This is a genomic window from Burkholderia sp. Ax-1724 (assembly GCF_011752995.1).
Lineage (GTDB): Bacteria > Pseudomonadota > Gammaproteobacteria > Burkholderiales > Burkholderiaceae > Paraburkholderia.
In genome coordinates this window covers 1-57,671 of sequence record NZ_VWWL01000029.1, presented here as the reverse complement: position 1 = coordinate 57,671, position 57,671 = coordinate 1, and the positions used below count along the sequence as shown (strand labels likewise).

The following is a 57,671-nucleotide window of genomic DNA, read 5'->3' as shown; positions in this document are numbered from 1 at the left end:
TGAGTCATAGCGAAAGTACGTCCACGGCCTCGCGGCGGCTCGAAGGCGAATTCGACTACATCATTGTCGGCGCCGGCACTGCGGGCTGCGTGCTGGCGAACCGGCTCACCGGAGATCCCGACGTCAGCGTGCTGCTGCTCGAAGCGGGCGGCAAGGACGATTACCACTGGATTCACGTGCCGGTCGGCTACCTGTATTGCATCGGCAATCCGCGCACGGACTGGCTCTACAAGACGCAGGCGGAAGCGGGACTCAATGGCCGCGCGCTGTCGTATCCGCGCGGGCGCGTGTTGGGCGGCAGTTCGTCGATCAACGGCATGATCTATATGCGCGGCCAGCGCGAGGACTACGACGAGTGGGCGCGCGTGACCAATGACCGTTCGTGGTCGTGGGATGCGGTGCTGCCGGTCTTCAAACGCAGCGAAGATCACCACGGCGGCGCCAACGAATCGCACGGCGCGGGTGGCCCGTGGCGTGTCGAAAAGCAGCGCCTGAAGTGGCAGATTCTCGAAGAGTTCGCGCAAGCCGCGCAGCAAACCGGCATTCCCGCAACGGACGACTTCAATCGCGGCGACAACACCGGTGTCGGCTATTTCGACGTCAACCAGAAGCGCGGCATTCGCTGGAATGCGTCGAAGGCGTTTCTGCGGCCCGCCGTGAAGCGGCCGAATCTCACGGTCATGACCGGCGCGCATACGCAGCGGGTCGTGTTCGAGGGACGCCGCTGCACGGGCGTCGAATATCGTGGCGGCGAGGTCGACTATCTCGCCCGGGCGCGTTGCGAAGTCATTCTTGCCGCGGGCGCGGTCAACTCGCCGCAACTGCTCGAACTGTCCGGCGTCGGCGATGGCGCGCGTCTTCAGAAGCTCGGCATCGAGGTCGTTCACGATCTGCGCGGCGTTGGCGAAAATCTGCAGGATCATTTGCAGCTGCGTATGGCTTATAAAGTCGAAGGCGTGCGCACGCTCAACACGATGACCGCGCACTGGTGGGGCAAGCTCATGATCGGCATGCAGTACGCGTTGTTCCAAAGCGGGCCGATGTCGATGTCGCCGTCGCAACTCGGTGCGTTCGCCAGGTCCGATCCCGACGATCGTTCGCTCACACGCCCCGATCTCGAGTACCACGTGCAGCCGCTTTCGCTCGATCGCTTCGGCGAGCCGCTGCATCGCTTCAATGCATTCACGGCGTCGGTGTGCCAATTGCGTCCCACGTCGCGCGGCAGTATCCATATTGGATCGGCCGACGCATCGGCGCCGCCGTTGATCGCGCCGAACTATCTCTCCACCGATTACGACCGCCACGTCGCCGCGAACGCATTGCGTCTCACGCGCCGCATCGCCGCGGCGCCCGCGCTTGCGCGCTATCGGCCGCAGGAGATTCTGCCGGGCATCCAGTATCAAAGCGAAGCCGAGTTGCAGCAGGCCGCGGGCGCGGTCGGCACGACGATCTTCCATCCGGTCGGCACCTGCCGTATGGGCACGAGCGACGATCCCGCCGCGGTCGTCGACAACCGCCTGCGGGTTATCGGCGTCGAGGGCTTGCGTGTCGTCGATGCGTCGGTGATGCCGAACATCACGTCGGGCAACACGAATTCGCCGACGCTGATGATCGCCGAGCGCGCGAGTGCGATGATTCGCGAAGATCGCCGCGCACGCGCAAGCGGCAGCATGTCCGCGCAAAACAGCATGTCTGCGCCTCTGTCGGCGCTGTGATGGACGTGTCGCTTGCGCACGGCGACCGCTCGGTCCACTTTCACTAAGTGCAAATCCCAATGAATGCGCTGCATCATTGGCGCGACAATGATAGCCATGCTGCGTGCTGTGCCATGGATTACCGTCCGGATTGGTGCAGTACGCCAACGATCGGCAAGGGGGTGCCGTCGTTCATAAAACGTCGCGCGGAGCTTCGCGCGAAAAGATCGTAGTGCTTCGCCTAACTCCGTATGGAAGGGAACATGATTCTCGGCGATACGATTCTCGAAACGCGCGGCCTCACCCGTGAGTTCAAAGGCTTTGTTGCCGTGAACGGCGTGAACCTGCGCGTGCGCCGTGGTTCGATCCATGCGCTGATCGGCCCCAACGGAGCAGGCAAGACCACCTGCTTCAATCTGCTCACCAAATTTCTCGAACCCACCGCGGGTCAGATCGTTTTCAACGGTGTCGATATCACCAGCGAACGTCCCGCGCAGATCGCGCGGCGCGGCATCATCCGTTCATTCCAGATTTCTGCGGTATTTCCGCATCTGACGGCATTGCAGAACGTGCGCGTCGGTTTGCAGCGCTCGCTCGGCACCGCATTTCACTTCTGGAAGAGCGAGCGCACGCTGCGGCGCCTGAACGATCGCGCGATGGACCTGCTGACCCAGGTCGGTCTGACCGATTTCGCCGACGTGCTGACGGTCGAACTTGCCTACGGCCGCAAGCGCGCGCTCGAAATCGCCACCACGCTCGCGATGGAACCGGAATTGATGCTGCTCGACGAGCCGACCCAAGGCATGGGCCACGAAGACGTGGACCGCGTGACCGCGCTCATCAAGAAAGTATCGGCCGGCCGCACGATCCTGATGGTCGAGCACAACATGAACGTGATCGCCGGCATCTCCGATACGATCACCGTGCTGCAACGGGGCGAGGTGCTGGCCGAAGGCAGCTACGCGGAAGTGTCGAAGAATCCGCTCGTGATGCAAGCCTACATGGGCAGCGCCGACGCGGCGCTCGCCGGAGCCCACGCATGAATACGACGGTCGAGCGCGAAGGGCTCGAAGCGAGCACAACGAAAAACGGCGCAGCCGCGCTGGAAATCGCGGGACTGCAAACCTGGTACGGGGAATCCCACATTCTGCACGGCGTCGATCTGACGGTCGGCCGCGGCGAGGTCGTCACGCTGCTCGGGCGCAACGGCGCGGGCCGCACCACGACGCTGCGCGCGATCATGGGCCTCACGGGGCGCCGCACGGGTTCGATCCGGATCGGCGGACGCGAAACGATCGATCTGCCCACGCATCGCATCGCGCACTGCGGCATCGGTTACTGCCCCGAAGAGCGCGGCATTTTTTCGAGCCTGTCGTGCGAGGAAAATCTGCTGTTGCCGCCGCCCGTCGGCGACAAGGCGCACATGATGTCGCTCGAGGAAATCTATGCGATGTTCCCGAATCTGTACGAGCGGCGCATGAGCCAGGGCACGCGGCTCTCGGGCGGCGAACAGCAGATGCTCGCGGTCGCGCGGATTCTGCGCACGGGTGCGAATCTGCTGCTGCTCGACGAAATCTCGGAAGGGCTCGCACCCGTGATCGTGCAGGCGCTCGCGCGCATGATCGTCACGCTGAAGGCGCGTGGCTACACGGTCGTGATGGTCGAACAGAACTTCCGTTTTGCCGCGCCGCTCGCCGATCGTTTCTATGTGATGGAGCACGGCACGATCGTCGAGCATTTCGCGGCCCGCGAACTCGAAGGCAAGATGCCGGTGCTGCACGATTTACTCGGTGTATAGACCCCCATGCGGGCGTACTCGCGGAAATCTTCCGCATGCGTCCGCTTGCCTCTGATAACCACAAGCGAACAACCTGGAGACACGCATGAAAAAGAACCCACTCGCACGGCTTGCCTCATTCTGTTTCGCGGTTGCCGCCGGCACTGCGCTAACGTTCGGGGGCGCGCAAGCGGCCGACGATGCCGTGAAGATCGGCTTCATCACCGACATGTCGGGCCTGTACGCCGATATCGACGGGCAGGGCGGTCTTGAGGCGATCCGCATGGCGGTGGCCGACTTCGGCGGCAAGGTCAACGGCAAGCCGATCACGGTGCTGTACGCGGATCACCAGAACAAGGCGGACATCGCCGCGTCGCGTGCGCGCGAATGGTTCGACCGCGATGGCGTCGACATGCTGATCGGCGGCACGAACTCGGCGACCGGGTTGTCGATGAACACCGTCGCGGGCGAGAAGCACAAGGTCTACATCAACATCGGCGCCGGCGCCGATACGCTGACCAACGAGCAATGCACGCCGTACACGGTTCACTACGCCTACGACACGACGGCGCTCGCCAACGGCACGGGCTCGGCCGTGACGAAGCAGGGCGGCAAGACGTGGTACTTCCTGACGGCCGACTACGCGTTCGGCAAGGCGCTCGAAAAGGCCACCTCGGACGTCGTGAAGGCGAACGGCGGCCAGGTGCTCGGTTCGGTGCGGCATCCGCTCTCGGCGTCGGACTTCTCGTCGTTCCTGTTGCAGGCGCAGGCCTCGAAGGCGCAGATTCTCGGCCTCGCGAATGCCGGCGGCGATACGGTCAACGCGATCAAGGCCGCGAAGGAATTCGGCATTCCGAAGACAATGAAGATCGCCGCGCTGCTGATGTTCATCGACGACGTGCACAGCCTCGGTCTCGAAACCACGCAAGGTCTCGTGCTGACCGACAGCTGGTACTGGAACAAGGATGCCGAGACACGCAAGTGGTCGCAGCGCTACTTCGACAAGATGAAGAAGATGCCGTCGAGCCTGCAGGCCGCCGACTACTCGGCGACGATGAACTACCTGAAGGCGGTGCAGGCGGTCGGCTCGACCGACCCGGACAAGGTGATGGCGCAGCTGCGCAAGACGAAGATCGACGACTTCTACGCGAAGGGCTACATCCGCCAGGACGGCAGCATGATCCACGACATGTACCTGATGCAGGTGAAGACGCCGGCCGAATCGAAAGAACCGTGGGACTACTACAAGATCATGGCGACGATCCCGGGCGAGCAGGCGTTCACGACCAAGGCGCAAACGCGCTGCGCGTTGTGGAAGTAAGCGCGGGCCAGAAGAAAGAAGTCGCGGATAGCGGCACCTGAGACGCTCGCGGGGGCCTTCCGTTGTTCGTGAACGAAACGCCGTGCGTGTTGCTGTTGCGTTGAATGGCAGCGCGGCGCGTACGTGCGGCGTTTTCGTGAGCATGAGCAACGGCGGCTCAAACGGCCCGGACGTTTTGCGTGCCGCGCAGCGGGCGCTGTTTGCCGCATCGTGCGCGCGACCGGTCTCACTTGACGATGGTTTGAAGGGCGAAGGGCTTCAATGGATATCTTTGGCGTTCCGCTTCCGGCGATGCTGAGCCAGCTTCTGCTCGGGCTCGTGAACGGCTCGTTCTACGCGATTCTGAGCCTTGGGCTGGCGGTGATTTTCGGCCTGCTCAACGTGATCAACTTCGCGCATGGCGCGCTGTTCATGCTCGGCGCGATGCTCGCGTGGATGGGGCTGTCGTATTTCAATCTGCCGTACTGGGTGATGCTCGTGCTCGCGCCGCTGATCGTCGGGCTGTTCGGCATTGCGATCGAGCGCACGATGCTGCGCTGGCTCTATAAGCTCGATCATCTATACGGCCTGCTGCTGACGTTCGGGCTCACGCTTGCGATCGAAGGCATCTTCCATTCGATCTACGGGTCGTCGGGCCAGCCGTACGACGTGCCTTCGGCGCTTACCGGCGCGACCAATCTCGGCTTCATGTTCCTGCCGAACTATCGCGCGTGGGTTGTCGTCGCGTCGCTCGTCGTGTGCTTCGCGACGTGGTTCGTGATCGAGAAGACGCGGCTTGGCGCGTATCTGCGCGCGGGCACCGAAAACCCGAAGCTCGTCGAGGCGTTCGGCGTCAACGTGCCGCTGATGATTACGCTGACCTACGGCTTCGGCGTCGCGCTCGCGGCGTTTGCCGGCGTGCTCGCCGCGCCGGTCATCCAGGTCTCGCCGCTGATGGGCCAGCCGATGATCATCACCGTGTTTGCGGTGGTCGTGATCGGCGGGATGGGGTCGATCATGGGCTCGATTCTGACCGGCCTCATGCTCGGTGTGATCGAAGGGCTCACGCGCGTGTATTACCCCGAGGCGTCGGCGACCGTCGTCTTCGTGATCATGGCGCTCGTGTTGCTCGTGCGCCCGGCGGGCCTCTTCGGCAGGGAAAAATGATGCAGAGAAAAGTCCTCTACGGTCTGCTGCTGATCGTGCTGCTCGCGGTGCCGGTGCTTGGCATCTATCCGCTCTTCGTGATGAAGGTGCTGTGCTTCGCGCTGTTCGCGGCCGCCTTCAATCTGTTGATCGGCTATACGGGGCTGCTGTCGTTCGGACATGCGATGTTTCTCGCCTCGGCCGGCTACGCGACCGGCTATGCGATGCAGACGCTCGGGTTTTCGCCGGAGCTCGGGGTGCTGACCGGCACCGCGACGGCGACGCTGCTCGGGCTCGTCGTCGGCTTCTTCGCGATTCGCCGCCAGGGCATCTACTTCGCGATGGTGACGCTCGCGCTCGCGCAGATGGTGTACTTCGTGTTCCTGCAGGCGCCGTTCACGCATGGCGAAGACGGTCTGCAAGGCGTGCCGCGCGGCAAGCTGTTCGGCGTGCTCGGTCTTTCGTCGGACGTCGCGCTCTATTTCGTCGTGCTCGCGGTGGTCGTGGCGGCATTCCTGTTGATCGTGCGGATCGTCCATTCGCCGTTCGGGCAGGTGCTCGTCGCGATCAAGGAGAACGAGCCGCGCGCGGTGTCGCTCGGCTACGATACCGATCGCTTCAAGCTGCTGGCGTTCATTCTGTCGGCCGGCCTCGCGGGTCTTGCCGGCTCGCTGAAAGTGTTGGTACAAGGTTTCGAGACCTTGAGCGATGCCTATTGGACCATGTCCGGTCTCGTCATCCTGATGACGCTCGTGGGTGGTATGGGTACGCTGTTCGGGCCGTTGCTCGGCGCCGCGCTGATCGTGTCGCTCGAAGACCGGCTCGGCGATATCGGTGCCGCGCTTGCCTCGATGACGGGCGTCGACTGGTTCCGCTCGCTCGGCGAATCGGTGACGATCGTCACGGGGCTGATTTTCATTGCGTGCGTGCTGGCGTTCCGGCGCGGTATCGTCGGCGAAATCGTCGCGCGCGTGCGGCCGTTGCGTGCATAATCGAGCCTGGCTTGATGCAGTGCGATATGAGATTGCTTCGACATCCGATCTAATTCGGGCAGGCTAAAAATCCAATGAAACAACGGCTTTCATAAGCAGGTCGCATAATGTGCAGACGAAACGCGCCGACGTGCGTCAATTCGGTGCCGCAGTGCACCACTAGGGTAATTGCTAGTTGTTACCGGTAGAGGCGTCGTTTAATCTTTACGCAGTTCTGATGCACCACGAATTTGCAGGTGGAGAACGAGGAGACAATTGAGGCACTCAGTGCCCAGACGAAAGCGCTGTTGGATTGATATCCAACAGCGCTTTTTATTTGTGCTTTTCGAACGCGCTTTCGACAAGCCGCGCCGGGATAATCGTTGAATCGGGCCGTTATTTTTGTTCTGCGAGAACACCGCATTTAAGCGCTACAACCCTGCAAAACGCTTGCGGCACGGCGCGCGCGTCCGCTAAACTCGCTTTTCACCGACCACTGGGTTGGCATTTAAATCCGCGGATTTAAATTCAGTTGAATAACGGGGTTAATAGAGGAGCAGGATGAAGTCGGCATTACGTTGGATCAGCGCGGCATTGGTCGCCACCGGAGTATCGGCTGCCTGGAGCGGCCATGCATTCGCAGATGTGAAAATCGGCGTCACCGTGTCGGCTACGGGGCCGGCCGCTTCGCTCGGCATTCCGGAGAAGAACACGATCGCGCTGCTGCCCAAGGAGGTCGCGGGCCAGAAAATCGATTACATCGTGCTCGACGACGCGACCGATTCCACCCAAGCGGTCAAGAACGCCCGCAAGCTCACCAGCGAAGATCACGTCGACGCGCTGATCGGCTCGACCGTCGTGCCGAACTCGCTCGCCATGATCGACGTCGCCGCCGAAACGTCCACGCCGATGATCTCGATGGCCGCCGCCGCGGGCATCGTCGAGCCGATGGACGCGAAGCGCGCCTGGGTCTTCAAGACGCCGCAGAACGACATCCTGATGGCGACCGCGATCGCGCAGCACATGGCGAATCACGGCGTGAAGACGGTCGCGTTCATCGGTTTTGCCGACGCATACGGCGAGAGCTGGTTCAAGGAGTTCAGCAAGGCCGCCGATCTCCAGAAGATCAAGGTCGTCGCGAACGAGCGTTTTGCGCGCAACGACGCGTCGGTCACGGGCCAGGTGCTGAAGATGATGTCGCAGAACCCGGACGCGGTGCTGATCGCCGGCGCCGGCACGCCGGCCGCGCTGCCGCAGAAAACGCTCAGGGAGCGCGGCTACAAGGGCAAGTACTATCAGACGCACGGTGTCGCGAACAACGACTTCCTGCGCGTGTGCAGCAAGGATTGCGAGGGCACGTGGCTGCCGGCCGGTCCGCTGCTCGTCGCGGATCAACTGCCCGATTCGAACCCGGTGAAGAAGACCTCGCTCGCGTACAAACACGCGTATGAAGCCGCTTATGGCGTGGGCTCCGTGTCGACGTTCGGCGGCCATGCGTGGGACGCGGGCCTGCTGTTGCAACAGGCGATTCCGCTCGCGCTGAAGAAAGGGCAGCCGGGCACGCCGGCGTTCCGCGAAGCGCTGCGCGCGGCGCTCGAAGGCACCAAAGACATGCCCGCATCGCACGGCATCTTCAACATGAGCGCGAACGATCACGCCGGTCTCGATCAGCGAGCGCGTGTGATGGTGCAGATCGTCGACGGCAAGTGGAAGCTGGCCGGCGACTGAGCGAAGGCAAAACGCCACGAAGCCTCATCGAAAAGACGCGTGCAGTTGACGCGTCTTTTTTTATTGCCCGTGCGGTGGCGCGCATCGCGAGAGAAGTGTGGTTCCGTTGCTTCAGGACAAACCCGCATTCGGCCCATGCGCTATTGACCGTCGATCATGCAGAACGCAATCTACTAGCATATTAGTGGTTAAAAAAGAGGAAATCGCGCCGCAGAAAGTGCGACAGTCCGAGGCAGCAGGATCGTGCAGGTGAGAGGAGCGGCATCGAACAGAACGGGCAAGGTATTCGCATCGAGCAGGGAAAACCATGCTTGGCACGCGCGCACCCAGGCCCGATAACTTGATCACGCACCGGGCCCGTCGAGCCGGCTCATAGATACGCGCTTCAAGGCGTTTGGAGACTCGTAATGAAGAAGACAAGGCAATGGGTACGCACGGGCATCGCAATGGCGCTGATGTGCGGCGCGGGTGCGGCGTTCGCGCAGGTGAAGATCGGCGTGACGCTGTCCACTACGGGGCCGGCCGCATCGCTCGGGATTCCCGAGAAGAACACGATTGCATTGCTGCCGAAGGAGATCGGCGGCAAGAGCGTGCAGTACATCGTTCTCGACGACGGCTCGGACACCAGCGAAGCCGTGCAGAACACGCACAAGCTGATCGACGAAGACCATGTCGACGCGATCATCGGCTCGACTGTCACGCCGAATGCGCTCGCGATGCTCGATCCCGCCGCCGAAGGCAAGACGCCGGTGATCTCGCTCGCGGCATCGGCGGCGATCATCGCGCCGATGGACGCGAAGCGCGCGTGGGCCTTCAAGCCGCCGCAGAACGACAGCCTGATGGCCGACGCCATCGCCGATTACATGCAGCGCCACGGCGTGAAGACGGTCGGCTTCATCGGCTTTTCGGATGCCTACGGCGATAGCTGGAACACGACCTTCGACGCCGCCGCGAAAGCCCACAATCTGAAGGTCGTCTCCAACGAGCGTTTTAACCGCACCGATGCATCGGTGACGGGCCAGGTGCTGAAGACGATGAGCGCGAATCCCGACGCGGTGCTGATCGCGGGCTCGGGCACGCCGTCGGCGCTGCCGGCCAAGACGCTCAAGGAGCGTGGCTACAAGGGCAAGATCTATCAGACGCACGGTGTTGCGAACAACGACTTCCTGCGCGTGTGCGGCAAGGATTGCGACGGCGAGTTGCTGCCGGCCGGTCCGATTCTCGTCGTCGATCAGCTGCCCGATTCGAACCCGGTGAAGAAGTCGTCGGAAGCCTATAAGAACGCGTACGAGAAGGCGTATGGCGCGGGTTCGGTCGCCACCTTCGGCGGTCACGCATGGGATGCGGGCCAGATGCTGCAGGCCGCGATTCCGGTCGCGCTGAAGACCGCTCAGCCGGGCACGCCCGAGTTTCGCTCGGCGCTGCGCAGCGCGCTCGAAAACCTCAAGGAACTGCCGGTGTCGCACGGCATCATGAACACCACGCCGACCGACCACAACGGCCTCGACCAGCGCGCACGCGTGATCGTGCAGATCGTCGACGGCAAATGGAAGCTGCAGAACGACTGAAAATAATCCATCAGGATAAAAAGCGGTACGCGCCTCTCGCGCAATCTGCGGTGCATGGCACCGCATTGCCATGTGTTCGACGACAATGGCAACGACCGCCGCGCCGCATCCCGGCGCGGCGGTTGTCTTTTCAGACATGGCATGCAGGTTGATGGACGGCCACGCGCCGTGCTATCACGACTGTTTTCCGGTTTTTCGATTTTGACGCTTCAGGACGAGGAAGTATGGATCTATCAATTGCGGCGATCCTCGCGCAGGACGGCATTACCACCGGCGCAATCTACGCGCTGCTTGCGCTTGCGCTGGTGTTGGTGTTTTCCGTGACGCGGGTGATCTTCATACCGCAGGGGGAGTTTGTTTCGTATGGCGCGCTGACGCTCGCCGCATTGCAGACGCAGAAGTTTCCGGCCACCTGCTGGCTGCTGATGGCGATGGGCGCGGCGTGTTTTGTCGTCGAGACGGCGGCGACGTTGCGGCATGCCGAGCGGCGCCGTCATGCGGCGCGCACGCTGCCCGTGCTGGCAGGGAAGTATCTGCTGTTCCCGATCGCCGTCTATGCGCTCACGCGTGGCCTCTTCATGCAGCCGCTGCCGATGATCGTGCAGATCGCGCTGACGCTCTTGATCGTGATTCCGATGGGGCCGTTCGTTTATCGGCTCGCCTATGAGCCGATCGCGGAAGCGACCACGCTGCTGCTGCTGATTGTCGCAGTGGCCGTGCATTTCGCGATGGTCGGTCTCGGCCTCGTGATGTTCGGCGCGGAAGGCTCGCGCACCAACGCGTTTTCCGATGCGACGTTCAACGTCGGCAGCCTGTCGATCTCCGGGCAAAGCCTGTGGGTGATCGGCACGGCGGTCGTGCTGATCGGCGCGCTGTATCTGTACTTCGATCGCTCGATCTCGGGCAAGGCGCTGCGCGCGACCTCGGTGAACCGGCTCGGCGCGCGCCTCGTCGGCATCGGCACGACGCAGGCGGGGCGCCTCGCGTTCACGCTCGCGGCGGGGCTCGGCGCCTTGTGCGGCATCCTCGTCGCGCCGCTCACGACGATCTACTACGACTCGGGCTTCCTGATCGGTCTGAAGGGCTTCGTGGGCGCGATCATCGGCGGTCTCGTCAGCTATCCGCTCGCGGCAGCGGGCTCGATTCTCGTGGGTTTGCTGGAGTCGTATTCGTCGTTCTGGGCGAGTGCTTATAAGGAAGTGATCGTGTTCACGCTCATCATCCCGGTGCTGCTGTGGCGCAGTCTTGCGAGCCCGCATGCCGAAGAGGAAGAGGAGTGACGCGATGAAACGGATCATGCAAAAGAAGTTCTTCTGGTTGTTCCTCGTGGTGCTGTTCGCGTTGCCCGTGCTGCCGCATCCGATCCACGTGCCCGAGTACTGGGTCACGCTGCTCAACTACATCGGGCTGTATGCGATCGTCGCCATCGGCCTCGTGCTGCTGACTGGCATCGGCGGCATGACGAGCTTCGGGCAGGCCGCGTTCGTCGGCATCGGCGCCTATGCGACCGCGTATCTGACGACGAGCTACGGCGTGTCGCCGTGGCTTGCGTTGATCGCCGGCATCATCGTGACCGCCCTGGTCGCGCTGATGCTCGGTCTCGTGACGATGCGCTTGTCCGGCCACTTCCTGCCGCTCGGCACGATCGCCTGGGGGCTCGCGCTGTTCTACCTGTTCGGCAATCTCGATATGCTCGGCAAGTACGACGGCATCAACGGCATCCCGGTGCTCAATGTTTTTGGGATAAACCTCGAGTCCGGCCGCCATATCTACTACCTGATCTGGGCGGTCGTGCTCGGCGCGGTCGTCTCTGTTCAGAATCTGCTTAATAGCCGGCCGGGCCGCGCGATCCGTGCGCTGCGCGGCGGCGGTCTGATGGCCGAGGCGATGGGCGTCAATACCGGCTGGATGCGCGTCGTGATCTTCGTTTATGCGGCGGTGCTCGCGTCGGTGTCGGGCTTTCTGTATGCGCATCTGCAACGCGCGGTGAATCCGACGCCGTTCGGCCTCAACCACGGCATCGAGTTTCTGTTCATGGCGGTGGTGGGCGGCGTTTCGCATGTGTGGGGCGCGGTGCTCGGCGCAGCGATCCTGACCGTGCTGCAGGATTATCTGCAAACGCTGCTGCCGAAGCTGCTCGGCGAGAACGGCAATTTCGAAGTGATCGTGTTCGGCATTCTGATGGTGCTGCTGTTGCAGTACGCGCGACAGGGCGTGTGGCCGTTCGTCGCGCGCTTTTTCCCACGCGGGTCGCATGCGCATCTCGCCGATCACGCGGAGCCTCTACCGCAGCGCAACAAACCGCAAGCCGGCGAAAACCTGCTGACGGTGAACAAGGCGCGCAAGCAGTTCGGCGGCCTCGTCGCGGTGAACGACGTGAGCTTCGAAGTCAAAGCCGGGCAGATCATCGGACTGATCGGGCCGAACGGCGCCGGCAAATCGACCACCTTCAATCTCGTGACCGGCGTGCTTCAGGCGACGAGCGGCGAGATCACGTTTCGCGGCGAGCGTATCGATGCGCTCAGTTCACGTGAAATCGTCAAACGCGGGATCGGCCGTACGTTCCAGCACGTCAAGCTGCTGCCGGGCATGACGGTGCTGGAGAACGTCGCGATCGGCGCGCATCTGCGTGGTCATGCGGGCGTGTGGCGCAGCATCGTGCGCTTGAATCGCGCGGAAGAGGCGCGCTTGATGGCCGAGGCGGCCCGGCAGATTCGCCGCGTCGGTCTCGAGCAGCATATGTATGACGAGGCGGGTAGCCTCGCGCTCGGACAGCAGCGGATTCTCGAAATCTCTCGCGCGCTGTGCTGTGATCCGACGCTGCTGTTGCTCGACGAACCGGCCGCCGGTCTGCGGTATCAGGAAAAACTGCAACTCGCCGATCTGCTGCGTCGCCTGAAAGCGGAAGGAATGAGTGTGTTGCTGGTCGAGCACGATATGGATTTCGTGATGAATCTCACCGACCGGCTTGTGGTCATGGAGTTCGGGACGCGGATCGCGGAAGGTTTGCCGCAGGACGTGCAGCAGGACCCGGCGGTGCTTGAAGCGTATCTGGGCGGGGTGGAGTGATGGAGAACACAATGACGACGGGTGTAGCGGCCGCGGCGCCGATTCTCGACGTGGACGGTCTATCGGTCCGTTACGGCAAGGTCGAGGCGCTGCACGGCGCGGCGATCCGGGTGCGGGCAGGACAAATCGTTTCGGTGATCGGTCCGAATGGCGCGGGCAAGTCCACGCTGCTGAACGCAATCATGGGCGCGTTGCCGGGCACCGGCCATGCGAAGGGCGCGATCAACTATCGCGGCGAGGACGTCAGCGCGATACCGGTCGAGAAGCGGGTCGCACGCGGCATGTGTCTGGTGCCGGAAAAGCGCGAGCTATTTGCGTCGATGACGGTCGAAGATAACCTCGTGCTCGGCGCTTACCGGCGCAAGCGGGCAGGGGAGCGGAATTTCCTCGATCAGCTTGAACCGGTGTTCGAGCTGTTTCCACGACTGAAGGAGCGCCGCAAGCAGGAAGCTGGCACGCTGTCAGGTGGCGAGCGGCAGATGCTGGCGGTCGGTCGCGCGCTGATGGGCAAGCCCGATCTGCTGATGCTCGACGAGCCGAGCCTCGGTCTCGCACCGCTGATCGTGAAGGAGATTTTCCACATCATCAGTGCGCTGCGGCAGACGGGTGTTGCCACGCTGCTGATCGAGCAGAACGCACGCGCCGCGCTGCAAATTTCCGACTACGGCTATGTACTCGAAACCGGCGAGTTGGCACTCGAAGGACCGGCAGCGGATCTCGCACAGAATCCGCGCGTGATCGAAACCTATCTTGGCCTGGCGAAAAAAGTGGCGTAGCACAGCACCTTTTCTGCTGATGGCGGTCTTTTAAGCGGTGTGTTTCACGTGAAACACACCGCTTTTTTTATTCGTTAGCCATTCGGACGAAATTCGGGCCGAAACTGAACCCGTTATAATTCGCCCATACATTTTCCTTTGAGGCTCACGCGACGATCTGGCGTGAGATCCCGCGATGCTTTTTCCCACAGAATTTGACGTAATCGTCGTTGGCGGCGGTCATGCCGGCACCGAAGCCGCTTTGGCATCGGCGCGCATGGGTAATAAGACACTGCTCTTGACCCACAACATCGAAACCCTTGGGCAGATGAGCTGCAATCCGTCGATCGGCGGCATTGGCAAAGGCCATCTGGTCAAGGAAGTCGACGCGCTCGGCGGCGCCATGGCGGCCGCCACCGACGAAAGCGGCATCCAGTTCCGTATCCTGAACTCGTCGAAGGGGCCGGCGGTGCGTGCGACGCGCGCTCAGGCCGACCGCGTGCTCTATAAGGCGGCGATCCGTCATCGTCTGGAAAATCAGCCGAATCTGTGGCTGTTCCAGCAGGCCGTCGACGACCTGATGGTCGAGGGCGACCGCGTGGCCGGCGCCGTTACGCAAGTGGGCATCCGTTTCCGCTCGCGCGCCGTGGTGCTGACTGCGGGTACGTTCCTCGACGGCAAGATTCACGTCGGTCTGAACAACTACACCGGTGGCCGCGCGGGTGATCCGGCTGCGGTTTCGCTGTCCGCACGCCTGAAGGAGCTGAAGCTGCCGCAGGGACGGCTCAAGACTGGTACGCCGCCGCGTATCGACGGCCGTACGATCGATTTCTCGCAACTCGAAGAGCAGCCGGGCGATCTGGACCCGGTGCCGGTGTTTTCGTTCCTCGGGCGCGTCGAGCAGCATCCGCGGCAAGTGCCGTGCTGGGTCACGCATACGAATCAGCACACCCACGACATTATTCGTAGCGGCCTCGACCGTTCGCCGATGTACACGGGCGTGATCGAAGGGGTCGGGCCGCGCTATTGCCCGTCGATTGAGGACAAGATTCACCGTTTCGCGTCGAAGGAATCGCATCAGATTTTCCTGGAACCGGAAGGGCTGACGACCAACGAGTTCTACCCGAACGGGATTTCCACGAGCCTGCCGTTCGACGTGCAGCTCGAACTGGTGCGTTCGATGCGCGGTTTGGAGCATGCGCATATCCTGCGACCCGGTTATGCAATCGAGTACGACTATTTCGATCCTCGCGGATTGAAGGCATCGCTGGAAACCAAGGTGATTAGCGGGCTGTTCTTCGCAGGGCAGATCAACGGGACGACTGGCTATGAAGAGGCGGCGGCGCAGGGCATGCTGGCCGGTATCAATGCCGGTTTGCACGTTCAGGGCAAGGACGCATGGTGCCCGCGTCGCGATCAGGCCTATCTGGGCGTGCTGGTCGACGATCTGGTCACGCGCGGGGTGTCCGAGCCGTACCGGATGTTCACAAGCCGTGCCGAATACCGCCTGAGCCTGCGCGAAGACAACGCCGACATGCGCCTGACCGAGATCGGCCGCGAGTTGGGCGTGATCGATGACGCCCGTTGGGACGCGTTCAGCCGCAAGCGCGACGCTGTTTCACGTGAAACAGAGCGCCTTCGTACGACGTGGGTCAATCCTAAGACGTTATCTGCCGACGAAGCGACGGCACTGCTCGGCAAGCCGATCGACCACGAATACAGCCTCGCGGACTTGCTCCGTCGACCGGGCGTGAGCTACGACGGCGTCTGCGGCTTGCGTAGCGGCACGTGCGGTGCGCCCGAAGTGCTCGCCGAAGACGACGTACTGCTCGCTCAGATCAAGGAGCAGATCGAGATCGGCATCAAATATCAGGGCTACATCGATCGCCAGGCCGATGAAATCGAACGCAACGAGGCGCACGAAAACACGCGTCTGCCGGAAGGGCTCGACTACGCAGAGGTTCGCGGGCTGTCGTTCGAGGCACGCCAGAAGCTGACGCAGTTCCGGCCGGAAACGATTGGCCAGGCATCCCGTATCTCGGGCATCACGCCGGCGGCTATCTCGTTGCTGATGGTTCATCTGAAGCGAGGCCTTGGGCGGCGTCCGGCGAAGCCCGCCGAACCCGGCACCGACAGCAAGCCGGTGGTGCAATGACGGCAGGGCAGAGGGGTATCGATCAGCAGGCCCTGGCGTCGCTGCTGGCGGATGGTGTCCGTGAGCTGGGCCTCGACCTGAGCGACGTTCAGCAACGCAAGCTGCTTGATTACGTCGCCCTGTTGGCGAAGTGGAATAACGTCTACAACCTGACGGCGATTCGCGATCCGCGGCAAATGCTGGTCCAGCATATTCTCGATTCTCTTTCGATCGTGCCGCATCTCGCGCCGCTCGGCCCGTCTTCTGTGCTCGACGTCGGTTCGGGCGGCGGCTTGCCCGGGATCGTGCTGGCAATCGTACTGCCCGAATGGACCGTCACCACGAACGATATTGTTCATAAAAAGACGGCTTTCCAGGCTCAGGCGAAGGCCGAGCTGGGTCTCGCGAATCTGTCGGTCGTGACGGGACGCGTCGAGACATTGCGGCCCGGCGCCGAAGTACCGGCAAAGTTCGACGTAATCGTTTCGCGCGCATTCGCAGAACTCACGGATTTCGTTACACTGGCCCGTCACCTGGTTGCGGAGCAGGGCGCGATCTGGGCGATGAAGGGCGTGCAGCCGGACGGTGAAATCGGGCGTCTGCCGGCGGGCGCCCACGTGGAACGGATCATCCGGCTGAACGTGCCGTCGCTCGACGCCGAACGGCACCTGATCAAGGTTCGGCTGGGCGCGGAAAGCTGACGGCCACTCCCACGGCGACCCGCATCCTCAACGATCTTCACTTCATCAAGCAGCAAAAGGGACACACCAACGATGGCAAAAATCTTCTGCGTTGCGAACCAGAAGGGTGGTGTCGGCAAGACCACCACCACAGTCAATCTGGCCGCGAGCCTGGCAGCGCAGGGACAGCGAGTTCTTCTCATCGATCTGGACCCGCAGGGCAATGCCACGATGGGGAGCGGCATCGATAAGGCCGAATGTACGAACACTGTCTACGAAGTGCTCGTGGATAACGTGTCCGTGGCCGATGCGCGCGTGCGGCCGGAAGCGGTCGGCTACGATGTGTTGCCCGCGAATCGCGAACTCGCGGGCGCCGAGGTGGAACTGGTCAGCATGCAAAATCGCGAGCGTCAGTTGAAGGTGGCGCTTGCGGCGGTCGAGAGCGAATACGACTTCGTGTTGATCGATTGCCCACCCGCATTGTCGCTGCTCACGCTCAACGGGCTGTGCTCCGCGCATGGCGTCGTGATCCCGATGCAGTGCGAATACTTCGCGCTCGAAGGCCTGTCCGACCTCGTCAATACGATCAAGCAGGTTCACGCCAATCTGAACCGTGACCTGAAGGTGATCGGTTTGCTGCGCGTGATGTTCGATCCGCGCATCACATTGCAACAGCAGGTTTCGGATCAACTGAAAGAGCATTTCGGCGACAAGGTGTTCGACGCGGTGATCCCGCGCAACGTACGGCTTGCCGAGGCGCCCAGCTATGGGCTGCCCGGCGTGGTGTTCGACAGGGCGTCGCGTGGCGCGCAGGCCTACGTGCAGTTCGGCGCGGAAATGATTGAGCGGGTGCGCGCATTGAACGACGCGCCCCAAGCATCCTAAGTGGATCGAGGAAGCACGATGAACGCAGTAGCAAGAAAGAAAGGATTGGGCCGCGGTCTGGAGGCATTGCTCGGCGGCACCGCGGATATCACCGAGGCGGTGGCGATCGAGGGTGCGCCGAACGTGCTACCGCTCAGCAAGATGCAGGCCGGCAAATACCAGCCGCGCACGCGCATGGACGAGGGCGCGCTGCAGGAACTCGCGGCCAGCATCCGCGCGCAGGGGCTGATGCAGCCGATTCTGGTGCGCCCGATCTCCGCGGACAAATACGAGATCATCGCCGGTGAACGACGTTTCCGTGCCGCACGCCTTGCCGGCCTTGAAGAGGTGCCGGTGCTCGTGAAGGACGTGCCGGACCAGGCCGCCGCCGCGATGGCGCTGATCGAGAACATTCAGCGCGAAGATCTGAATCCGCTCGAAGAAGCGCAGGGCATCCAGCGTTTGCTCGACGAATTCCACTTCACGCACGAGCAGGCGGCGGAATCGGTTGGCCGCTCGCGCAGCGCGGTGTCGAATCTGCTGCGTCTGCTCAATCTCGCGGCGCCGGTGCAAACGATGCTGCTCGCCGGAGATCTCGACATGGGCCACGCTCGCGCGTTGCTCGCCGTCGATGCCGCGACGCAGATCACGCTGGCCAACCAGGTCGTCAACAAACGCCTCTCGGTGCGCGAGACCGAAAAGCTCGTCGCGATGACGACGAAGACGACGCCCACGGTCAAGGCCCGCGCGAATCCGGATGGCGGGCGCGATACGCGGCGTCTCGAAGAGGAACTCTCGGACCTGCTGGCGTCGACCGTGAAAATCAAACTCGGCCGGCGTGGCCGTGGCCAGGTGCTCGTGGACTTCGGCGATCTCGACGCCCTAGAAGGCATTCTTGTCCGCTTGCGCGGCAATGCCAACGTCTGACCGACGATCAATGAGGGTAGGGCGCTGCGGTTCCGGGCGCCCTCGAACCTTGCCTCGTGAATCGTTTTTTGACTAACGAACATGCTTTCCAATTATCATGGATTCCTGAATAGTATCGGCCAAATAATCAGCCATGCCAGGTTTGAGTGGGCTGCAATGGTAGATCGACGGCCACGGCAATCCTTACGGCCTGCTATCGCAAGCGGGCAGATACACTCGCGTAAACATGTTCCCCGCATAGACGCTGCCAGCACGAAACGGCGCCAGTTCTCCCCGAAAAAAACCGCATTTGTTGCATTTCCGAGACGTCTGCCATAACGTCGAAACAGCCTGCCGGCAAGCTTCGATCCATGCGATCGGGAGCCATGGTTTTGTCGTCCCACGCCTGCCTTACATTTGACGTGTTTCGCGCTGCCAGCAAGCGTTTTACCGTATCGTGGGCCCAAGTTTCACGCCGTTATAGCGCGGCCTAAAGTCTTGAATTGCCTGCAACTATCGCTTACAATCGCCCGGATTTAATTGCACGGCAACCCCGTAAGCGCTGCGTAAGCTCGCGGGCTGGAAAGAGACTTTCGGAACATTGCGATGGCGGTCAAAACGTCGAATCTGTCGCCGAAGAATGGGCACGACGAACACCGCGCAGAACGCTCCGCTTCCGATGCGTCCTCCAGCCGGCAGTTCGACCCGGCCGAAGCATGGGATGACGGGCAGGAAGATAACAACATCGTTCCGCTCACGCGGGCCGAGGCAGAAAAGCTGTTTGGTCCTGACGTGGGTCGTCCATCGCGGGTGACGCCTTTCAGGGTCGTTGCGGCGCAAGTGGTTTTGTCCCTGGTTGCTACGCTGGCGTGGTGGCTGTTTTATAAGCCGCCGGGCGCTGCTGCGCTGTCCGCGTTCCTGGGGGGAGCGATCTGTTGGGTGCCGGGCGCGTTGTTCGCGGCACGTTTGATAAAGCAGCGCGGCGTCGAGACAGTGATGAGCTGGATGATCGGCGAAGCGCTCAAGATGGGGACAACGATCGCGATGTTTGTAGGCATCGCCTTCTGGTATCACGATGTGCGCTGGATTCCGCTGCTCGTGACCTACCTCATCGCGCTGAAGACTTACTGGATTGCCTTGGCGTGGCGCTAAGGTAGCAGTACCAAAAATAGCAGCACGAAGAATTTAAGGCCGGCGCGTGGCGTCGGCACGGGTGTGCGGATGAGACAGGGCCTGCACCCGGCGCGTTCCCGCAATAGAGTATTTCGGCGGGAACGGCCTCAAACGATTTTCGACAATTTGGGTGGCTTTAACGATATGGCAGCTAGCGAAGGCACGCGAGCAATGGACCCGTCCGAGTACATTGCGCACCACTTGCAGAACTTTTCCACCGCGCACCAGACGTCGATTTTCGACATCCACGTGTGGAATCTGGACACCCTCTTCTGGTCGATCGTTTGCGGCCTGGTCACCATCTTCGTGCTGCATCTCGCTGCCCGCAAGGCAACGTCCGGCGTGCCGGGCCGTTTCCAGTGCGCGATCGAAATGCTCGTCGAAATGGTCGAGGATCAATCGAAGGCGATGATCCACGGCTCGCGTACTTTCATCGCTCCGCTCGCGCTGACCGTGTTCGTCTGGGTCGCGCTGATGAACTCCCTCGACTTTATTCCCGTCGACCTGCCGGGCCGCGTGATCGGCTGGCTGGGTCTGTCCGAAGTGATTCCGCACCACCGCATCGTGCCGACCGCCGACCTGAACGGCACCATCGGCATCGCACTCGGCGTGTTCGTGCTGATGATTTACTACAACTTCAAGATCAAGGGCGTCGGCGGCTTCGTGCATGAACTGCTGTCTGCTCCGTTCGGCGCGCATCCGCTCCTGTGGATCCCGAACCTTGCACTGAACATCATCGAGTTCGTCGCGAAGACGGTCTCGCTCGGCATGCGGCTGTTCGGCAACATGTATGCGGGCGAACTGTTGTTCCTGCTGATTGCCCTGCTCGGCAGCATCTGGAGCTTCGGCGCGGACACGACGGTGCTTGGCTTCATCGGCCACGTGATCGCCGGCAGCGTGTGGGCAATTTTCCACATCCTGATCGTTCTGCTGCAGGCGTTCATTTTCATGATGCTGACGCTGGTGTACATCGGCCAGGCACACGACACGCACTAACCTGCGCGGTCGGTAAAAGAATCGTAGTTTTTCAAATCCCAGTTCCAACCAGTTCTAAAAGACTTTTCACAAAGGAGTGATCATGCAAGCTTTCATCGCCAACATCCAGGGTCTGACCGCCATCGGTATCGGCATCATCATCGGCCTGGGTGCAATCGGCGCCTGTATCGGTATCGGTCTGATGGGCGGCAAGTACATCGAAGCATGCGCCCGTCAGCCGGAACTGATGAACCCGCTGCAAACCAAGATGTTCCTGCTGGCTGGTCTGATCGACGCGGCGTTCCTGATTGGCGTTGGTGTGGCAATGCTGTTTGCGTTCGCGAACCCGCTGCTGTCGAAGCTGGCAGGCTGAGGTTCCTCGGAGGTTTGCGTCTGAGCTATAACTGGTAAAGGCGCAGGGCGGAACGGGTACTGGGGCGCTGATCGAACACAGAATCGATGAGCGCCTTGCCGTTTCACTTTCCGAACAAGCAACGTTTAAGGAAACACCGTGAATCTCAACGCAACCCTGTTTGCGCAAATGGTCGTGTTCCTGATCCTCGCGTGGTTCACGATGAAGTTCGTGTGGCCGCCGCTGATCAACGCCCTCGACGAGCGCTCGAAGAAGATCGCTGACGGCCTCTCCGCCGCGGAAAAGGGCAAGCAGGAACTCGAAGCCGCTCACAAGCGCGTCGACCAGGAACTCTCCCAGGCACGCAATGCCGGCCAGCAGCGTATTGCCGACGCGGAAAAGCGCGCCGTGGCAGTCGCCGACGAAATCAAGGCACAGGCACAGGCTGAAGCCGCCCGCATCATCGCGCAGGCGAAGGCCGACGCGGAGCAGCAAGTCGTGAAGGCGCGCGAAACGCTGCGCGGCGAAGTCGCCGCACTCGCCGTGAAGGGCGCTGAGCAGATCCTGAAGCGCGAAGTCGACCAGGCCGCTCACGCTGACCTGCTGAATCAACTGAAAGCCGAGCTCTGATCATGGCCGAACTTGCAACCATCGCCCGTCCGTACGCGGAAGCGCTGTTTGGCGTGGCCGAAGCTGGTGACATCGCCGCCTGGTCCACGCTCGTGCAGGAGCTGGCACAGGTTGCGCGTCTGCCCGAAGTGCTGTCGATCGCCTCGAGCCCGAAAGTGAGCCGCACCCAGGTCAGCGATCTGCTGCTGGCTGCGGTCAAGTCGCCGCTCAAGGACAACGCGCAAGCGAAGAATCTGGTGCAGATGCTGGTGGACAACCATCGCCTGCAATTGCTGCCGGAAATCGCCTCGCAGTTCGAAGAGTTGAAGAACGCCCGCGAAGGGGCGGCAGATGTGCTGATCGTCAGCGCATTCCCGCTCGAAGGTGCGCAGTTGAACGAACTCGTCGCAAGCCTCGAACGCAAGTTCAAGCGCAAGCTGAAGCCGACGGTCGAAGTCGACCCGTCGTTGATCGGCGGCGTGCGCGTGACGGTCGGCGACGAAGTGCTCGATACCTCGGTCCGCGCGCGGCTTGCCAGCATGCAGACGGCCCTGACGGCCTGAAGCGCCTTGCGCTTTAGCGGCTGGCACGCAACAGAATTGACTATCAGGAGCGAATAATGCAACTCAATCCCTCTGAGATCAGCGAGCTGATCAAGAGCCGGATCCAGGGCCTTGACGCGAGCGCAGACGTTCGCAACCAGGGCACCGTGATCTCCGTGACCGACGGTATCGTGCGTATCCACGGCCTGTCGGAAGTGATGCAGGGCGAAATGCTCGAATTTCCGGGCAACACCTTCGGTCTCGCATTGAACCTCGAGCGCGACTCGGTCGGTGCCGTGATTCTGGGTGAGTACGAACACATTTCGGAAGGCGACATCGTCAAGACGACGGGCCGCATTCTCGAAGTGCCGGTGGGTCCGGAACTGCTCGGCCGCGTGGTCGACGCACTCGGCAACCCGATCGACGGCAAGGGCCCGCTCAACGCGAAGATGACCGACGCAATCGAAAAGATTGCACCGGGCGTGATCTGGCGTAAGTCGGTTTCGGAGCCGGTCCAGACCGGCCTGAAGTCGATCGACGCGATGGTGCCGATCGGCCGTGGCCAGCGCGAGCTGATCATCGGCGACCGCCAGTGCGGCAAGACCGCAGTCGCAGTCGACGCGATCATCAACCAGAAGGGCAAGAACCTCGTCTGTATCTACGTCGCGATCGGCCAGAAGGCTTCGTCGATCATGAACGTGGTGCGCAAGCTCGAAGAATCGGGCGCGCTCGAATACACGATCGTCGTGGCCGCTTCGGCTTCGGATTCGGCAGCGATGCAGTACCTCGCGCCGTACGCCGGCTGCACGATGGGCGAATACTTCCGCGATCGCGGCCAGGACGCGCTGATCGTTTATGACGACTTGACCAAGCAGGCCTGGGCATACCGTCAGATCTCGCTGCTGCTGCGCCGCCCGCCGGGCCGTGAAGCTTACCCGGGTGACGTGTTCTATCTGCACTCGCGTCTGCTTGAGCGTGCTGCTCGCGTCTCGGAAGAGTACGTCGAGAAGTTCACCAACGGCGAAGTGAAGGGCAAGAGCGGCTCGCTGACGGCACTGCCGGTCATCGAAACGCAGGCAGGCGACGTGACCGCATTCGTTCCGACGAACGTGATCTCGATTACCGACGGCCAGATCTTCCTTGAAACCGACCTCTTCAACGCAGGTATCCGCCCGGCAATTAACGCCGGCGTGTCGGTGTCGCGTGTGGGTGGCGCGGCACAGACGAAGGTCGTGAAGAAGCTGTCGGGCGGTATCCGTACCGACCTCGCGCAGTACCGTGAACTCGCAGCGTTCGCGCAGTTCGCATCGGACCTCGACGAAGCGACCCGCAAGCAGCTCGAGCGCGGCCGCCGCGTGACGGAACTGCTCAAGCAGCCGCAGTATCAGCCGCTGCAGGTGTGGGAACTGGCTGTGTCGCTGTTCGCGGCGAACAACGGTTACCTCGACGACCTCGAAGTCGGTCAGGTTCTGCCGTTCGAAAAGGGCCTGCGCGACCACCTGAAGGCGAGCCATGCTGACCTGGTCAAGCGTATCGAAGATACCAAGGAACTCTCGAAGGACGACGAAGGCCTGCTGCATACGGCCGTCAAAGACTTCAAGAAGTCCGGCGCTTATTGATCCGCGAGTGATCCGCAAGGCATAAACGGACCTTGAAGCGGCGCGGGCCGCATGCGAATGCTCCCGTGCTGCTTCGACCGCTTTGCATGGGACCCGAGTAAGCGCTGAAGCGCTAACTCGGGCCGACAAAGGAGCAAGCAATGGCTGGAATGAAGGAAATTCGCGGCAAGATCAAGAGCGTGCAAAACACGCGCAAGATCACGAAAGCGATGGAGATGGTGGCCGCATCGAAGATGCGCCGCGCTCAGGAGCGCATGCGCGCTGCTCGCCCGTATGCCGACAAGGTCCGCGACATCGCTGCGCACATGAGCCGTGCGAACCCGGAGTATCGTCACCCGTTCATGGTGTCGAACGACGGCGCGAAGGCGGCCGGCATCATCCTCGTCACGACCGATAAGGGTCTGTGCGGTGGGATGAACACCAACGTGCTGCGCGCGTCGGTGCAGAAGTTCAAGGAACTGGAAGGCCAGGGCAAGACGATCGAAGCAACCGCGATCGGCAGCAAGGGGCTCGGTTTCCTGAACCGTTTGCGCGCCAAGGTCGTGTCGAACGTCGTGCATCTGGGCGATACGCCGCATCTGGAAAAGCTGATCGGCGCAGTCAAGGTGCAACTCGACCTGTTCTCGGAAGGCAAGATTTCGGCGGTGTACCTCGCGTACACGCGCTTCGTCAACACGATGAAGCAGGAGCCGGTGATCGAGCAGCTGCTGCCGCTGTCGGCGGAGCAGTTCGAGCGCACGGAAGAAGACGGCACGACGCCGCGCACGCAGTGGGACTACATCTACGAGCCGGATGCGCAGGCCGTGGTGGACGAGCTGCTGGTGCGTTATGTCGAAGCGCTGGTCTATCAGGCCGTCGCGGAAAACATGGCATCGGAGCAATCGGCCCGGATGGTGGCGATGAAGGCCGCTTCGGACAACGCGAAGACGGTCATCAACGAACTGCAACTCGTGTACAACAAGAGCCGTCAGGCCGCGATCACGAAAGAACTGTCGGAAATCGTCGGTGGTGCGGCGGCGGTCTGACCGTAACGGTCGGCAGCCGCTCATGTGCGCCCGTAGTGGCGCACCCATCGAAACTGCGCCTTTGCGCGAGTGAAGAATTGAGTATCTAAAGGAAAAGCGATGAGTACTACTGCTTTGGTAGAAGGCAAGATCGTACAGTGCATCGGCGCGGTGATCGACGTGGAATTTCCGCGTGAAACCATGCCGAAGATTTACGACGCGCTCATTCTCGAAGGTTCGGAACTGACGCTCGAAGTCCAGCAGCAGCTGGGCGACGGCGTGGTCCGCACCATCTGTCTGGGTGCTTCGGACGGTCTGCGCCGCGGCACGATCGTGAAGAACACCGGTAACCCGATCAGCGTGCCGGTCGGCAAGCCGACCCTCGGCCGCATCATGGACGTGCTGGGCCGTCCGATCGACGAAGCCGGTCCGATCGCGAGCGAAAACATGCGCTCGATCCACCAGAAGGCGCCGGCGTTCGACGAACTGTCGCCGTCGACGGAACTGCTCGAAACCGGCATCAAGGTGATCGACCTGATCTGCCCGTTCGCGAAGGGCGGCAAGGTGGGTCTGTTCGGTGGCGCCGGCGTGGGCAAGACCGTGAACATGATGGAACTGATCAACAACATCGCGAAGGAGCACGGCGGTTACTCCGTGTTCGCCGGTGTGGGCGAGCGGACCCGCGAAGGGAACGACTTCTATCATGAAATGAAGGACTCGAACGTTCTCGACAAGGTCGCGCTCGTGTACGGCCAGATGAACGAGCCGCCGGGCAACCGTCTGCGCGTCGCGCTGACCGGCCTGACGATGGCCGAGCACTTCCGTGACGAAGGCCTCGACGTGCTGTTCTTCGTCGACAACATCTACCGTTTCACGCTGGCCGGTACCGAAGTGTCGGCACTGCTCGGCCGTATGCCGTCGGCGGTGGGCTATCAGCCGACGCTGGCTGAAGAAATGGGTAAGCTGCAAGAGCGTATTACGTCGACCAAGACCGGCTCGATCACCTCGGTGCAGGCCGTGTATGTCCCTGCGGACGACTTGACCGACCCGTCGCCGGCTACGACCTTCGGCCACCTGGACGCAACCGTCGTGCTGTCGCGTGACATCGCTTCGCTCGGTATCTACCCCGCAGTGGACCCGCTCGATTCGACCTCGCGCCAGATCGACCCGAACGTGATCGGCGAAGAGCACTACTCGATCACGCGCGGCGTGCAGCAAACGCTGCAGCGCTACAAGGAACTGCGCGACATCATCGCGATTCTGGGCATGGACGAACTCGCACCGGAAGACAAGCTCGCCGTTGCGCGCGCTCGTAAGATCCAGCGTTTCCTGTCGCAGCCGTTCCACGTCGCTGAAGTGTTCACGGGCTCGCCGGGCAAGTACGTGCCGCTGAAGGAAACGATCCGTGGCTTCAAGATGATCGTCGAAGGCGAGTGCGACCATCTGCCGGAGCAGGCGTTCTACATGGTCGGCACGATCGACGAAGCCTTCGAAAAGGCCAAGAAGATCCAGTAAAGGTCGGGTGTAACGAAGCGGGCGCAGCAAAGTCGTACCGACTGAATAAGTCACTACTGACTTATCTCGCCTTCACTACGCTTAACCCAGCCTTGCATGAGACGAAAGTGAGCGCACCAAAGTGCTTACTTTCGTCGACAGGAGTCGACACTTATGGCAACCATTAAAGTAGACGTCGTCAGCGCGGAAGAGCAGATCTTCTCGGGCCAGGCGAAGTTCGTCGCGCTGCCGGGCGAAGCGGGTGAACTCGGCATTCTGCCGGGCCACACGCCGCTCATCACGCGGATTCGTCCGGGTGCGGTGCGTATCGAAGCTGAAAACGGCGAAGAAGAGTTTGTGTTCGTCGCCGGCGGCATCCTCGAAATCCAGCCGGGCGCTGTGACGGTTCTCGCCGACACGGCAATCCGCGGTAAGGATCTCGACGAGGCCAAGGCCGAAGACGCGCGCAAGCGCGCGGAAGAGGCGCTGCAGAACACGGGTTCGAACCTCGAATACGCAACCGCGCAGGCGGAACTCGCGTATGCGACGGCTCAGCTCGCGGCTATCCAGCGTCTGCGCAAGCTGCGCGGTCAGCACTAAGACACGCGGTAGAAAAGAGCAGCCTTCGCGGCTGCTTTTTTTCGGCATTAAATTGACGTTTACGTAAAGGTAAAAATCCGCGTAGTTGGGAGAGAGAAGACCAGCGGTCGCCATCCGCGCAATGCGCTGCGGGTAAGACTTGATGCCGGTTGGCCCTAAGCCGATGGCACAATCGATTTCAAATGTATTTCAGTCGAGCGAGCTTTCGCTCACGGAGACAACACCATGGCAACGCATATGTCGGGCGAAGGTGCGCTCATCGAACCTAGGGACGGACTGTCGTATGTGCGCGGGTCGACTGAAATTCCGTTGAGCGAAGCGACCGTCGGCGAGTTTCTGCGAGAAACGGCGGCTCGCTTTCCCGATCGGCCAGCCGTGGTGTTTCGCGAGCAGGGCATCCGCTGGACGTGGAAGGCGTTCGCGGACGAGGTGGATGTGCTCGCGTCAGGGCTGCTCGCGCTCGGTATCGCGAAGGGCGATCGCGTCGGTATCTGGTCGCCGAATCGCGTCGAGTGGCTGCTGACGCAGTTCGCGACGGCGCGCATCGGCGCGATCCTCGTCAATATCAATCCGGCTTACCGGCTCGCCGAACTCGAATACGCGCTGAACAAGGTCGGCTGCAAGGCGATTATTGCCGCCGAGCGCTTCAAGGCGTCGATGTATCTCGAGATGCTGCAGGAACTGGCTCCCGAACTGGCAACGCAGGCACCCGGCGAACTCCACGCCGCGCGGCTGCCGGAGTTGCGCTACGTGATCCGCATGGGCGACACGGAAACGCCGGGCATGCTGAGCTTTTCCGAGCTGATCGAGCGGGGGCGCGCGACGCTCGACACGGCCAGGCTCGATGCGATCGGCGCCACGCTGTCGTGTCACGAACCGATCAACATCCAGTTCACGAGCGGCACGACCGGCAACCCGAAGGGCGCGACGCTGACGCATAGCAACGTGGTCAACAACGCACGCTATATCGCGATGGCGATGCGGTTGAGCGAACACGACGGCTTGTGCATTCCCGTGCCGCTCTATCACTGCTTCGGGATGGTGCTGGCGGTGCTCGCGTGCGTCTCGGTGGGCACGAACATGGTGTTTCCGGGCGAAGGCTTCGACCCGGCCGCGACGCTGTCCGCGGCCGCGGACGAAAAATGCACCGCGCTGCATGGCGTGCCGACGATGTTCATCGCCGAACTCGATCACCCGACGTTCGCATCCCACGACTTCTCGCGCCTGCGTACCGGCATCATGGCGGGTTCGCCATGCCCGATCGAAACGATGAAGAAGGTCGTCTCGAAGATGCACCTGGCCGAGATCACCATCGCCTACGGCATGACGGAAACGAGCCCGGTGTCGTTCCAGAGCTCGACGACCGATCCGCTCGACAAGCGCACTACGACGGTCGGCCGTATCCAGCCGCATCTGGAAGTGAAAATCATCGATCCGCTCGGCAATGTCGTGCCGGTCGGCGAGACCGGCGAGCTCTGCACGCGCGGCTACTCGGTGATGCTCGGTTATTGGGGCGATGAGGCGAAGACGCGCGAGAGCATTGTCGACGGCTGGATGCATACCGGCGATCTGGCGACGCTCGATAGCGAGGGCTACTGCAACATCGTCGGCCGCCTGAAGGACATGCTGATTCGCGGCGGAGAAAACATCTATCCGCGCGAGATTGAGGAGTTTCTGTTTCGCCACCCGAAGATTCAGAGCGTGCAGGTGTTTGGCGTGCCCGACGCGAAGTATGGCGAAGAGGTTTGCGCGTGGGTCGTGCTGCGCGCGGGCGAACATGCGACCGCCGAAGAGATCCAGCAGTTCTGCCAAGGGCAGATTGCGCACTACAAGGTGCCGCGATACATCCGTTTCGTCGACGAATTGCCGATGACCGTAACCGGCAAGGTACAAAAATTCATCATGCGTGAGCGGATGATCGGCGAATTGAAGCTGAGCGTAGACAAGACCGCGTGATGCCTCACGAGCACTCGTGATACAGGATTCGAATAGGGAAGGAAACGCGGGTTGCGTGAGAGGTTTCGTCTCGCGCAAACGTTTGGGAAGACGAAAAAAAAGCGGGCCTGGAGCCCGCTAAAAACCACACGCTACGGGGTTAGCGCGAGGAGACCAAAGATGGGACCGGCTATCACGGCGACCCTGTGCCGATTACGGCCCCAACAGGGATGCCCCTTCACAGGGCTTCGGCAAAGCCGACCGGCAAGTGCATCGTATCCGCTCACACCACGCACCCAGCCACATCCGTGTTGAAACCGTTGAGGGCATTGTGGGCGAATTAACTTATGAGCGCGGTAACAAAGTGTTTCAGGTTGTAACGCCCGCCAGATAAGGCGCTGCGGGATTTATTGCCAAAATAAATCGTTTCAAACGTAGTATTTACCGATGACTGCCGCGCAATTTCATACGCATGATTGATGCCATTCGCGACGCATATCGCCGCATAAACTATTCGGTCGATTGCGCATGAAGTAGTTGCATATGCATCTTTTGCACGGCGAGTTCCCCGTATTACAAGAGCTTGGTCCGCCCCGGAAAATTCATCTGGTGAAATGCACGGTACGTGCTGCGTCGCAAAACTTTTATTTCCGATTCCTCGCGTAGAAAACAGGGGCGGATTGAACATCTTGTGACGCTGCGGCCATGGCGTGGATACGCTCAGAAACGTCGTGGCTCGTTACACGATCGTCTCCTTGCGAAACGAAACCGTCTTATGAGACTGGCTGCCTGCCCGAGCAAGAGCAGTTCACGACAGGCGGCCCGAAACAGCACACACAAAAACACGGGTAAATGGCGGCCTTACTTCAGCCACTTATCCGAAATAGCCTGATATTCGCCCGTTGCGCGCGCGAGATGCAGCCACTGGTCGACATACTGTTGGAACGCCACGTCGCCGCGCGGCAGCAGCCACGCCTTCTCGCCGTACTGGAACGGTTTGTCGGGGTGCACCGAGCACAGACCCGGATTCAGCTTCTGCTGCAACAGCGTCTCCGAGGCATCGGTCACCATCACGTCGGCTTTTCCGGCGAGGATCTGCTTGAAGATCGTCACGTTGTCCGGATAAACGGTCACGTTCGCATGCGGAAAGTATTGCTTTGCGAACTTCTCGTTCGTGCCGCCCGGATTGACGATCACCCGCGTGGCCGGCTGGTCGATCTGCGCGACGGTCTGGTATTTGTTGACGTCGTCGCAGCGGACGATCGGCGTCTTGCCGTCGATCATGTACGCCTGCGTGAAAAACGCATGCTTTTGCCGCTCGAGCGTCGGCGAAACGCCACCGATACCGATATCGCATTTCGCGACGAAGTCGGTCATCAGGTTCGACCACGACGTCTTGACGAACTCTACCTTCACGCCGAGCGACCTGGCGAGCGACTCCGCCATGTCGATGTCGATGCCTTCGAACTGCCCATCCCCCTTGTAGAACGAGTACGGCTTGTAGTCGCCGGTCGTACAGGCGCGCAGCGTGCCGCGGCTCATGATGTCGTCGAGCCGGGAAGGCGCGGTGGCGGTCTGCGCGCTGGCCACGCCCACCTGCATCAAGACGCCGGCGAGCGCGCCGAGCATTGCGAGAGCTGCCTTGTTCATCGAGTCTCCTTGTCGTGTGTAATTGGCTGGTAAGGCTGACGGATAGTAGCCCGCCAACGCGAGCTTGAACATCGGCCGTTCAGCCAGGTCCAGCCGGGCCGACAATGACAGCCTGCCGCGAATCGCCCGCCACGCGCGCCTTTGCCACGGCCGCAACCCCAAAGAGCGGGCTTTATGAGCCGCGAGCGCAACAGTTATTGGTCCGATCACGCGTAATGCGGCGAGCCGGGTCCGGTAAAATGCCGCCTTGCCTTCAGCTTTCTGGTCGTACGCAACGTGGCCCATCAACTTCTGAACGACACTTTCCTGCGCGCGCTGCTGCGCCAGCCAACCGACTACACGCCGATCTGGCTGATGCGCCAGGCGGGCCGCTATCTGCCCGAATACAACGCCACGCGCGGCCGCGCGGGCAGTTTCCTCGGGCTCGCGAAGAACCCGGCCTATGCGACGGAAGTCACGCTGCAGCCGCTCGACCGCTATCCGCTCGACGCCGCCATCCTGTTTTCCGACATCCTGACCGTGCCCGACGCGATGGGGCTGGGTCTCGAGTTCGTCAACGGCGAGGGGCCGAAATTTGCCCGCCCGGTGCGCACCGAAGACGATGTCGCACGGCTTGCCGTGCCGGACATCGATGCGACGCTGCGCTACGTGACCGACGCCGTGCGCGAAATCCGCGTGGCGCTCAACGATGCGCAAGGCTGCCAGCGCGTGCCGCTGATCGGCTTCTCCGGCAGCCCGTGGACGCTCGCGTGCTACATGGTCGAAGGCGGCGGCTCGGCGGATTTCCGCACCGTCAAGTCGATGCTCTACGCGCGTCCCGATCTGCTGCACCGGATTCTCGACGTCAACGCGCGCTCGGTTGCGGCATACCTGAACGCGCAGATCGAAGCTGGCGCACAGGCCGTGATGATTTTCGACACGTGGGGCGGCACGCTCGCAGACAGCATTTATCAGCGGTTTTCGTTGCACTACATCGAACAGGTGGTGAGCCAGCTCAAGCGCGAGCATGACGGCGAGAAGATTCCCGTGATCGCGTTCACGAAGGGCGGTGGCCTGTGGCTCGAAGACATCGCCGCAAGCGGCGTCGACGCGGTCGGCCTCGACTGGACCGTCAACCTCGGCAAGGCGCGCGAGCGCGTCGGCGGCAAGGTTGCGCTTCAGGGCAATATCGACCCGTCCGTGCTGTTTGCGCCGCCTTCCGCGATTCGTAGGGAAGCGCGCGCGGTGCTCGACAGCTTCGGCAATCATCCGGGGCACGTTTTCAATCTCGGACACGGCATTTCGCAGTTCACGCCGCCGGAGCACGTCGCCGAGCTGGTCGACGAAGTGCATCGCCATAGCCGCGCGATTCGAAGCGGTGCGCATACGCCGGCGTAATGCCGTCATCGACGCTGATTTTGTTGCAGTGCAGCGAGGTGGGCTCTCGGCCTAAGGACGAATGTGCGGCGCAGAGGCCGTCAGATGGCGGTCTTGTGATTGTCAAGACTTGACTTATGCACATTCGTCACGCTGCGGCGCGGTAGAGGCTTTAATCGTGCCCCACCCCTTGCAATTTGCCGGCGCATTTGATCTAAGCCTTGTCTGGTAAGGGTTTGCGGGGAATCCGGCAAAATGTGCGCAACCCCACAGAAGGCCGTCGCGACGCCATTTCCGGCCCATCGGAGTGAAGTTCTTAACAAAGTTATCCACAGGGCAGCGAGTCGAGTGCAATTATTCAGCCGAATCCAAAACTTAGCGGCGAAATTGAAGTTTTACTTTAACTTCGAGGGCCTCGCTTCGCGTCCAATTGACTCTGCGGCGTGGCTTGCGTCCGTGTAATGTTTTCGGCTTCCCTGCACCGCGTGAGCGACATGTTCGTCCGCGTCGCGCTCGACCATCCGCTGCCGACTCTGTTCGACTATCGCTGCGACACGCCGGAAGCGGCCGTGCCGGGCACGCTCGTTAGCGTGCCGTTCGGCAAGCGCCATGTGGTGGGGCTTGTCTGCGAAGTGACCGCTCACAGCGACGTGCCGGCCGAGCGTCTCAAGGCTGTGGATAAAGTCTGCGCCGCCTGTCCGCCAGTCTCGGCGCAATGGCTGGGGCTCGCCGCGTTCGCCGCGGATTACTACCAGCGCGGTCTCGGCGAAGTCGCATTGCCCGCGCTGCCGCAGGCTTTGCGCGATGCGTCACGCTGGTCGCGGCTGTTCGCACCGGAAGAGCGCTATCGGCTGATGCCCGAGGGTCGCGCGGCCTTGCCCGATACCTTGCCGGCCCGCGCGACGGCGCTGCGAAAGCTCGCGCAGGCGCTTGCCGAAACCGACTTCCTGCTTGCCGCCGACGCCCGCGCGCTCCATCCCAAGGCGCTGGCCACGCTGGAGAGCTGGCTGGCGGCCGGTTGGGTCGCGCTCGACGTGATCGAAGCCGCGGCGGTGCCGGCGGCCGCCCCAGCGCCGGACGTGCCCGCGCCCCCGCTTCCCACGCTGACGGACGAGCAGGCCGCTGCCGTCGAAGCGATCCGCGATGCGGACGGCTTCGCGCCGTTCCTGCTGCACGGCGTGACCGGCAGCGGTAAGACCGAGGTGTATCTGCGCGCGCTTGCTGAAATGCTGGCCGCGAAGCCCGACGCTCAGGCGCTCGTGCTCGTGCCGGAAATCAACTTGACGCCGCAGTTCGAGGCGGCTTTCCGCGCGCGCTTCGCCGCGCTCGACGGCACGGCGATCGTCACGCTGCACAGCGGTCTCGCGGAGGGCGAGCGCGCCCGCAACTGGTTCGCCGCGCACACGGGCCGCGCGCGCATCGTGCTCGGCACGCGCCTCGCGGTGCTCGCATCGCTGCCGCGGCTCGCGATCATCGTCGTCGACGAGGAGCACGATCCGGCCTACAAGCAGCAGGAAGGTTTGCGCTATTCGGCGCGCGATCTGGCGATCTACCGCGCGAAGCAACTCGGCGTGCCGGTCGTGCTCGGCTCGGCGACGCCGTCGCTCGAAAGCTGGTGGCAGGCCGACCAGGGGCGCTACAAGCGGCTCACGCTGTCGCGCCGCGCGGTCGCCGATGCCGTGCTGCCGACCGTGCGGCTCATCGATCTCGAAGACGAGCGCCGGCGCGGGCGTGCCTCGGTCGAAGGCCTGTCGGGACCGCTGATCGCGGCGCTGAAGACGCGCCTCGAGCGCGGCGAGCAAAGCCTCGTGTTCCTGAACCGCCGCGGCTACGCGCCGCAGCTCGCGTGCGACGCGTGCGGCTGGGTCGCCGGTTGTCCGCGTTGCAGCGCCTATGTCGTGCTGCACAAGCCCGAGCGCGCGCTGCGTTGTCACCACTGCGGCTGGGAAGCGCGCATTCCGCGCTCGTGTCCGGAGTGCGGCAACGTCGATATCGCGCCGCTCGGGCGCGGCACGCAGCGCGTCGAGGAAACGCTCGCGAGCGCGGTGCCGGGCGCCCGCGTGCTGCGTATCGACGCCGACAGCACGCGCCGCAAAGGCAGCGCGCAGGCGCTGTTCTCGGACGTTCACGCGGGCGAGGTCGACATTCTGGTCGGCACGCAGATGATCGCGAAGGGGCACGATTTTCAGCGCGTCTCGCTGGTCGGCGTGCTGAATGCCGATACCGCGCTTTTTTCCCACGACTTCCGCGCGAGCGAGCGCCTGTTCGCGCAGCTGATGCAGGTGAGCGGGCGCGCGGGCCGCGCCGGCTTGCCGGGCGAAGTGCTCGTGCAGACGCGTTATCCGCGTCACGCGCTGTATCACGCGCTGGGCCGTCACGATTACGTCGGTTTTGCCAACTCGACGCTCGCCGAACGGCGCGATGCTCACCTGCCGCCGTTCGTCTACCAGGCGCTGCTGCGCGCCGAAGGGCGCACGCTCGAGGCCGCGCTCGCGTTCCTGCAGCAGGCCGCCGCCGAACTTGTCCACATCCCCGCCGCCGAGCGGGTGACCGTCTACGATGCGGTGCCGCTCACGATCGTCAAGGTCATGCACGTGCATCGCGCGCAACTGCTGATCGAGAGCGCTTCGCGCGCCGCGCTGCAGGCGACGCTGCGCGCGTGGCAACCGCTGCTACGCGGGCTCAAGGGTGTGCTGCGCTGGAATCTCGAAGTCGATCCGCTCGACATCTGACGCTCGCGGCTGGATCGCTGCGGCGTCGCACCGGCGAGTTGCCGTCATGTGGAGAGCCGGGAGGCGCTCGAACTGCGCATTCCGGGATTCGTCGTCGTCAGCTCGGGTTTGGGCGGGAGCGCTTCCGGTGGCGGGGCGTGTCGCCCGCCTGACCCGCTCGGGTCGCCGCGCAATGTCGGCACCTGGTTCGACGCGCCTGTCGTACAACTGATGCAATCGGCATGGCCGTGCGCCGCGTCGATCCAGACGCCCCGCAAGACGTCGTTTTCTTGCCACTTCGCGTGGGCCGTCGCGCCCGCATGCTCAATCGTTCAAGGCGGTCCGCGTCGTGTTGCTCGCCGATGCGCGCGAGGCCGCCTGTGTCTGATTCTCATCCTCTTCCTGCCTGTTCGGGCGCCCGGTCGCGCCTCGAATGAAGAGCACCGCACAGGTCGCACACAGCGCCCAGATGCCCAGTATCACCCACCACTTTTCCATCTCACTGCCCTCGAAGGCCCCGTTTGTCTTCTTTGCGTGCCCGCAAACCGCAGGTTTGGGGCCGCCCGTCACCGTATCTCTATATATCGGCGCGTGCAGTCGTTTGATAAGGCTAATTGCGAAAAGAATCACGCCAGGGAAAATACCGATCGCAACCACGCTGGCCCGAATTCGCCTCTTCGGCCGAAAACTCAAGCCGCATAAGGCTTCTCGAGGGGTGCAACCGCAATCGAAGGTTGGTTGCACCTTTTTATTGGGAGGCGTACGATTCGCCGAACATTTGGTCTTTTGCCGGGCTCGCACCTGGTACTGAAGAAGGAAACATGGCAAGCACCACCCTTGGCGTTAAGGTCGACGACCTCCTGCGTTCCCGGCTCAAAGATGCCGCGACCCGTCTCGAACGCACCCCGCACTGGTTGATCAAACAGGCAATTTTCGCCTATCTCGAAAAAATCGAGCACGGTCAGCTGCCCGCCGAACTGTCGGGCGCGACAGGCTCGGCCGATCTCGCCGACGGCTCCGCGGTCGAGAGCGAGGAAGACGGCGCATCGCATCCGTTCCTCGATTTCGCGCAGAACGTGCAACCGCAATCGGTGCTGCGCGCGGCGATCACGGCCGCGTATCGCCGCCCCGAGCCGGAGTGCGTGCCGTTCCTGCTTGGCCAGGCGCGTCTGCCGGCCAATCTCGCGGGCGACGTGCAGGCGCTGGCTGGCAAGCTGGTCGAAACGCTGCGCTCGAAGAGCAAGGGCGGCGGCGTCGAAGGGCTGATCCACGAATTCTCGCTGTCGAGCCAGGAAGGCGTGGCGCTGATGTGTCTCGCCGAAGCGCTGCTGCGCATCCCCGACCGCGCGACGCGCGATGCGCTGATCCGCGACAAGATCAGCAAGGGCGACTGGAAATCACACGTCGGCCAGGCGCCGTCGCTGTTCGTCAACGCGGCGACCTGGGGCCTCATGCTCACGGGCAAGCTCGTGACGACCAATAGCGAGACGAGCCTGTCGTCGGCGCTCACGCGTCTGATCGGCAAGGGCGGCGAGCCGCTGATCCGCAAGGGCGTCGACATGGCGATGCGCCTGATGGGCGAGCAGTTCGTGACCGGCGAGAACATCTCCGAAGCGCTCGCGAACAGCCGCAAATACGAAGCGCGCGGTTTCCGCTACTCGTACGACATGCTCGGCGAGGCGGCCACCACCGAGGCCGACGCGCAGCGCTACTACGCGTCGTACGAGCAGGCGATCCACGCGATCGGCAAGGCGGCCGGCGGGCGCGGTATCTATGAAGGCCCGGGCATTTCCATCAAGCTCTCGGCGCTGCATCCGCGCTACTCGCGCTCGCAGCAGGAGCGCACGATGGGCGAACTGCTGCCGCGCGTGCGCTCGCTCGCGATCCTCGCGCGCCGCTACGACATCGGCCTGAACATCGACGCCGAAGAGGCCGACCGCCTCGAACTGTCGCTCGACCTGCTCGAAGCGCTGTGTTTCGATCCCGAACTGGCCGGCTGGAACGGCATCGGCTTCGTGGTGCAGGCGTACCAGAAGCGCTGCCCGTTCGTGATCGACTACCTGGTCGATCTCGCGCGCCGCAGCCGTCACCGCATCATGGTGCGGCTCGTGAAGGGCGCGTACTGGGACACCGAAATCAAGCGCGCCCAGGTGGACGGCCTCGAAGGCTATCCGGTCTACACGCGCAAGGTCTACACCGACGTGTCGTACCTTGCGTGCGCGAAGAAGCTGCTGGGCGCGCCCGATGCGGTCTATCCGCAGTTCGCGACGCACAACGCGCACACGCTCTCGGCGATCTACTACCTCGCCGGCAACAACTACTACCCTGGCCAGTACGAGTTCCAGTGCCTGCACGGCATGGGCGAGCCGCTCTACGAAGAGGTCACAGGCCGCGACAAGCTGAACCGTCCCTGCCGCGTGTACGCGCCGGTCGGCACGCATGAGACGCTGCTCGCGTACCTCGTGCGCCGTCTGCTCGAAAACGGCGCGAACACGTCGTTCGTGAACCGTATCGCCGACGAAAGCGTTGCGATCAAGGACCTGATCGCCGATCCGGTCGAGGAAGCCTCGAAGATCGCGCCGCTCGGCGCACCGCACGCGAAGATTCCGCTGCCGCGCAACCTGTACGGCGCCGAGCGCTTCAATTCGATGGGCCTCGATCTGTCGAACGAGCACCGGCTCGCGTCGCTGTCGTCGGCGCTGCTCGCGAGCGCGCATCATCCGTGGCGCGCCGCGCCGATGCTCGAAGACAACGACGGCGCCGGCGGCACCGCGCGCGACGTGCGTAACCCAGCCGACCAGCGCGATCTCGTCGGCACGGTCGTCGAAGCGAGCGCCGAACACGTGAGCGCCGCGCTCGCGCATGCGGTCGCCGCCGCGCCGATCTGGCAGGCAACGCCGGTCGAAGCGCGCGCCGACTGCCTCGCGCGGGCCGCCGATCTGCTCGAAGCGCAGATGCACACGCTGATGGGCCTCGTGGTGCGCGAAGCGGGCAAGTCGCTGCCGAACGCGGTCGCGGAAATTCGCGAGGCGATCGACTTCCTGCGCTACTACTCGACGCAGATCCGCAGCGAGTTCTCGAACGATACGCATCGCCCGCTCGGTCCGGTGGTCTGCATCAGCCCGTGGAACTTCCCGCTCGCGATCTTCATGGGCCAGGTGGCTGCCGCGCTCGCGGCCGGCAACACGGTACTCGCGAAGCCGGCCGAACAGACGCCGCTGATCGCCGCGCAGGCGGTGCGCATCCTGCGCGAAGCCGGCGTGCCGGCGGGTGCGGTGCAACTGCTGCCGGGCGACGGCGAGACGGTCGGTGCCGCGCTGGTGGCCGATCCGCGCACGCGCGCCGTGATGTTCACGGGCTCGACCGAAGTCGCGCGCCTCATCAACAGGACGTTGTCGGGCCGCCTCGACCCGGACGGCAAGCCGATTCCGCTGATCGCCGAAACGGGCGGCCAGAACGCGATGATCGTCGATTCGTCGGCGCTCGCCGAGCAGGTGGTCGCGGACGTGCTGCAGTCGTCGTTCGACTCCGCCGGTCAACGGTGTTCGGCGCTGCGCGTTCTTTGTCTGCAGGAAGACGTCGCGGAGCGCACGCTCGAAATGCTGACGGGCGCGATGCGCGAGCTGGCGGTGGGCAATCCGGATCGCCTGTCGATCGACGTCGGCCCGGTGATCGACCTCGACGCGAAGCGCGGCATCGACGCGCACGTCGCGGCGATGCGCGACAAGGGCCGCAAGGTCGAGCAGTTGCCGTTGCCCGAGAGCACGGCGCAAGGCACGTTCGTGCCGCCGACGCTGATCGAGCTCGACAGCATCGACGAGCTGAAGCGCGAAGTGTTCGGCCCGGTGCTGCACGTCGTGCGCTATCGCCGCAGCCAGCTCGACAAGCTGCTCGAACAGATCCGCGCGACCGGCTACGGCCTGACGCTCGGCATCCATACGCGGATCGACGAGACGATCGCCCATGTGATCGGCCGCGCGCACGTCGGCAACATCTACGTGAACCGCAACGTGATCGGCGCGGTGGTGGGCGTCCAGCCGTTCGGCGGCGAAGGCCTGTCGGGCACGGGGCCGAAGGCGGGCGGCGCGCTGTATCTGCAGCGTCTGCTGGCGACGCGCCCGGCCGGTCTGCCGAAGTCGCTCGCGCAGGCGCTCGTCGCGGAAGTACCGCGAACGGCGGAAAACGGCGACAATCCTGCCGCGGCACTGACCGTGCTGCGCGACTGGTTGATCGCCGAGCGCGAACCGCAGCTTGCCGCGCGCTGCGACGGTTATCTGTCGCATGTGCCGGCGGGCGCGACCGCGGTGCTCTCCGGGCCGACCGGCGAGCGCAATACGTACACGCTGGGCCCGCGCGGCACGGTGCTGTGCATCGCGTCGACCGCGAGCGGCGCGCGCGTGCAGTTGGCGGCGGCGCTGGCTACGGGAAATCGAGCCTTGTTTGAAGGCGCGGCAGGTGAACAATTAGTGGCGCAGCTGCCTGCATCGCTGAAGGCGCATGCAAGCGTGAAGAAGAACGCCGATGCGTCGTTCGACGCGGTGCTGTTCGAGGGCGACAGCGACGAGCTGCTCGCACTCGTGAAGGAAGTTGCGAAACGCGCGGGGCCGATCGTTTCGGTGCAGGGCGTCGCAGCCCGTGCGCTCGCGAGCGGGGACGAAGACTACGCGCTCGAGCGTCTGCTCACCGAGCGCTCGGTCAGCGTGAACACCGCGGCAGCGGGCGGCAATGCGAATTTGATGACGATCGGTTGAGCGAACCTCGGCGATTTCTTCAATAGAACGAAGCGGCACGGCGACCCCGAAACCGCTTCATCCACACCTGGTATCAAGGAGATGCTATGCAACACACAATGAAACAGCTGGCAGGCGCAGCTCTGGTTGCCGCAATGTCGCTGGCGGGGACAGCCAACGCTCAATCGACGGAAGACGTGAAGATCGGTTTCGCCGGTCCGATGACGGGTGCGCAGGCGCACTACGGCAAAGACTTCCAGAACGGCATCACGCTCGCGGTCGAAGAGTTCAACGCGACCAAGCCGATGATCGGCGGCAAGCAGGTTCGCATCGTGCTCGACTCCGCCGACGACCAGGCCGACCCGCGCACCGGCACGACGGTTGCGCAGAAGCTCGTGGATGATGGCATCAAGGGCATGCTCGGCCACTTCAACTCGGGCACGACGATCCCGGCTTCGCGCATCTACGCGAACGCGGGCATTCCGCAGATCGCGATGGCGACCGCGCCGGAATACACGCAGCAGGGCTTCAAGACCACCTTCCGCATGATGACGTCGGACACGCAGCAAGGCTCGGTGGCCGGCGCGTTCGCGGTGAAGAACCTCGGCATGAAGAAGATTGCGATCGTCGACGATCGCACCGCTTACGGCCAGGGTCTGGCCGATCAGTTCGAGAAGGCGGCGAAGGCGGCGGGCGCGACGATCGTCGATCGTGAATATACGAACGACAAGGCCGTTGACTTCAAGTCGATCCTGACCAAGCTGAAGTCGACCAACCCGGACCTGATCTACTACGGCGGCGCGGACTCGCAAGCAGCACCGATGGTCAAGCAGATGAAGCAGCTCGGCGTGAAGGCGCCGCTGATGGGCGGCGAAATGGTCCACACGCCGACCTTCATCAAGCTCGCGGGCGACGCGGCGAACGGCACGGTGGCTTCGCTCGCCGGTCTGCCGCTCGACGAAATGCCGGGCGGCAAGGCCTACGTCGAGAAGTACAAGAAGCGCTTCAACGAAGACGTGCAGACGTACTCGCCGTACGCCTACGACGGCGCGATGGCGATGTTCGCCGCGATGAAGAGCGCGAACTCGACCGATCCGGCGAAGTACCTGCCGGTGCTCGCGAAGACCTCGATGCCGGCCGTGACGTCGGCCAACCTCGCATACGACGAACGCGGCGATCTGAAGAACGGCGGCATCACGCTGTACAAGGTCGTCGACGGCAAGTGGACGACGCTGCAAAGCGTAGGCGGCAAGTAAGTTTTTTGCCGGCTGCGGTTGATGGTGAAAAAACCCCGCTTCGGCGGGGTTTTTTATTGGCTATGCGGTCGAGGTGCTTTTAGAGTGTGCAGCCGTTCATTCCCCCCGCATCTTCCTCCCCTGCTCACGAATCATCTCCAGCGTCGCCGCAGGCGTGCTCGCCTCCTGCGGCATGCGAATCTCGATCACCGCCGGCAACTGCGATTCGATCGCGCGTTGCAATGCCGGCAGAAAATCTTCGGTACGCTCGACGGTCTCGCCATGCGCGCCGAACGAGCGCGCGAATGCCGCGAAGTCCGGGTTCGTGAGGCCGGTGCCATGCACGCGATGCGGATAGTGCCGCTCCTGATGCATGCGGATCGTGCCGAAGTGGCTGTTGTTGACGACGATGAACAGCACGCGCAGGTCGTACTGCATCGCCGTCGCGAGTTCCTGGGCCGCCATCATGAAGCAGCCGTCGCCGGCGAGCGCGACCACCGCGCGTTGCGGATACAGCGACTTCGCCGCGAGCGCCGCCGGCACGCCGTAGCCCATCGCGCCGCTCGTCGGCGCAAGCTGCGAGCGGAAGTGCCGATACGAGAAATGCCGATGCAGCCACGTCGCGTAATTGCCGGCGCCGTTCGTGAGGATCGCGTCGTCGGGCAGGTGCGCGCGTAATTGCTGGATCACTTCGCCCATCTGCACGTCGCCGGGAATCGGCCGCGGCTTGCGCCATTCCAGATACGCGCGATGCGCTTCCGCGGCGGCGCCCGCCCAGGCGGGCGTGCCGGACGACGACGGCTTCAGCTCCGCCAGCATCGCGGCCAGCTCGGGCATGCCGGACACGATCGGCAGATCGGCCGCATACACACGCCCGAGTTCTTCTGCGCCCTGATGCACGTGCACGAGCGTCTGCTTCGTCTTCGGAATGTCGAGCAGCGTGTAGCCGTTCGTGGTGGCTTCGCCGAGACGCGGACCGAGCGCGAGCAGCACGTCGGCGTCGCGGATGCGCTGCGCGAGCGCGGGATTGATGCCGAGGCCGACGTCGCCCGCATAGTTCGGATGCTCGTTATCGAAGGTGTCCTGGAAGCGGAACGCGAGGCCGATCGGCAACTGCCAGTTTTCGATGAAACGGCGCAGGTCCGCGCAGGCGGCCGGCGTCCAGCCGCTGCCGCCCGCGATCACCATCGGCCGTTGCGCGCCGTCGAGCAACTGGCGCAGCGTCTCCATCTGCGCGGCGGACGGCGACGCCGCCACGCGCTGATAAGCGGGCGCGCCGGGCACCGCGTCGCATGCCTCGCTCAACACGTCTTCGGGCAACGACAGCACGACCGGTCCCGGCCGGCCCGAGGTGGCCGTGTGAAACGCGTGGCTCAGGTATTCGGGAATGCGCTTCGGGTCGTCGATCTGCGCGACCCACTTCGCCATCTGGCCGAACATGCGCCGATAGTCGATCTCCTGGAACGCCTCGCGTTCGAGATGCTCGCGCGCGCACTGGCCGATCAGCAGGATCATCGGCGTCGAGTCCTGAAACGCGGTGTGCACGCCGATCGATGCATGCGTCGCGCCCGGCCCGCGCGTAACGAGCGCAACGCCGGGCCGGCCGGTCAGCTTGCCGACCGCTTCGGCCATGTTCGCGGCGGCCGCCTCGTGACGGCAGACGACCGTCTGGATGCGCGCGGTTTCGTCGTGCAGCGAATCGAGCATGGCGAGGAAGCTTTCGCCGGGCACGCAAAATACGCGTTCGACGCCATGCGTGAGCAACGCATCGACGACGAGACGCGCGCCGGTCGTGCGCGCGAGGGGGGAAACGGAAACGTTGGAAGCGGGAGCATTCGGCAGCGACATGGCGAGGAAGCCTCCTGGCAGCGCGTGAGCGCAATGGAATGAGGCCGCACCGACGCAATGTGCGAGCGCGGCTGATGGGCGGTTCGACAGCTTACGCCGGGCGCGCGTGCGCTGTCACGGCGCGGCGGGAACGCGGCAGGCACCGCCGCGTTCAACACTCGACGATATTTACCGCCAGGCCGCCGCGCGACGTTTCCTTGTACTTGGTCTTCATGTCCGCGCCGGTTTCGCGCATCGTCTTGATGACCGAATCGAGCGATACGTAGTGGCTGCCGTCGCCGCGCAACGCCATGCGCGCCGCATTGACGGCTTTCACCGACGCCATCGCATTGCGCTCGATGCACGGAATCTGCACCATGCCGCCGACCGGATCGCAGGTGAGCCCGAGGTTGTGTTCCATGCCGATTTCGGCCGCATTCTCGACCTGCTGCGGCGTGCCGCCCATCACCGCGGCGAGCGCGCCGGCCGCCATCGAGCAGGCCACGCCCACTTCGCCCTGGCAGCCCACTTCAGCGCCCGAGATCGACGCGTTGAGCTTGTAGAGAATGCCGATCGCGGCAGCCGTCATCAGGAAGTCGATCACGCCCTGCTCGTTCGCGTTCGGCATGAAGCGCGTGTAGTAATGCAGCACGGCCGGGATGATGCCGGCCGCGCCGTTGGTCGGCGCGGTGACGACGCGCCCGCCCGCGGCGTTTTCCTCGTTGACGGCGATCGCATAGAGGTTGATCCAGTCGACCATCGACAGCGGATCCTGCAACGCGCGTTCGGGATGGCCCGTCAACGCGCGATACAGCTGCGGCGCGCGCCGCTTCACCTGGAACGGACCGGGCAAGTGGCCGTCGGCATCGGGATTGTTGATGCCGCAGCCGCGTGCGACGCATGCCTGCATCACGTCCCAGATTTTCAGCAGGCCCGCGCGCGTTTCTTCTTCGGTGTGCCAGGCGCGCTCGTTTTCCCGCATCAGTTGCGCGATGCTCTTGCCGCTCGACGCGCACAGCGCGAGCAACTCGTTGGCGGTGCGGAACGAATACGGCAATTGATCGACGGCGCTCAGCACCTTCGTGTTCGGCGCGCCGGCCGTCACCACGAAGCCGCCGCCGACCGACAGATAAGTCGATTCGCGCAGCGTCGCGCCTTGCGCGTCGAATGCGTGCAGTTTCAGGCCGTTCGGATGCTCGGGCAGCGCCTGACGATAGAACGCGATGTGCTCCTTCAGCACGAACGGCACGTCATGCGTGCCGAGCAGCGCGAGCTTGCGCGACACGCGCACCGCTTCGAGCCGCTGCGTGATCGTTTCCGGATCGACGGTGTCGGGCGCATCGCCCATCAGGCCGAGCATGACGCCGCGATCGGTGCCGTGCCCTTTGCCGGTCGCGCCGAGCGAGCCGTACAGCTCGGCTTTCACCGACGCGGTGGCGTCGAGCAGCCCGTCGCGCTCGAGTCCCTGGACGAACATCAGCGCCGCGCGCATCGGCCCGACGGTGTGCGAGCTGGACGGACCAATGCCGATTTTGAAGAGATCGAAGACGCTGACTGCCATGTACTGCTCCTGCTGCGTAGATAAATAGTTTAGCGCGCCGGCAGCGGCAAACACACGGCGAGCCACGCGGGCGGCGTCGGTGCGAGCTGCAGCGCGATGGGCGTAAAGCGCCCGTCGAGACGCGCCGCCAGGTGAAACAGTTCCGTCGCGCTTTTCGGGTCCCATGGGCCCGCGTAGCCGGGCAAGCCGGCCTCGCGACGTTTCGTGTCGAACGGAATGTTCGAATGCACGAATTCCTCATGCGTCTGGGTGCCCATGGCGAACGGCACGAGCCAGTTCAGCGCGGCGAGCAGCGTCGCGCCGTTCGCGCCCTTCTCCTGCAGCCAGTTGCGGTTGTGGCGGCGCGCGGCGAGCGCGGCCGTCACGAGCGGTTGCAGATCGTAGGCCACGTAGCGCAGCGCGTCGCGCTCGCCGAAATCGATCGTCGAGCCGTCCGGCGCGACGTTGTCGCCGATATGCTCGACGAACAGCCGTTGCGCGGCGTTGATCATCTTGCGATTGTCGAGCGTGAACGCGGCCATCGCGATCAGCTTGATGCGGTGGCTCTGCCAATTGTTGCGGAACGTGCCCGTAAGCGGCCGCGGCTGCGCGTCGATCTGCGCGATGTAGCCGCTCGCGAGTTTCGTCAGGAAGGCCATTGCCGCGTTGCGGGTTTTGACGGGCAGCGCGCTCGCGGTCATGTCGTACGCGAGGATCAGCCCTTCGAAATGCGTCTCGTCGATCGGATTGAAGCTCGGCTGATAGGTCGTGACCCAGGCATAGAGCAGACGGTCGACGAGCTTGAGGAAGCGGTCGTCGCTGGTTGCGCGCCACGCCAGCGCGGCGTCGCGCAGCAGGTCGAGGTCCTGTTCCGCTTCGACGCTCTGATCGTAGATGCCCTCGTGCGGCAACGTGCCCTCGGTGTGCAGTTTCGCGAGCGCATGCGGCTGCTCGTTCAGATGCGCCTGCACATTGCTGACGAGTGCCTTGACGCCGGGATCGGCATGGGTGCGCTCGCTGGTTTGCAGCGCGGGCGCCGCGCAGAAATTCATCGCGGCCTGTGCCTCGCGCAGCGGCAGCAGTGCGGCCGCGCCGGCCAGCAGCATGACGTAGGCGGCCCGCCACGAACGGGCGGCGGCGGCCCGGCTTTGCATCGATCGCACCTTTCGCGCCATGCGGAACTCCTCGTTAGGCTGATTCGGTGTGTGATGTTAGCCGTTTGCGGCCCTCAACGACAGGACTGCGCGTGGGCCGCGCCGCGTCCGCTCATGGACGCCGATGCCGACGCCGAGCAGGCTTCACCGCGTCGCGCCGCCTGCTCGCGCGTGCTATGCGCACGGCAGGCGGTGGGCGCGCGACTTACTCGTAATCCGCGATCGGCACGCACGAGCAGAACAGGTTGCGGTCGCCGTACACGTTGTCCGCGCGGCCGACCGGCGGCCAGTACTTCTTCGCGATCAGCGTCTTCAGCGGATAGGCGGCGGTTTCGCGCGCATACGCATGCTTCCAGTCGTCGGCGATCACGACCGCCGCCGTGTGCGGCGCGTGTTTGAGCGGATTGTCCTCGCGGTCCGAACGGCCTTCCTCGACCGCGCGGATTTCCTCGCGGATCGCGATCATCGCCTCGATGAAGCGATCGAGCTCTTCCTTCGACTCCGACTCGGTCGGCTCGACCATCAGCGTGCCCGGCACCGGGAAGCTCATGGTCGGCGCGTGGAAGCCGTAGTCGGCGAGGCGCTTGGCGACGTCGTCGACGGTGATGCCGCTCGTGTCCTTGATGGGACGCAGATCGAGAATGCACTCGTGCGCGACGAGGCCGCCGGGGCCCGAGTACAGCACCGGATAGTGCGGCGCGAGTTTGTTGGCGACATAGTTCGCGTTGAGAATCGCGGTTTCGGTCGCGGCGGTCAGGTTTTTCGCGCCCATCATCGCGATGTACATCCACGAGATTGGCAGGATCGAGGCCGAGCCGTACGGCGCGCCCGACACCGCGCCGATGCCTTGCGGCGCGCGTTCGTAACCGGAGGCAGTCTGGTTCGGCAGGAACTGCGCGAGGTGCGCGCCGACCGCGACCGGGCCGACGCCCGGACCGCCGCCGCCGTGCGGAATGCAGAAGGTCTTGTGCAGGTTCAGGTGCGAGACGTCGCCGCCGAACTGACCCGGCGCGCACAGGCCGACCATCGCGTTCATGTTCGCGCCGTCCACGTACACCTGGCCGCCGTGCGCATGCACGATCTCGCAGATTTCGCGCACGTTCGCCTCGAACACGCCGTGCGTCGACGGATACGTAATCATGATCGCGGCGAGCTTATCGGCGTGCTGCGCGGCTTTCTTCTTCAGGTCTTCGATATCGACGTTGCCCTGCGCGTCGCATGCCACGACCACGACCTGCATGCCGGCCATCTGCGCCGACGCCGGGTTCGTGCCGTGCGCCGAGGCGGGAATCAGGCAGACGTTGCGATGCGCTTCGCCGCGCGACGCGTGATATGCGTGGATGATGAGCAGACCCGCGTACTCGCCTTGCGAGCCCGCGTTCGGTTGCAGCGACACGGCCGCATAACCGGTGGCTGCGACCAGCATCTGTTCGAGCTGATCGATCATCTCGCGGTAGCCGACGGTTTGCTCGGCCGGCGCGAACGGGTGAATCTGACCGAACTCGGGCCACGTGACCGGCAGCATTTCCGAGGTCGCATTGAGCTTCATCGTGCAGGAGCCGAGCGGGATCATCGAGCGGTCGAGCGCGAGGTCCTTGTCCGACAGGCTGCGCAGATAGCGCAGCATTTCCGTTTCCGAATGATGACGGTTGAACACGTGGTGCGTGAGGTACGCGCTCGTGCGTTCGAGCGCGGCCGGCACCGACGCGGTGTTCGCCGCGGTCAGCGCCGAGTCGAGCGCGTCGACTTGCGGCACGTCCTTCGCTCCTGCGGCCTGTGCGAACACCGCGAGCAGATCGGCGAGATCGCCGCGCGTGGTGGTTTCGTCGACGGACACACCGACTTGCGTGTCGCTGACGCGGCGCAGGTTGATGCGCTGCGCCTTCGCGGCGTCGTGCAGCGCTTGCGTGCGCGCGCCGCTGTTGAACGTGAGCGTGTCGAAGAAGGTCTCGTTCGCGAGCGTGTAGCCGAGTTGCTGCGCGCCTGCGGCGAGCAGCGCGGCGACGCGGTTCACGCGCAGCGCGATCGTCTTCAGGCCGCGCGGGCCGTGATAGACCGCATACATGCTCGCCATGATCGCGAGCAGCGCCTGCGCGGTACACACGTTCGAGGTCGCCTTCTCGCGGCGGATGTGCTGTTCGCGCGTTTGCAGCGCGAGACGCAGCGCGGGATTGCCTTGCGCGTCCACGGTCACGCCGACGAGGCGCCCCGGCATCTGCCGCTTGAATTCGTCGCGCACTGCGAGGTACGCGGCATGCGGGCCGCCGAAGCCGACCGGCACGCCGAAACGCTGCGTGTTGCCGACCGCCACGTCCGCGCCCCATTCGCCCGGCGGCGTGAGCAGCGTCAGCGCGAGCAGGTCGGCGGCGGCGACCACGTGGCCGCCCGCCGCGTGGATCGCTTCGGTCAGCGCGCGGTAGTCGCGCACGTCGCCGTTCACGCCCGGGTATTGCAGCAGCACGCCGAATGCGTTCGCATTCGCGGCTTCGGCGGCCGGGCCCACCTTTACTTCGATGCCGACCGGCGTCGCGCGCGTCTTCACGACTTCGATGGTTTGCGGCAGCACGTCGTCGGCGACGAAGAACACGTTCGACTTCGGCTTGCCGACGCGTTGCAGCAGCGTCATCGCTTCGGCGGCGGCGGTCGCTTCGTCGAGCAGCGAGGCGTTCGAGATCGCGAGGCCGGTCAGGTCGGTGACCATCTGCTGGAAGTTCAGCAGCGCTTCCAGACGGCCTTGGGAAATTTCAGGCTGATACGGCGTGTACGCGGTGTACCACGCCGGATTTTCGAGCACGTTGCGCAGGATCACCGTCGGCGTATGGGCGTTGTAATAGCCCTGGCCGATGTAGGAGCGGAACACCTGGTTCCTGTCCGCGAGCTCGCGCAGTGCGGCGAGCGCCTCGGCTTCGCTCTTGGGCTGCGCGAAGGGGCCGAGCGGCAGCGCTTCGGTGCGGCGGATCGTCTGCGGGATGACGGCGTCGATCAATGCCGCGCGCGACGCGAAGCCGAGTGCTTCGAGCATCGCTTGCTGGTCGGCCGCATCCGGGCCGATATGCCGTTCGGCGAAGGCGTCGTGCACTTCGAGTGCGGCAAGCGAGAGAGGAGTGCGGTTCATCAGACGATCCGGGTGTTCGAGCTTCATGGGTGTTCCTGGTGGCGCGGCGCACGCCGGGTTGCGTGCGCCGCGCCGGACGGTTAAAACGGACTGCGAGTCAGGCGCCGATCGACTTCGCGTAGGCGTCGGCGTCGATCAGGCGGTCGAGTGCCGCGCCGTCGGCCGGCTTGATCTTGAAGAGCCAGCTGTCGTACGGCGCGCTGTTGACCGAGTCGGGCGAGTCGGCGACGGCCGTGTTCGCTTCGATGATCTCGCCCGCGACCGGCAAGTAGATGTCGGAAGCGGCCTTCACCGATTCGATGACGGCGACGGTGTCGCCGGCGTTCAAGCTTTTGCCCAGTTCCTGGACTTCGAAGAAGACGATGTCGCCGAGCGCTTCCTGCGCGTGGTCGGTGATGCCGACCGTCAGCGTGCCGTCCGCTTCGGTACGGACCCATTCGTGCGATTCGGTGTATTTCAGATCGGCCGGGATGCTCATCGGATGCTCCTATGCGTGTGTTCGGTAGTGACTTGAATGGGGGGCGTGCGCCGGCTGCTTAAACCGCCAGCACCTTGCCGTTGCGCACGAATGGCAGTTTTACCACGCTTGCGGGGCAGGCTTTGTCGCGAATCTGGACCTGCACGGTGTCGCCCGGCTGCACGCCTTGCGGCACACGCGCGAAGGCGATCGATTCCTGCATGGTCGGGGAAAACGTGCCGCTCGTGATTTCGCCTTCGCCGTGCGGCGTGACGACTTTCTGATGCGCGCGCAGCACGCCCGCGGCCTTGCCGTTTTCCTTCAGCAGGATCAGGCCGACAAACGCGGCGCGCGAGCCGTCGGCTTCGAGCCGGCTCTTGCCGACGAAGTCGCGCGGCGCGGCGAGGTCGACGGTCCAGGCGAGGCCGGCGTCGAGCGGCGAGACGGTGTCGTCCATGTCCTGACCGTACAGGTTCATGCCGGCTTCGAGGCGCAGCGTGTCGCGCGCGCCGAGACCGGCCGGGCGTACGCCCTGGGCGGCGAGCGCATTCCACAGCGCTTCGACGTGCGCGGCCGGCACGATGATCTCGAAGCCGTCTTCGCCGGTGTAGCCGGTGCGCGCGACGGTCAGTTCGCCGAACGGCGTGCCGTCGACGCGCGCGGCGTTGAACGGCTTCAGCGCTTCGGTGGCGGCGCGCGCGGCCGGCACGGTTTGCCAGGTTTTTTCGCGCGCGTTCGGGCCTTGCACCGCGACGATCGCGAGGTCGCGGCGCGGCGTGATGGCGAGGCCGAAGCCGCCTTCGGCATTGAGCTGGCCGAACCAGGCGAGGTCTTTGTCGGCGGTGCCGGCGTTGACGACCACGCGGAAGTGGTCTTCGCCGAAGTAATAGACGATCAGATCGTCGATCACGCCGCCGTTCGGGTTCAGCATGCAGGAGTAGAGCGCACGGCCCGGCGTTTGCAGCTTCGCGACGTTGTTCGCGAGTGCGTATTCGAAGAACGCGCGCACGCGTTCGCCGGTGAAGTCGACCACGCACATGTGGGAGACGTCGAACATGCCGGCGTCGGTGCGCACCGCGCGATGTTCCTCGATCTGCGAGCCGTAGTTGACGGGCATGTCCCAGCCGCCGAAGTCGACCATGCGGGCGTTGAGCGCGCGGTGAGCGGCGTGGAGCGGGGTGTGTTTGAGTTCGGTCATGGGGCCTCGGGCGTCTCGCGAAACAAAAAAGGCCATGCGGCGCAACGCCTCGCGGCCGTGTGCCTGCGAGCGTGATCCTGCATGACCCCTCTGTCCTCGATACCTGAGAGATTGCGCTGCCGCGGCCGGCTCGATGAGCCCGATTCGTCACGGTGAAACGCGCGCCCCTTCGGTGGGCAGCCTGCCTGCTGTGCACGACGTGCGACGCGGATGGCTACTGCCGCTCTCCAGAGTGCGAAAAAACCGCCGGAAGGCGGGTTTTTTCGACGCGGTCGGTCCTTTTGCCTGAGAGTTTGCGGGTGTGCCCCTTCGGCGGCGCGGCCTGCGATTTTTCGCTTGCCGGCGCGCTCTCCCGACGCGTGCGGCGAATTTACGCGACGGGCCGGGGCTTGTCAAATCAAGGCTCGTGACCGTGATGGCGACTGCGGCGGCGGCTTCGCGGCGCAAAAAAAGCGCGGGACGTGATGCTCGCGCTTTCGATTGCCACTGCTTCCGCTGCTACGCGGCTACCGGTTCATGACCGGTAGCCGGCGGCAGGTAACGGGCAGGCGACCGGCGCTGGCCCGGTTTGCCCGGCTGGCTGCCGGCGGCGCCTTCTCGCGTTTATTCGCCGATCGCGTGCGCCGCGTTGTCCAGCTCCTGATTCAACACGCGCTGCTCGTCGGCGGACAAACCGCCGCCGTGTTGCGCGGCCATGTCGTGCGCTTCCTGGCGGATCGTGTCCAGACGATGATGCAGCGCGCCACCTTGCGGCGGCGGGTAGTAGCCCTGGTTCACATGGGCGTCGATCCGGTGCGAGAGATTGTCGATCCGGCCATCGACCTGACGCAGGCGTTGATCCGCGATCTGCTGCGGGCTAGGACCAGGGTGCGGCGCGGGCGGAGGCGGCACCACGCAGGCGGCGAGGGAACTGAGCAGGGCGCATGCGGCCAGGGCTCGGATGGTACGAGGCATGGATTCTCCGTAGGTCGTTGTCGTGATTTGGGTGCTACTCCGCTAGCAACGGATGATGGCGGGTGCTCGCTGACCCGCCGGCGGGCAAATTTGTAACGTTATGTTCCTTTCTGGACTGTCAGCGAAGCCCGATCCGACGGGCTTCGCGACCCGATCCGCCACGCCGTTTGGGGTACACAAAACGGCGCGTGCGCAGCCGGGCGCGTCAGCGCACGCGCTCGAACGGCAGGCGCACGCCCTGTTCGGAGCTGCGTTCCGCCAGTTCGACGAGCGTCATGACGTCGACCGCGTCCTGTGCGCTGACCGGGAACGCCACGCCGTTCTGGATCGCGTCGGCGAGCGCAATATAGAAGCCCACGTATTCGCCGTTGCGGGTCGGCCATTCGCGCTCGACTTCCTGGTCGCCTTCCAGCACGCGCAGCACGCCGGGCGTATTGCCGGCGCCGAAGCCTTCGTCGCCGGGACGCAGCCCCGCCTTCAGCTGATCTTCCTGCGTGTCGAGACAGTACTTCACGTAACTGCCGCGCGTTCCGTGGATGGCAAAGCGCGGGCCCGGCAGCGAGGTCAGCGCGCTCGCGTGCAGCACGACTTCGAACTCGCCGTAGCCGAGCTGGATATGCACGTAGTCGGGCGCGCTCGCGGCGTCGCGATGCGTGCGCACGGTTGCCGAGACCGTCTGCGGTGCGCCGAACAGCGCGAGTGCCTGGTCGATCAGATGCGGGCCGAGATCGAACAGCAGGCCGCCGCCGCGCGTGACGTCTTCGCGCCAGCGCTGACGCACGCCCGGGCGAAAGCGGTCGAAATGCGATTCGTACTGCGTGACGCGGCCCAGTTCCACGCGCGCGAGCAGATCGCGCACGGTCAGGAAGTCGCCGTCCCAACGGCGGTTGTGAAAGGGCGCGAACAGCTTGCCGCGCGCGAGCGCGATATTGGCGAGCGTGTGGGCGTCGGCGGCGGACAGCGTGACCGGCTTGTCGACCACCACGTGCTTGCCGGCTTCTAGCGTGCGGCGCGCGAGGTCGAAGTGCGTGTCGTTGGGCGTCGCGATCACCACGCAGTCGATTTCGTCGAGCGCGAGCAGCGCGTCGAGGTCCGCGACGATCTTCGCGTGCGGATAGTCGGCCCGCGCGCGCTCGGGCTGCCCGGTCGCGATGGCGGCGACGCTCGCGCGCCCGCAATGTTCGATCACCGGTGAGTGAAACGTCGCGCCGGCGAAGCCGTAGCCCATCAATCCAATCTTCAGCGATGCGGACATGCGTGTCTTCCTGCAAAAACGGCGCGCCGCTTTGCCACCGCGGCGACGGCGCGCAACGTCCTCATTGTGGCATTTGTCGGATGGACTGGGGAGCCGCGGCGAGATTGCCGCGGCGGCGCGCGGCGGTAGTTCGCGAAGGCATCGATCGCGGATAACTGTCGTGGATAACCGTCGAGGTCAGCCGTCGGGTCAACCGTGTTAACATCGCTGCTCTCGCGCGAAGCGCGCCGCGCAGGACGCCGGTTGCAGGCGGCGGCGTCGCGCCGCGCAGCATCTCCTGGGGCCTTCGGCCGGCGTCTCGCGCCGCGGCGATTCTCGACAGCCCTCAACCGTATTACCCATCCACAGACGATGTCCGCAGGCCTGAACCCCGCCCAAAGTGAAGCGGTCCGTTATCTCGACGGCCCCTGTCTCGTGCTCGCTGGCGCGGGCAGCGGCAAGACGCGCGTGATTACGCAGAAAATCGCGCACCTGATCGAAGCGAAGGGCTTCGAGCCGCGCCACATCGCGGCCGTCACGTTCACGAACAAGGCGGCGGCGGAAATGCGCGAGCGCGTCGGCAAGCTGCTCGAAGGCAAGACGTTGACCACGCCCGGCAAGGAAGGCCGCAAGGTGCCCGTGAACCAGCTGACGGTGTGTACCTTCCACTCGCTCGGTGTGCAGATTCTGCGGCAGGAAGCGGAGCACGTCGGCCTGAAGCCGCAGTTCTCGATCATGGATTCCGACGACTGCTTCGGTATGATCCAGGAGCAGGTCGGCTCGACGGACAAGGGCTTCATCCGCAAGATCCAGTCGATCATCTCGCTGTGGAAGAACGGCCTGATCATGCCCGAGCAGGCGATCGCGACGGCCTCGACCGAGGACGAGCATCAGGCGGCGATCGTCTATCGCAACTATGTGGCGACGCTGCACGCGTATCAGGCGGTCGATTTCGACGATCTGATCCGCCTGCCCGCCGAACTGTTCGCGAACAACGAGCCGGTGCGCGACCGCTGGCAGAACAAGCTGCGCTATCTGCTGATCGACGAGTATCAGGACACCAACGCGTGCCAGTACGAACTGGTGAAGCTGCTGGCCGGCAAGCGCGCGGCGTTCACGGCGGTCGGCGACGACGATCAGGCGATCTACGGCTGGCGCGGCGCGACCCTCGAAAACCTCGGCCAGCTCGGCAAGGATTTCCCGAACCTGCATCTGATCAAGCTCGAGCAGAACTACCGTTCGACGGTGCGCATCCTGACCGCCGCGAACAACGTGATCGCGAACAACCCGAAGCTGTTCGAGAAGAAGCTGTGGTCCGAGCACGGCATGGGCGACACGATCACCGTGACGGGCTGCAACGACGAGGAGCACGAGGCCGAATCGGTGGTGTTTCGCCTGTCCGCGCACAAGTTCGAGCGGCGCACGAATTTCCGCGACTACGCGATCCTCTATCGCGGCAACTTCCAGGCGCGCATCTTCGAGCAGGTGCTGCGCCGCGAGCGGATTCCGTACGTGCTGTCGGGCGGCCAGTCGTTCTTCGACAAGGCCGAGATCAAGGACATCTGCGCGTACCTGCGCCTGATCGCCAACGCGAACGATGACCCTGCGTTCATCCGCGCGATCACGACGCCGCGCCGCGGCGTCGGCAATACGACGCTCGAAGCGCTTGGCGCGTTCGCGGGGCAGGCGAAGGTGTCGCTGTTCGAGGCGGTTTATATGGGCGGCATCGAGGCGCGCCTGTCGCCGCGCCAGATCGAGCCGATGCGCGCGTTCTGCGACTTCATGCAGCGCCTGACCGAGCGCGCGGAAAAGGACGCGGCGGGCACGCTGCTCGACGAACTGATGGAGGCGATCCATTACGAGGCGTATCTGTACGACGCGTTCGACGAACGCCAGGCGCAGGCGAAGTGGCAGAACGTGCTCGAATTCATGGAGTGGCTCAAGCGCAAGGGTACGAAGGAAGAACCCGGGCACGGCAGCGAGAGCCAGGCGACCGGCTACGACAGCGCCGACGGCTTTGGCGACACCGGCAAGAACCTGCTCGGCCTGATCCAGACGGTCGCGCTGATGTCGATGCTCGAAGGCCGCGAGGAAGATCCCGATGCGGTGCGCCTGTCGACCGTGCATGCGTCGAAGGGGCTCGAGTATCCGCATGTGTTTCTGGTCGGCGTCGAGGAAGGCATCATGCCGCATCGCGGCGGCCCCGACGACGAACCGATCGACGACGCGCGCATCGAGGAAGAACGCCGCCTGATGTACGTCGCGATCACGCGCGCGCAGCGCAGCCTGCATCTGAACTGGTGCAAGAAGCGCAAGCGGGCGAGAGAGACGATCGTCTGCGAGCCGTCGCGCTTTATCAACGAAATGCTGCTCGACGATGCGCCGCCGCCGACGCCCGAGGAAGCGCCGATGTCGCCGAAGGATCGGCTCGCGAGTTTGAAGGCGTTGTTGCAGAAGGCTTGAGCGGGTGTTGGCGGTGTGGTCCGCTGCCTGCTGCTTCGGCGATTGCGCGGCTTTTCAGGCGATGGCGCCGGATGCGTGTGAGTTACTCCGCGTGCCTTCGTTATTGGTGGTTTTCCGGGGCGGCTCGTGTCGGAACGCTCAGCACATAAAAAGTCCCTGCCGTGCGTTACCGCAAGGCAGGGATTTTTCGTTTCGCGGCTTGTGTATGCCGCCAGCGGCGCGCTTTGCCAGGCGCTTACTTCGCCGCGCTGACCATATAGTCCACGGCGGCTTTCACGTCCGCGTCCGACGCGTTCGAGCCGCCCTTCGGCGGCATCGCGCCCTTGCCGTGCAGCGCGTAGTTGTAGACGGTGTCCATCGGGTCCTTGAGACGCGGCGCCCACGCTTCCTTGTCGCCGAATTTCGGTGCGTTCAGTACGCCGGCTGCGTGACAGGCCTGGCAAACCGCCTGATACAGCGCCTTGCCGGCCTGCGAGGCGTCCGCGCTTTGCGCGCCGCCCGCTGCCGGGGCGGGCGTTTGCGGCACGTTGGCCATTGCCGCCATGGCCGCGGCGGCCTGGGCCGCACCCGCATCCGAAGCGCCTGCCGCCGCGCCCGGCGTGGCCGCCGCACCGGAAGCCGCTGCCGCGCCGGCCGCCGGTTGCGCCGGCTCGGGAAAGCTCGCGCCCGAGTTGTTCGCCATATAGACCACCGCGCGGGCGATTTCGAAGTCGCTGTAATCGTCGGGGCTCGTGCCGCCGCGCGGCGGCATCGCGCCTTTGCCGCTCAAGGCGGTATGCCAGAGCGTGTCGAAACCTTGCGAGATACGCGGCGCCCAGTCGGCGGTATTGGTGAATTTCGGCGCGCCGGCCGCACCCGACGCGTGACACGCGGAGCAGACGGCCTTATAGACTTCCTCGCCGCTCTTGTAGACGCGCGGCGCGTTGGCGTCGCGAATTTCGACCTGCGCCAGCGGATGGATGCGGGCGGCGACTTCGGCGTCGGAGAGGGAGTCGGTGCCGGCGCCCGTGCGCGTCGAGTTATCGACGTAGACCGCGAGCAGAACGATGATGGCGATCGGCACAGCAAACCCGGCGATGACCGCGGCGATGAGCTGTGCAGGGGTTTTGATCGGGGCTCCGTGTGGTGCTTCGCTCATGCTTGTCTCGTCTCCGTGGGTATGTGAGCGGTACAGCGCGACGGCAACTTCTTGTTCTTTATCAGCCACGGACGATTATAGACGCAAGATTTCGGCGGCGGCGAGCGGCCCGAACGGTGTTCAGCAGGCGTTTACCCGAAGCGGGGCGGCCACCCGGATGGCTTCGCGGTGCGCCTCGCCGGCCGTCCGGTGGACGGTTCGGATGAAACCGGGTATCCTTGCGGTCTCTCGCTTTGGCGTTGCGGCCGTTCTGGTTGCAGTGCTTTCGCGTAGTTTCCCCCGTGGTGAAGCGCCCGTAGCTCAATGGATAGAGTACTGCCCTCCGAAGGCAGGGGTTGCTGGTTCGATCCCAGCCGGGCGCGCCATCTAGTTTTCCGAAGAAATCCCCTGAAATCCTGAAAAGCCACGCTGGATAAGGCGTTGCAGGATATTTGCGTCCGGGGAAAGCCGGGGAAATCCGCCTAAAGCTGGTGTTTGCATATGCCCGTCGGTGTACCCCAAAATGGTTTTTCCTCGATTTCGATTGTGGGGTACACCATGGGCCAGCTCACCGAGTTGCAGATCAAGCATGCGGAGCCTCGCGAGAAGGAATATTTCCTGCCTGATGGCGATGGGCTGTACCTTCGGATTCGACAGACGCGGAAGGTCTGGATCTACCGCTACAAGCGCGACGGAAGTTTCGCTTGCAGCGGCTCGCCGAAAGGCCCGTGAGGAAATGAAGCGGCGAGAAGACGGGATCGACCCCCAAAAAGCTCGGCGCGAGAAGCGGGAGCAAGAGAAGGCAGCTCGGCTCAATACGTTTGAATTGGTGGCACGAGAATGGCACAAGGCGTCGGAAAAGGATCGCCAGTGGTCTGCCAATTACGCCGAGAAAATCATCCGTTATCTGGAGCTGCACGTGTTTCCCTGGGTGGGGCGACTTTCGGTGGAGGAGATCAAGCCGACCGAGGTTGTGCGTTGCCTGCACCGCATCAAAGAGCGCGGCAATCTTGAAACCGCGATGCGGGTGCGCGAGACGATTCAACATGTGTATCAGTACGCGGTCGATACCGGGGTTCTGGAACCAGCCAAGAATTTTGTGAATGGTCGTACAGGCGGGCTCCCGGCAGTCCGCAGCCGTCATTAGCCGCACGCCGGCGCATGTGGTGCCGCTTCCGTCACAGGCCATGGAGATCCTGAGAGACCTTCATCCGCTAACCGGGCCGAAGGGGCCGATTTTTCGCAGCGTCGCCAAGCGCTCGGAGGCGACGCGTTACATGAGCGAAAACACGGTCAATAGTGCGCTACGTACGCTGGGCTACGACACTAAAGAACAGATCACCGGCCATGGTTTCCGGGCGACGGCCCGTACGTTGATCCGGGAATATCTCGGATGGGACAGGGAGGTGATCGAGCGTATCTCGCTCACGCATCGAGCGAAGAGCTGGGTGATAGCTATGATCGCGCAACGTTTCTTGAGCAACGTCGTGAAATGGTTCAGAACTGGGCCGATTTTCTCGATGAACTAGCGGCGGGGAACGTTCCGAAGCCTGCTAGGACGCTGCGCTTGGTGAGCAGGACTGCGTGAGGCGCTGCCTCCTAGAGATTTTCGGTGTCTGGGCTGATCGGAAATCCAAACGTACCTCGTATCGGTGTGATGCTCGGTTTGTTCATTTTCTCGCTCTCTCGCAGTTGTGGCGCGACGTGCGATTGACCATTGCGTACCGGACTAGCCAGTCGTGATTTTTTTCTCGAAGACTGAGCATTTCCCGTCCGCGTGGGTCCACCTGATATCTGCGAATGCTTTTTTTCTTCGGCGACTACGCGCAGGGCGTACTTCAGCGTGCCGACACTCACACGGACTCCCGCTTTGGAGATCACGTCGGCGATTTCCTCGAAGGAATATCCTGTTGATTTGCACGGAATCCTGACCCACGATTTGCATTGAATTCTGACCCACCCGTTGGACCAGCTTTTCGTGTTATTCAGTGGGTATTTGGGTCTTCTTTCTCTCCTTCTTTGGCTGTGTCGTGCT

At 63.6% G+C, this 57,671-nt stretch carries 44 protein-coding genes, 1 tRNA gene and 2 riboswitches (1 of these 47 running past the window's edge); of the genes, 34 read left to right on the top strand and 11 right to left on the bottom strand.

Features of this window, described 5'->3' with window-relative positions:
* From F3J19_RS28285 to F3J19_RS28165, 25 genes are all read left to right on the top strand, one after another.
* Positions 1–1,715, top strand: partial view of a GMC family oxidoreductase N-terminal domain-containing protein gene (locus F3J19_RS28285; RefSeq protein WP_167049136.1) — the 3' portion only. Its footprint begins 1 nt before the window's first position; only the last 1,715 of its 1,716 coding nucleotides appear in the window; only part of the start codon is in view: it crosses the left edge, with 2 bases visible at positions 1–2; its stop codon occupies positions 1,713–1,715.
* Between the two features lie 242 nt (positions 1,716–1,957).
* A complete protein-coding gene (locus F3J19_RS28280) occupies positions 1,958–2,737 on the top strand; it encodes an ABC transporter ATP-binding protein (protein WP_167049081.1) in 780 nt (259 codons plus the stop codon).
* Positions 2,734–3,492, top strand: coding sequence for an ABC transporter ATP-binding protein (locus F3J19_RS28275; RefSeq protein WP_167049079.1), 759 nt, complete (start codon positions 2,734–2,736; stop codon positions 3,490–3,492). The genes F3J19_RS28280 and F3J19_RS28275 overlap by 4 nt, the downstream gene beginning before the upstream one ends.
* Positions 3,493–3,577: 85 nt before the next feature.
* Positions 3,578–4,792, top strand: coding sequence for an ABC transporter substrate-binding protein (locus F3J19_RS28270; RefSeq protein ID WP_167049077.1), 1,215 nt, complete (start codon positions 3,578–3,580; stop codon positions 4,790–4,792).
* A 261-nt stretch (positions 4,793–5,053) separates the two neighbouring features.
* A complete protein-coding gene (locus F3J19_RS28265; RefSeq protein ID WP_167049075.1) occupies positions 5,054–5,938 on the top strand; it encodes a branched-chain amino acid ABC transporter permease in 885 nt (294 codons plus the stop codon).
* Positions 5,938–6,909, top strand: coding sequence for a branched-chain amino acid ABC transporter permease (locus F3J19_RS28260; protein ID WP_167049134.1), 972 nt, complete (start codon positions 5,938–5,940; stop codon positions 6,907–6,909). Before F3J19_RS28265 ends, F3J19_RS28260 begins: the two co-directional genes overlap by 1 nt.
* Positions 6,910–7,449: 540 nt before the next feature.
* On the top strand, positions 7,450–8,616 hold the full coding sequence (locus tag F3J19_RS28255) for an ABC transporter substrate-binding protein (protein WP_167049073.1): 1,167 nt from the start codon (positions 7,450–7,452) through the stop codon (positions 8,614–8,616).
* Positions 8,617–9,023: 407 nt separating this feature from the next.
* Entirely contained in the window at positions 9,024–10,184 is a 1,161-nt protein-coding gene (locus F3J19_RS28250; protein ID WP_167049071.1) for an ABC transporter substrate-binding protein, read from the top strand.
* A 224-nt stretch (positions 10,185–10,408) separates the two neighbouring features.
* The gene (locus tag F3J19_RS28245) at positions 10,409–11,464 is read left to right on the top strand and encodes a branched-chain amino acid ABC transporter permease (protein ID WP_167049069.1); all 1,056 of its coding nucleotides are present in this window, start codon (positions 10,409–10,411) and stop codon (positions 11,462–11,464) included.
* Between the two features lie 4 nt (positions 11,465–11,468).
* Positions 11,469–13,253 carry a branched-chain amino acid ABC transporter ATP-binding protein/permease gene (locus tag F3J19_RS28240; RefSeq protein WP_167049067.1) on the top strand — a complete coding sequence of 595 codons (1,785 nt, stop codon included), beginning with the start codon at positions 11,469–11,471 and terminating at the stop codon, positions 13,251–13,253.
* A complete protein-coding gene (locus F3J19_RS28235; protein WP_167049065.1) occupies positions 13,253–14,029 on the top strand; it encodes an ABC transporter ATP-binding protein in 777 nt (258 codons plus the stop codon). The genes F3J19_RS28240 and F3J19_RS28235 overlap by 1 nt, the downstream gene beginning before the upstream one ends.
* A gap of 175 nt (positions 14,030–14,204) precedes the next feature.
* Positions 14,205–16,163, top strand: a complete 1,959-nt coding sequence (gene mnmG / locus F3J19_RS28230) for a tRNA uridine-5-carboxymethylaminomethyl(34) synthesis enzyme MnmG (RefSeq protein ID WP_167049063.1) — start codon at positions 14,205–14,207, stop codon at positions 16,161–16,163.
* Entirely contained in the window at positions 16,160–16,843 is a 684-nt protein-coding gene (rsmG, locus tag F3J19_RS28225) for a 16S rRNA (guanine(527)-N(7))-methyltransferase RsmG (protein ID WP_167049061.1), read from the top strand. Before mnmG ends, rsmG begins: the two co-directional genes overlap by 4 nt.
* 72 nt (positions 16,844–16,915) lie before the next feature.
* Positions 16,916–17,707: a ParA family protein gene (locus tag F3J19_RS28220; RefSeq protein ID WP_167049059.1), complete on the top strand. Its 792-nt coding sequence runs from the start codon at positions 16,916–16,918 to the stop codon at positions 17,705–17,707.
* An 18-nt stretch (positions 17,708–17,725) separates the two neighbouring features.
* A complete protein-coding gene (locus F3J19_RS28215; RefSeq protein WP_167049057.1) occupies positions 17,726–18,613 on the top strand; it encodes a ParB/RepB/Spo0J family partition protein in 888 nt (295 codons plus the stop codon).
* A gap of 585 nt (positions 18,614–19,198) precedes the next feature.
* Entirely contained in the window at positions 19,199–19,744 is a 546-nt protein-coding gene (locus F3J19_RS28210; RefSeq protein WP_167049055.1) for an ATP synthase subunit I, read from the top strand.
* A 165-nt stretch (positions 19,745–19,909) separates the two neighbouring features.
* A complete protein-coding gene (atpB, locus tag F3J19_RS28205; RefSeq protein WP_167049053.1) occupies positions 19,910–20,761 on the top strand; it encodes a F0F1 ATP synthase subunit A in 852 nt (283 codons plus the stop codon).
* An 82-nt stretch (positions 20,762–20,843) separates the two neighbouring features.
* On the top strand, positions 20,844–21,113 hold the full coding sequence (atpE, locus tag F3J19_RS28200; protein ID WP_007180033.1) for a F0F1 ATP synthase subunit C: 270 nt from the start codon (positions 20,844–20,846) through the stop codon (positions 21,111–21,113).
* A 138-nt stretch (positions 21,114–21,251) separates the two neighbouring features.
* The gene (locus F3J19_RS28195) at positions 21,252–21,722 is read left to right on the top strand and encodes a F0F1 ATP synthase subunit B (RefSeq protein ID WP_167049051.1); all 471 of its coding nucleotides are present in this window, start codon (positions 21,252–21,254) and stop codon (positions 21,720–21,722) included.
* Between the two features lie 2 nt (positions 21,723–21,724).
* Complete coding sequence (locus F3J19_RS28190) at positions 21,725–22,264, top strand: F0F1 ATP synthase subunit delta (RefSeq protein ID WP_167049049.1); 540 nt, start codon at positions 21,725–21,727, stop codon at positions 22,262–22,264.
* A gap of 56 nt (positions 22,265–22,320) precedes the next feature.
* The gene (atpA, locus tag F3J19_RS28185) at positions 22,321–23,862 is read left to right on the top strand and encodes a F0F1 ATP synthase subunit alpha (RefSeq protein ID WP_167049047.1); all 1,542 of its coding nucleotides are present in this window, start codon (positions 22,321–22,323) and stop codon (positions 23,860–23,862) included.
* Positions 23,863–24,002: 140 nt separating this feature from the next.
* A complete protein-coding gene (atpG, locus tag F3J19_RS28180) occupies positions 24,003–24,887 on the top strand; it encodes a F0F1 ATP synthase subunit gamma (protein ID WP_167049045.1) in 885 nt (294 codons plus the stop codon).
* Positions 24,888–24,986: 99 nt separating this feature from the next.
* Complete coding sequence (atpD, locus tag F3J19_RS28175; protein ID WP_167049043.1) at positions 24,987–26,381, top strand: F0F1 ATP synthase subunit beta; 1,395 nt, start codon at positions 24,987–24,989, stop codon at positions 26,379–26,381.
* A gap of 153 nt (positions 26,382–26,534) precedes the next feature.
* Positions 26,535–26,960 (top strand): F0F1 ATP synthase subunit epsilon, encoded by a 426-nt coding sequence (locus tag F3J19_RS28170; protein ID WP_007180027.1) that lies wholly within the window; start codon positions 26,535–26,537, stop codon positions 26,958–26,960.
* A gap of 225 nt (positions 26,961–27,185) precedes the next feature.
* The gene (locus F3J19_RS28165; protein ID WP_167049041.1) at positions 27,186–28,916 is read left to right on the top strand and encodes an AMP-binding protein; all 1,731 of its coding nucleotides are present in this window, start codon (positions 27,186–27,188) and stop codon (positions 28,914–28,916) included.
* Between the two features lie 840 nt (positions 28,917–29,756).
* Here the strand turns inward: F3J19_RS28165 and F3J19_RS28160 are convergent.
* A complete protein-coding gene (locus tag F3J19_RS28160) occupies positions 29,757–30,545 on the bottom strand; it encodes a transporter substrate-binding domain-containing protein (protein ID WP_167049040.1) in 789 nt (262 codons plus the stop codon).
* 276 nt (positions 30,546–30,821) lie between these two features.
* Here F3J19_RS28160 and hemE point away from each other — a divergent pair, with 276 nt between their 5' ends.
* The 4 genes from hemE to F3J19_RS28140 all read left to right on the top strand — a co-directional run bounded on the left by hemE (position 30,822) and on the right by F3J19_RS28140 (position 40,598).
* A complete protein-coding gene (hemE, locus tag F3J19_RS28155) occupies positions 30,822–31,922 on the top strand; it encodes a uroporphyrinogen decarboxylase (RefSeq protein WP_167049038.1) in 1,101 nt (366 codons plus the stop codon).
* Positions 31,923–32,395: 473 nt separating this feature from the next.
* The gene (locus F3J19_RS28150; RefSeq protein WP_167049132.1) at positions 32,396–34,633 is read left to right on the top strand and encodes a primosomal protein N'; all 2,238 of its coding nucleotides are present in this window, start codon (positions 32,396–32,398) and stop codon (positions 34,631–34,633) included.
* A gap of 800 nt (positions 34,634–35,433) precedes the next feature.
* Positions 35,434–39,363, top strand: coding sequence for a trifunctional transcriptional regulator/proline dehydrogenase/L-glutamate gamma-semialdehyde dehydrogenase (gene putA / locus F3J19_RS28145; RefSeq protein ID WP_167049036.1), 3,930 nt, complete (start codon positions 35,434–35,436; stop codon positions 39,361–39,363).
* Between the two features lie 86 nt (positions 39,364–39,449).
* The gene (locus F3J19_RS28140) at positions 39,450–40,598 is read left to right on the top strand and encodes a branched-chain amino acid ABC transporter substrate-binding protein (protein ID WP_167049034.1); all 1,149 of its coding nucleotides are present in this window, start codon (positions 39,450–39,452) and stop codon (positions 40,596–40,598) included.
* Positions 40,599–40,694: 96 nt separating this feature from the next.
* Here F3J19_RS28140 and F3J19_RS28135 read toward each other — a convergent pair whose 3' ends face one another.
* The 8 genes from F3J19_RS28135 to F3J19_RS28100 all read right to left on the bottom strand — a co-directional run bounded on the left by F3J19_RS28135 (position 40,695) and on the right by F3J19_RS28100 (position 52,077).
* A complete protein-coding gene (locus F3J19_RS28135; RefSeq protein WP_167049032.1) occupies positions 40,695–42,425 on the bottom strand; it encodes a thiamine pyrophosphate-binding protein in 1,731 nt (576 codons plus the stop codon).
* A 151-nt stretch (positions 42,426–42,576) separates the two neighbouring features.
* Positions 42,577–43,965, bottom strand: coding sequence for an L-serine ammonia-lyase (locus F3J19_RS28130; protein WP_167049030.1), 1,389 nt, complete (start codon positions 43,963–43,965; stop codon positions 42,577–42,579).
* A 29-nt stretch (positions 43,966–43,994) separates the two neighbouring features.
* Positions 43,995–45,119 carry an alginate lyase family protein gene (locus tag F3J19_RS28125; protein ID WP_167049028.1) on the bottom strand — a complete coding sequence of 375 codons (1,125 nt, stop codon included), beginning with the start codon at positions 45,117–45,119 and terminating at the stop codon, positions 43,995–43,997.
* Positions 45,120–45,303: 184 nt separating this feature from the next.
* Complete coding sequence (gene gcvP / locus F3J19_RS28120) at positions 45,304–48,240, bottom strand: aminomethyl-transferring glycine dehydrogenase (RefSeq protein ID WP_167049026.1); 2,937 nt, start codon at positions 48,238–48,240, stop codon at positions 45,304–45,306.
* Positions 48,241–48,310: 70 nt separating this feature from the next.
* A complete protein-coding gene (gcvH, locus tag F3J19_RS28115; protein ID WP_167049024.1) occupies positions 48,311–48,691 on the bottom strand; it encodes a glycine cleavage system protein GcvH in 381 nt (126 codons plus the stop codon).
* A 58-nt stretch (positions 48,692–48,749) separates the two neighbouring features.
* A complete protein-coding gene (gene gcvT / locus F3J19_RS28110) occupies positions 48,750–49,868 on the bottom strand; it encodes a glycine cleavage system aminomethyltransferase GcvT (RefSeq protein WP_167049022.1) in 1,119 nt (372 codons plus the stop codon).
* An 80-nt stretch (positions 49,869–49,948) separates the two neighbouring features.
* Positions 49,949–50,109, bottom strand: a riboswitch (glycine riboswitch).
* A 21-nt stretch (positions 50,110–50,130) separates the two neighbouring features.
* Positions 50,131–50,233: riboswitch (glycine riboswitch) on the bottom strand.
* A 238-nt stretch (positions 50,234–50,471) separates the two neighbouring features.
* Positions 50,472–50,822 carry a hypothetical protein gene (locus F3J19_RS28105; RefSeq protein WP_167049020.1) on the bottom strand — a complete coding sequence of 117 codons (351 nt, stop codon included), beginning with the start codon at positions 50,820–50,822 and terminating at the stop codon, positions 50,472–50,474.
* Positions 50,823–51,027: 205 nt separating this feature from the next.
* Positions 51,028–52,077: an oxidoreductase gene (locus tag F3J19_RS28100; RefSeq protein WP_167049018.1), complete on the bottom strand. Its 1,050-nt coding sequence runs from the start codon at positions 52,075–52,077 to the stop codon at positions 51,028–51,030.
* A 351-nt stretch (positions 52,078–52,428) separates the two neighbouring features.
* Here F3J19_RS28100 and F3J19_RS28095 point away from each other — a divergent pair, with 351 nt between their 5' ends.
* Positions 52,429–54,519, top strand: a complete 2,091-nt coding sequence (locus F3J19_RS28095) for a UvrD-helicase domain-containing protein (protein WP_167049016.1) — start codon at positions 52,429–52,431, stop codon at positions 54,517–54,519.
* Between the two features lie 235 nt (positions 54,520–54,754).
* On the opposite strand, the gene F3J19_RS28090 is transcribed toward F3J19_RS28095, so the two are convergent.
* Entirely contained in the window at positions 54,755–55,657 is a 903-nt protein-coding gene (locus F3J19_RS28090) for a c-type cytochrome (RefSeq protein ID WP_167049014.1), read from the bottom strand.
* Between the two features lie 289 nt (positions 55,658–55,946).
* Between F3J19_RS28090 and F3J19_RS28085 the strand changes: the two genes are divergently transcribed.
* The 4 genes from F3J19_RS28085 (at position 55,947) to F3J19_RS32435 (ending at position 57,165) form a co-directional block, all read left to right on the top strand.
* Positions 55,947–56,022 (top strand) — tRNA-Arg (locus F3J19_RS28085).
* Between the two features lie 172 nt (positions 56,023–56,194).
* A complete protein-coding gene (locus F3J19_RS32445; protein WP_205193319.1) occupies positions 56,195–56,368 on the top strand; it encodes an Arm DNA-binding domain-containing protein in 174 nt (57 codons plus the stop codon).
* Between the two features lie 4 nt (positions 56,369–56,372).
* On the top strand, positions 56,373–56,783 hold the full coding sequence (locus F3J19_RS32440; protein ID WP_205193318.1) for a hypothetical protein: 411 nt from the start codon (positions 56,373–56,375) through the stop codon (positions 56,781–56,783).
* On the top strand, positions 56,740–57,165 hold the full coding sequence (locus F3J19_RS32435; protein ID WP_205193317.1) for a hypothetical protein: 426 nt from the start codon (positions 56,740–56,742) through the stop codon (positions 57,163–57,165). Before F3J19_RS32440 ends, F3J19_RS32435 begins: the two co-directional genes overlap by 44 nt.
* Positions 57,166–57,235: 70 nt before the next feature.
* On the opposite strand, the gene F3J19_RS32430 is transcribed toward F3J19_RS32435, so the two are convergent.
* Positions 57,236–57,671, bottom strand: a 436-nt coding sequence (locus tag F3J19_RS32430) for a hypothetical protein (protein WP_205193316.1), incomplete at its 5' end; no start/stop codon positions are given.

Bases quoted from the DNA above. Each gene is read 5' to 3' on its own strand.
- F3J19_RS28280 (WP_167049081.1), top strand. From the start codon at position 1,958: ATGATTCTCGGCGATACGATTCTCGAAACGCGCGGCCTCACCCGTGAG.
- F3J19_RS28275 (WP_167049079.1), top strand. From the start codon at position 2,734: ATGAATACGACGGTCGAGCGCGAAGGGCTCGAAGCGAGCACAACGAAA.
- F3J19_RS28270 (WP_167049077.1), top strand. From the start codon at position 3,578: ATGAAAAAGAACCCACTCGCACGGCTTGCCTCATTCTGTTTCGCGGTT.
- F3J19_RS28265 (WP_167049075.1), top strand. From the start codon at position 5,054: ATGGATATCTTTGGCGTTCCGCTTCCGGCGATGCTGAGCCAGCTTCTG.
- F3J19_RS28260 (WP_167049134.1), top strand. From the start codon at position 5,938: ATGCAGAGAAAAGTCCTCTACGGTCTGCTGCTGATCGTGCTGCTCGCG.
- F3J19_RS28255 (WP_167049073.1), top strand. From the start codon at position 7,450: ATGAAGTCGGCATTACGTTGGATCAGCGCGGCATTGGTCGCCACCGGA.
- F3J19_RS28250 (WP_167049071.1), top strand. From the start codon at position 9,024: ATGAAGAAGACAAGGCAATGGGTACGCACGGGCATCGCAATGGCGCTG.
- F3J19_RS28245 (WP_167049069.1), top strand. From the start codon at position 10,409: ATGGATCTATCAATTGCGGCGATCCTCGCGCAGGACGGCATTACCACC.
- F3J19_RS28240 (WP_167049067.1), top strand. From the start codon at position 11,469: ATGAAACGGATCATGCAAAAGAAGTTCTTCTGGTTGTTCCTCGTGGTG.
- F3J19_RS28235 (WP_167049065.1), top strand. From the start codon at position 13,253: ATGGAGAACACAATGACGACGGGTGTAGCGGCCGCGGCGCCGATTCTC.
- mnmG (WP_167049063.1), top strand. From the start codon at position 14,205: ATGCTTTTTCCCACAGAATTTGACGTAATCGTCGTTGGCGGCGGTCAT.
- rsmG (WP_167049061.1), top strand. From the start codon at position 16,160: ATGACGGCAGGGCAGAGGGGTATCGATCAGCAGGCCCTGGCGTCGCTG.
- F3J19_RS28220 (WP_167049059.1), top strand. From the start codon at position 16,916: ATGGCAAAAATCTTCTGCGTTGCGAACCAGAAGGGTGGTGTCGGCAAG.
- F3J19_RS28215 (WP_167049057.1), top strand. From the start codon at position 17,726: ATGAACGCAGTAGCAAGAAAGAAAGGATTGGGCCGCGGTCTGGAGGCA.
- F3J19_RS28210 (WP_167049055.1), top strand. From the start codon at position 19,199: ATGGCGGTCAAAACGTCGAATCTGTCGCCGAAGAATGGGCACGACGAA.
- atpB (WP_167049053.1), top strand. From the start codon at position 19,910: ATGGCAGCTAGCGAAGGCACGCGAGCAATGGACCCGTCCGAGTACATT.
- atpE (WP_007180033.1), top strand. From the start codon at position 20,844: ATGCAAGCTTTCATCGCCAACATCCAGGGTCTGACCGCCATCGGTATC.
- F3J19_RS28190 (WP_167049049.1), top strand. From the start codon at position 21,725: ATGGCCGAACTTGCAACCATCGCCCGTCCGTACGCGGAAGCGCTGTTT.
- atpA (WP_167049047.1), top strand. From the start codon at position 22,321: ATGCAACTCAATCCCTCTGAGATCAGCGAGCTGATCAAGAGCCGGATC.
- atpG (WP_167049045.1), top strand. From the start codon at position 24,003: ATGGCTGGAATGAAGGAAATTCGCGGCAAGATCAAGAGCGTGCAAAAC.
- atpD (WP_167049043.1), top strand. From the start codon at position 24,987: ATGAGTACTACTGCTTTGGTAGAAGGCAAGATCGTACAGTGCATCGGC.
- F3J19_RS28170 (WP_007180027.1), top strand. From the start codon at position 26,535: ATGGCAACCATTAAAGTAGACGTCGTCAGCGCGGAAGAGCAGATCTTC.
- F3J19_RS28165 (WP_167049041.1), top strand. From the start codon at position 27,186: ATGGCAACGCATATGTCGGGCGAAGGTGCGCTCATCGAACCTAGGGAC.
- F3J19_RS28160 (WP_167049040.1), bottom strand. From the start codon at position 30,545: ATGAACAAGGCAGCTCTCGCAATGCTCGGCGCGCTCGCCGGCGTCTTG.
- F3J19_RS28150 (WP_167049132.1), top strand. From the start codon at position 32,396: ATGTTCGTCCGCGTCGCGCTCGACCATCCGCTGCCGACTCTGTTCGAC.
- putA (WP_167049036.1), top strand. From the start codon at position 35,434: ATGGCAAGCACCACCCTTGGCGTTAAGGTCGACGACCTCCTGCGTTCC.
- F3J19_RS28140 (WP_167049034.1), top strand. From the start codon at position 39,450: ATGCAACACACAATGAAACAGCTGGCAGGCGCAGCTCTGGTTGCCGCA.
- F3J19_RS28135 (WP_167049032.1), bottom strand. From the start codon at position 42,425: ATGTCGCTGCCGAATGCTCCCGCTTCCAACGTTTCCGTTTCCCCCCTC.
- F3J19_RS28130 (WP_167049030.1), bottom strand. From the start codon at position 43,965: ATGGCAGTCAGCGTCTTCGATCTCTTCAAAATCGGCATTGGTCCGTCC.
- F3J19_RS28125 (WP_167049028.1), bottom strand. From the start codon at position 45,119: ATGGCGCGAAAGGTGCGATCGATGCAAAGCCGGGCCGCCGCCGCCCGT.
- gcvP (WP_167049026.1), bottom strand. From the start codon at position 48,240: ATGAAGCTCGAACACCCGGATCGTCTGATGAACCGCACTCCTCTCTCG.
- gcvH (WP_167049024.1), bottom strand. From the start codon at position 48,691: ATGAGCATCCCGGCCGATCTGAAATACACCGAATCGCACGAATGGGTC.
- gcvT (WP_167049022.1), bottom strand. From the start codon at position 49,868: ATGACCGAACTCAAACACACCCCGCTCCACGCCGCTCACCGCGCGCTC.
- F3J19_RS28105 (WP_167049020.1), bottom strand. From the start codon at position 50,822: ATGCCTCGTACCATCCGAGCCCTGGCCGCATGCGCCCTGCTCAGTTCC.
- F3J19_RS28100 (WP_167049018.1), bottom strand. From the start codon at position 52,077: ATGTCCGCATCGCTGAAGATTGGATTGATGGGCTACGGCTTCGCCGGC.
- F3J19_RS28095 (WP_167049016.1), top strand. From the start codon at position 52,429: ATGTCCGCAGGCCTGAACCCCGCCCAAAGTGAAGCGGTCCGTTATCTC.
- F3J19_RS28090 (WP_167049014.1), bottom strand. From the start codon at position 55,657: ATGAGCGAAGCACCACACGGAGCCCCGATCAAAACCCCTGCACAGCTC.
- F3J19_RS32445 (WP_205193319.1), top strand. From the start codon at position 56,195: ATGGGCCAGCTCACCGAGTTGCAGATCAAGCATGCGGAGCCTCGCGAG.
- F3J19_RS32440 (WP_205193318.1), top strand. From the start codon at position 56,373: ATGAAGCGGCGAGAAGACGGGATCGACCCCCAAAAAGCTCGGCGCGAG.
- F3J19_RS32435 (WP_205193317.1), top strand. From the start codon at position 56,740: ATGGTCGTACAGGCGGGCTCCCGGCAGTCCGCAGCCGTCATTAGCCGC.